This is a genomic window from Pseudomonas sp. FeN3W (assembly GCA_030263805.2).
Taxonomy (GTDB): domain Bacteria; phylum Pseudomonadota; class Gammaproteobacteria; order Pseudomonadales; family Pseudomonadaceae; genus Stutzerimonas; species Stutzerimonas stutzeri_G.
In genome coordinates this window covers 1224324-1281342 of record CP136010.1, presented here as the reverse complement: position 1 = coordinate 1281342, position 57019 = coordinate 1224324, and the positions used below count along the sequence as shown (strand labels likewise).

Genomic DNA, 57019 nt, shown 5'->3' with positions numbered 1-57019 from the left:
CAGATCATCGGCAATATCCAGACTGCCGACTTCATCAACCCGGCCGGTCTTCAGGCGATGGGCAGCAACCTGTTCCTGGAAACCGCCGCCAGTGGTGCGCCGCAGGTGAGTACGCCGGGACTGAATGGGTTGGGCACGGTGCTGCAGAACACCCTGGAAAATTCCAACGTCAGCGTCGTCGAGGAGCTGGTGAACATGATCACCACTCAGCGCGCCTACGAGATGAATTCCAAGGTCATATCCACCGCCGACCAGATGCTGTCGTTCGTTACGCAGCAGCTCTGATCGCGCGTTCGCCGTTGTATACGGGCACGCACGCCTTGTGCTGCTCGCAGTAGTTTCGATGGCCTGTTATGGCTTGAGGTGTTTATGAGCCGTTTGCTGATTGTTGTGTCGATGTCGTCCGCCCTGGCGCTGGCCGGATGTGTTGCCCCTGCGCCGAAACCGAACGACCCGTACTACGCACCGGTGCTGCCACGCACACCGCTGCCAGCGGCGCAGAACAACGGTGCAATCTATCAGGCAGGCTTCGAGACCAATCTCTACGATGATCGCAAGGCCCATCGGGTCGGCGACATCATCACCATCACGCTCAATGAGCGTACGCAGGCCAGCAAGAACGCCTCGTCACAGATTTCGAAGGACAGCAGTGCCAACATCGGGCTTGGCTCGCTGTTCGGCGGAGCCGTGTCGATGGCCAATCCGCTGACCGGCAACTCGATGAGTCTGGGCGCCGAGTACGACGCGTCACGAGATACTTCAGGTTCCGGACAGGCCGGACAGAGCAACAGTCTGTCCGGTTCGATCACCGTGACTGTCTCCGAAGTGCTGCCCAACGGCATCCTCGCCGTGCGCGGCGAGAAGTGGATGACGCTCAACACCGGCGATGAACTGGTGCGCATCGCGGGGCTGGTTCGCGCGGACGATATCTCCACTGACAATACTGTTCCGTCTACCCGTATCGCCGATGCACGCATTACCTATTCGGGCACCGGTGCCTTTGCCGATGCGAGCCAGCCTGGCTGGCTGGACCGATTCTTCATGAGCCCGATGTGGCCCTTCTGACCGGAGCTGATGTCATGTGGAAAAAACTGCTTCTGCTCGCGGGTTTGCTCACGCTCTGCGCGGGCGCGCAGGCTGAGCGCTTGAAGGATGTCGCGACCATCCATGGTGTTCGCAGCAACCAGCTGATCGGCTATGGCCTGGTCGTCGGGTTGAACGGTAGCGGTGACCAGACCACCCAGACGCCGTTCACCGTGCAGACCTTCAACAATATGCTGGCCCAGTTCGGCATCAAGGTGCCGGCCGGTGGCAACATTCAGCTGAAGAACGTCGCGGCGGTGTCGATTCATGCCGAACTGCCGCCGTTCGCCAAGCCGGGACAGACCATCGACATCACCGTCTCGTCGATCGGTAACGCCAAAAGCCTGCGTGGCGGCAGCCTGTTGATGGCGCCGCTGAAGGGTATCGACGGCAACGTCTACGCCATCGCTCAGGGCAACCTGGTGGTAGGGGGCTTTGACGCCGGTGGCGCCGATGGCTCGCGGATCACCGTCAATTCGCCGTCGGCTGGCCGGATTCCGGGTGGCGCAACGGTCGAACGTCCGGTGCCGAGTGGCTTCAATCAGGGCAATACACTGACGCTGAATCTCAATCGTCCGGACTTCACCACGGCCAAGAACATCGTCGACCAGATCAACGATCTGCTCGGCCCGGGTGTAGCGCAGGCGCTGGATGGCGGTTCGATCAGCGTGACCGCGCCGCTGGATCCGAGTCAGCGCGTGGACTACCTGTCGATTCTGGAAAATCTCGACGTAGAGGTTGGCCAGGCCGTGGCCAAGGTCATCATCAACTCGCGTACCGGCACGATCGTGATCGGCCAGAACGTGCGGGTACAGCCTGCAGCTGTTACCCACGGCAGCCTGACCGTCACCATTACCGAAGATCCACAGGTGAGCCAGCCGGAACCCTTCTCGGATGGTCAGACCGTCGTCGTGCCCAACAGCAAGGTGAAAGCCGAGCAGGAAGCCAAGCCGATGTTCAAGTTCGGCCCGGGTACCACGCTGGATGAGATCGTCCGGGCGGTGAATCAGGTGGGCGCTGCGCCCAGCGACCTGATGGCCATTCTCGAAGCACTGAAGCAGGCTGGCGCACTGCAAGCCGACCTGATCGTGATCTAAGGGCAGGGATATGGAAAATCGTCTCGGAAGCGGAGCGCGCGGCCTCGACAGTGGCAGCTACACCGACCTCAATCGCCTCAGCCAGCTCAAGGTTGGCAAGGATCGGGACGGTGAGGAGAACGTGCGCAAGGTTGCGCAGGAGTTCGAGTCGTTGTTTCTCAACGAAATGCTCAAGTCGATGCGTTCGGCAACCGAGGTGCTGGCCAAGGACAATCCGCTGAACAGTCAGGCCAGCAAGCAGTACCAGGATATGTATGACCAGCAGCTGTCTGTCAGCCTTTCGAAGGAGGGCGGTGGCATCGGCCTGGCAGACGTACTGGTGCGCCAGTTGAGCAAGCAGACCGAAACCGCGACACGCAACAATCCCTTTGCCCAGGTTGCGCAGACCGAAGGCGCCGCCTGGCCGAGTAAACCGGCCGCGGCTGTCGAGTCCGCACGAGATGATTCCCGATTGCTCAATCAGCGTCGCCTGGCGTTGCCAGGCCGGGCGATCGAGCGGCAAGTGGCAGATGTATCGGCGACTGCGCAGAAACCTGCCGCAGAAGGCGTCCAGCCTTTGGTCGACCTCGATTGGAAGCCTGCCACGGCGTTCGTTCCCCCCAAGGACAAGCCGTTGGTCGTCAACGGTGTCGAGAAAAGTGCGCCCAACGCGCCGAGCAAGACGCGATTCAATTCGTCCGAGGAGTTCATCGCCACCATGCTGCCCATGGCAGAAAAGGCGGCCGAACGACTGGGTATCGAGCCGCGTTTCCTGGTCGCACAAGCTGCCCTGGAGACCGGCTGGGGTAAATCCATGATCCGTCAAAAGGACGGCAGCAACAGCCACAACCTGTTCGGCATCAAGGCCACCGGCTGGAAAGGGGCGTCGGCCACCGTGATGACCACCGAGTACGTCAACGGTACGGCAACCCGCGAGAGAGCGGGCTTCCGCGCCTACGATTCGTTCGAGCAGAGCTTCGACGATTTCGTCAGCCTGCTGGAAAACAACGACCGTTATCGGACCGCCATTCAGGTGGCGAGCAATACCGGCGATTCGGAGCGCTTCGTCAAGGAGCTGCAGAAGGCCGGCTACGCCACCGACCCGCAGTACGCGCGCAAGATCAGCCAGATCGCCCGCAAGATGCAGACTTATCAGACCGTTGCCGACGCGAATTCGGTGCCCGCCATGCGGACCAGAGGCTAAATCATGGCTGACCTATTGAGCATTGGCCTTTCCGGCCTGGCTGCCAGCAAAACCCAGCTTTCCATCACTGGCCATAACATCACCAACGTCAACACGCCTGGCTACACTCGTCAGGATGCGACCCAGGCGACACGCTCGCCGCAGTTCAGTGGCGCGGGTTACATCGGGTCGGGCACCTCGCTGGTAGACGTACGTCGCTCATACAGCGAATTTCTCACCAGCCAGCTACGCAGCAGCACCTCGCTGAACAGCGATGTCGAGGCTTACAAGAGTCAGATCGATCAGCTCGACTCATTGTTGGCTGGCACCACCACCGGCATCACGCCCTCATTGCAGAAGTTCTTTTCGGCGCTGCAGACGGCGGCCGAAGACCCGGCAAATATTCCGGCGCGCCAGCTGGTACTGGCCGAGGCCGAGGGTTTGGCACGGCGTTTCAACACCGTCTATGACCGTCTCTCCGAGCAGAACAATTTCACCAACAAGCAGATGTCCGCGGTCACCGATCAGGTGAACCGGCTGGCAGGCAGCATCGGTAGCCTCAACGAGGCGATCGCCGTCGCCGCGGCCAACGGCAAACAGCCGAACGATCTGCTCGATGCCCGTGACGAGGCCGTTCGGCAGTTGTCGGGTTACATCGGCGTGACCGTGGTGCCGCAGGACGATAGCAGCTTCAATATCTTTATCGGCAGCGGCCAGCCGTTGGTCGTGGGCAGCGCGGTCGCCAAGCTGGAGGTGGTGCCGGGGCAGGGCGACCCCAACCGCCATGAAGTGCAATTCATCAGCGGTGGTTCGCGGCAGGGCATCACATCGCAGATTACCGGTGGCGAACTCGGCGGGCTGATTCGCTATCGCGAGGAAGTGCTGGATTCGACCATGAATTCGCTGGGGCGCCTTTCGCTGGCGGTCAGTGATCAGGTCAATACTCAGCTGGGACAGGGGCTGGATCTGAAAGGACAGGTCGGTTCGGCACTTTTCGGTAACTACAACGATCCGGCGCTAGCCAAGTTGCGCGTCAATGCGTTTGCCGGGAACAGCAACGCGCAACCAGTGCTGAACATCACCGACACCAGCGTGCTCACCACCAGCGATTACCTGATGGAGTATGACGCGAGCGGACCCAAAGTTCGTCGCCTGAGCGACAACCAGCTGATGACCGTAACGGACACCACGCCGCCGACCGGTGTGCTCACGATCACCGACAAGAACGGAGTCGATCAGGGCTTCCAGGTCGTTCTCGGTAACCCAGCCCCCGCTGTAGGCGACAAATTCAGTCTGCAGCCGACTCGTCGAGGCGCGGCTGATATCAAGGCGACTCTGGATCAGGCCGATCAACTGGCCTTTGCTGCCCCGGTGCGCGCGGAAAGCAATTTGCAGAACGCTGGCACCGGTGCGATTGGCCAGCCCGACATGACTTCCGGGCCTTCGCCGATCAGCATTTCGGCGCTGCAGGGGTTGTTCGGCAGCAATGGAGCGACGCTTACTTTTACCGAGCCGGGCACAGTAACGATTACGGGTGGTACTGCGCAATTTCGGACTGTGGACGACAGTGCTACGCCGCCGACGGTCAGTTACTCGTCGACCGCAACCATCCAGCCAGGGCAAAGCAATTCGCTGGTGGTGGGGGATGCCAATTACCAGTTCGAGTTTTCTCTGAGCGGTACGCCGAAGGATAACGACAGGTTCGCGATGGCGTTCAACCAGAGCGGCGTTTCTGACAACCGCAATGCCTTGAAACTAGTCGACCTGCAAACCAAGCAAACTGTTGGTGTGAGCGCCAATGTCGCCGGTTCTGGCTTCAGCTTCACCGATGGCTACGGCGAACTGGTCGAGCGAGTCGGCACGTTGACGGCACAGGCACGGATGGATAGCGAAGCGACAGGCTCGATTCTCAAACAGGCCACGGACAACCGCGATTCACTCTCGGCTGTGAACCTGGACGAGGAAGCCGCCAACCTGATCAAGTTCGAGCAGTACTACAACGCTTCGGCCCAGATCATTCAAGTTGCCCGCTCCTTGTTCGATACATTGATCAGCTCCTTCAGGTAATAGGTCGCCTTATGCGCATTTCCACCCTGCAAGCATTCAATAACGGCGTTGCCGGACTGCAGCGCAACTACGCCAATGCGACCCGCACCCAGGAGCAGATCAGTACCGGCAATCGCATCCTTACGCCAGCCGACGACCCGGTTGCGTCGGTGCGCCTATTGCAATTGGAGCAGCAGCAAAACGTGCTGAGCCAGTACAACTCCAACCTGACTGCGGCGGACAGCAGCCTGGTCCAGGAAGAGTCGACGCTCAACTCGGTGAACACCGTGCTGCTGCGCGTGCGCGAGTTGGCCTTGCGCGCCGGCAACGGCTCTCTCGACGCGGAAGATCGCAAATCCATCGCTGCCGAACTACGTGAGCGTGAGGATGAATTGCTGTCTCTAATGAATACTCGCAACGCGCGAGGCGAATATCTCTTCTCGGGTTTTCAGGGCAAGACCCAGCCCTTCGTGCGTGCTGCCGATGGCAGCTACAGCTATCAGGGCGACGAAGGGCAACGCAAACTGCAGATCGCCAGTTCGCTGAATATCCCAATCAGTGACAGCGGAAAGTCGATCTTCGAGAACGTTACTAATGCTGGGCGGCTAGCAAGCGCTCTGGACACCTCTGGCATAACGCCTGGCGACGTTTCCACTCTAGCCGTATCTAAGCCGCTGGTTGGTGACGAAGTTGCCTTCTCCGGCTCGCCAGCCTTCCCTACAGAGGGAGTGGAAATCTTATTCGAGGACGATGGGAGTTATTCCATCTATGGCCTGCCACGCGCCGCTGGGGATATTCCTCTTCCCGATGGACAAAACTTCAAGATGGACGACGATGCAGAGCGTAGCGACTCTCTGGTGTTTCGGGGGGTCACTTTGCAGTTCGATGGTACGCCTGTGGGCGGCGAACGAATCGTTGTCATGCCCGGCGCAGGAATCACCATAGATCCGGTGACTGGGGATGCGTCGGCTGAGCCCGTGCAGAACAAACAAGGGATTCTGGATACCATCGCCAACCTGCGCAAGACCCTGGAAGACCCGTCCTCCAGCAACGCCGATATTCGCGACTCGGTGGCGGTGAGCCTGACCAACCTCGACCACGGCATGGTCAGCGTCGATGCCGCCCGGGGCAATATCGGCGCACGGCGGAACGTGATCGAAACCACCCTGACCGACAACGAAGACGTGGCCCTGGTTAACAAATCGGTTCAGGCCGAGTTGCGTGAGCTGGACTACGCAGAGGCGCTGTCCCGGCTGTCATTCCAGACCGTCATCCTCGAGGCTGCGCAGCAGAGCTACGTAAAGATCAGCGGCCTGAATCTGTTCAACGCCATGCGCTGAGCTTGACGAGGTTCGCAAATATGCAACCTCGTTTTTGACATCAGCTGGCAGGCGACTAGATTGGCTGACGCGGAGCAGGAAGTCCCGCGAACGAATACTCTGGTTTTCATAAGGACATGATCATGCGTAAAGCTATTCTTGCCGCTGCGGCGTTCGCCGTACTTTCCGGCTTTTCTTTCGGTGGCTATGCGGCCACTCAGGCACAACCTGCCCCAACAGCTGTGGCTGTCGCCCCGGCCCCAGTGAACCTCAATTCTGCGGATGCTGAGACGCTTACCCGTGAGCTGAGAGGCATTGGTGAAACCAAGGCAAAAGCAATCATCGATTATCGGGAGGAGCATGGTCCGTTCAGCTCGGTAGATGAGCTGCTCGAGGTAAAAGGCATCGGCTCGGCGACCCTCGACAAGATTCGCGGGCAGCTCAGCGTTCAGTAAGTGAAGGGAGGTCGATTGCAATGATCGACCTCTTTTTTCAGCTCTTCATCAACGCCTTCCTCCCTGCCACGACTAGCCCCCTATAGTCCGAACGCCCGGTGTCTTCGTCAGTCAAAGTGCTTGCAAAGGCATTGACATTCACCGGTTATGCACATTCGGAATAGATTGCGGCGTGCTCGTCGAGCATGTTTCAGTACAATTTCAGTGTCACTGTAACCTATTGATTATTAAGGGATAGATCGGCTGGATAAAAAAGCACCGATCTGTTCGGCAGCCCCGTAAACAGGGCTTTAGCGGCAACCATCCATAAACTGTTCACAAGGTTATCCACAGCTTCGGTGGATAACCTTCTCAAGGTCAGGGATGACGCAGGCTGGAGGCAATCTAGATGAAGGCTCCCTGGAATTTCATCCGATATTTTCCGCTCGCTCAGCGTCTGATCAAACGCGGAAAGATCCCTGCGTTGCTCCTTGCTGTTGCTCGCAAGTCCTCATCGAAAAGAGGGTTGCTCAAGGGATTGCGAGAAGACCTGGCGCTTTTACAGGCGCTTTGCGTAGCCTGGTGGCGCGGCGAGTATCGGGCTATCAGCCCTAACGCATTGATAGCCGTAGTGGCAGGCTTGCTCTACTTTCTGTCGCCTATCGACGCCATCCCGGATTGGCTGCCCGGTCTCGGATTCGTTGACGATCTGGCTGTGCTCGGCTGGGTAATGCGCAAGTGGTCTGGTGAGTTGGAGGCGTTCAAGATCTGGAAGCAGGCCCAGACTGCGGATCGGCAGGCATCACTGCAACGCTTGCCTGCGCTGGACGAACCGAAAGCCGGCGGCCAGCCGAGCTGATAGTACAGCGGCACGCGGCGTCGCCGTTTGTCGGTGCCTGATGAGCAATTGCGGTCTCGGTCCCGATTCACTAACGCATGCGGCAGGTTGGTAGCTTCAAGGAACGGCAAGGGCTGTTAAGATCCCGCTTCTGATCGAAGAAGCCTGGGGAAATACGGATGAATGTACAGGTCATCATGCGTGACGGCTCGCCGGAATACGCCGTACTGCCGTGGGACGAGTACCAGGCGCTTCTGAATGCGGTCGGTGTCAAATCGTCCGTTACCATTGACGTCCCATCCAATGGCACTCAATCACCCCCGTCCCTGGTCGAGCTGAGTGCTCTGCGTGAGGCCAAGGGGCTTTCTCAAGAAGCGTTGGCGCGCTCTGTGGGGATCAGTCCCGCCTACCTGGGGCTGATCGAGGCGGGAGAGCGCGAACCCGATGCTGCGATTCGCCGAGCACTGGCGCGTGCGTTGGAAATTGCCGGATGGGAGGGCGACGCTTGACGTCAGTATCCATCAGCCGACAACACTGGCAGGCGCTGCTTGGTGAGCTGGATGCCGCTCGTCGGCAGCGACATCTGGTGACCTACCGTGCGCTGATCGAGCGACTCCAGCTGCCCACACCCGCCATGCAAACCCTTACCGCTGCGCTTGAGCATCTCGCGGCCCTAGATGCGCGCTCGGAGCGCCCGTTGCGCAGCGCACTGGTCATCAGCCAGGGTGCTAGTCGTTTGCCCCGCACCGGTTTTTTCGAGTGCGCTGCGCGGTTGGGACGCTTCTCGGGGCCGGCTGATGGTGCCGTTGCTGCATCCTGGCATGCGGGAGAAGTGGCGCGCGTATTCGAGTTCGATTATTCGGAGGAGGTCTGATGCTGGGCAGGCTGCGTGCGAGGCTTGGCTATTTCACTGCCCGCAAGTTGATGACGTCGCACTACGCGGTTCAGCAGCCGAAGATCTGGCGTTGGATGGAAGGGCAATTCGCGCGGATGGCGGCGTTGGGTGACGTGTCTGCGCAGAGTTTCTACGGTCATATCCTGTATTTCCGCGGGCGCGGCTATGGCGCCAAGCAGGAAGGCGTTCGTCTGCTGAGGCTGGCGGCCAAGGCGGGGGATGTGAAAGCGGCATACCAGATGGGCGTCATAAGCCTCAGCGAAGATGCCTCTCATGGTCCGGATGGCAGTGAGGCGGCTCGCTGGTGGTCCCAGGCGGCCGAGGCAGGGCATCCACTGGCGGCGGTCCGCCTTGAGCAACTGTATCGTGCCGGCGGCCACGGCCTTGCCGCAGACTCCCATCAAGCAGATCGTTACAAGGCGAAGGCGGAGCAACTGGGATTGTAGGCATCCTGCGTTGCCTTCCCGGCGTCGATCAAGTGGAAGCTTGGGCCGTCCACCTGTTTGGCAAAGCGCTTGGCCTCCGAAGCAAGGGCGGCGAGCCTGCCTGCATCCAGGCGGTCGGTATGCTCCGGGTGCACGCTGACCACCCCGATCGAGAGTGATAGCAAGGCATAGCGCTGCTCACGTCCGTCACGGCTGGTGGAAATAAAGCAGCCGGCCGCGAGGTGCTCTGGCTGGTAGAAGGTGCTGCTGCGACGCGCGAAGGCGCTGTGCAGATCGGCGATGCGCTGCTCCCAGTCATGGCCGCTCAGTACCAGCATGAAATCATCCCCGCCAATATGGCCGACGAAATCCATCTGTGGGTCGACCTGGTCGTTCAGACATTGGGCCAGACACAGCAGCACTTCATCGCCTTTGGCGTAGCCATACAGGTCGTTGAAAGGCTTGAAATTGTCGATGTCGACGTAACAGACCAGCGCCCTGCGTCGCTGCAGCAAGAGACGGGTCAGGCATTGCTGGATAGGCACGTTGCCAGGTAGCAATGTCAGTGGGTTGGCGTGGCGTGCTTGCTGAATTTTCAGTTCGGTTATCAACCTCAAAACATCGATGATGCGGCCCAGACCGATGTATTGACCTGCCAGCGTGATGACGAAATCTTCCTCGATTCTTTGGCGGGCCCGGCTGGTGAGCAAGCGGCTGACCTGTTGCAGCGACTGGTCGAGCTCGACGGCGAGGAAATCCGTGCTCATCAGGCGGCTGAGCGGTTTGCGTGCCAGCAGATCGGTGGCGTAGGGCTTGAGCAGCGCGTCGGAAATGAGATTGCGGTGCAGTATGCCGACCGGCCTGGCGCCGGCATCCAAGACTGCGATTGAGTTCAGGGCGGGCTGCAGTCGAAACGCCTCGAGCATTTCAGCGACCGGACGTTCTGCGGACATGGCGGGTTGCTGGATGAGCAGTCCAGACAGGTTGCCGGATTCCTCGCCTAAGACCGCCTGCTGGACCTCTGGCGGTGGCAGGACCTCGTCGATGTCCTGCGCAGGCAACTCCAGTGGACGTCCGAGCAAATAGCCCTGCACCAGATCGATACCCATGCCGGCCAGCACCGCCAGTTCTTCGCGCAGTTCGATACCTTCGGCGATGACCTGAGCACGCGAGGCGCGGGCGATCTTCAGGATGGATTCGACGAACTCGCGCTTCACGGGGTCGAGATGGATGCCGTCGATGAAATAGCGGTCGATCTTCACATAGTCCGGTCGCAGCTCGGACCATAGGCGCAGGCTTGAGTAACCGGCGCCAAGGTCGTCGAGTGCGATGCTGAAACCCATCGAGCGATAGTGATGAAGCGCCTTGTCCAGTAGCTCGAGATCGTCGGCGGGCGCCTGTTCGGTCAGTTCGATGACTACGTTGTCCGCGGAGATGCCATAGGTATGCAGCAACTCGAGCGTGCGTCCAGGTTTGTGGGTTGCGTCAAGCAGCGTTTCCGGTGAGGCGTTGAGAAATAGCTTGCCGCGTAGCGCACCCTGGCTGTAGCGCCGGCACGCCGTCTCGCGGCAGGTCATCTCCAGTTCGTTGAGGCGACCGGCGTGGCGTGCGGTGGCGAGCAGGTTGATCGGGGAGTGCAGCGGGCCGTTGGATGGTCCACGGCTGAGTGCTTCATAGCCGAGAATGCGTCGCTCCGAGAGCGAGACGATGGGTTGGAACAGGGTGGTGATGTCGCCGTGAGCAAGGATGTGTCCCAGCGTGCTCAACTGCTCGGTGACTGTCATGGAGGTCTCTGGGCATGAAAAGAAAAAGGGCCGCAGCGCGGCCCTTTCATTTCACGACGCCATGATGTCAATTTGATGACATCGTCGCGTTCCACTCAGTGCTTGGCCATCGCCGAGCTGAGACCGAGGTAATCCAGCAGAATGCGCCCGCTTTCGGAGAGGTAGGCATCATCCTCCGGCTTTGGCTTGTCCGCTTCCACGTGAGGCGTGTTCTCGTCTTCCTTCTCCAGCTTCGCCAGCGGCTCCTCACCTTTGGCCAAGCGCAGTGCATTCTCCAGAGCCAGCTGGCGCTTTTCGATATCGGCCTGCTGTGCACGGCGCTTTTCTTCGTTGAGGCTGACGGTGGTTTCGTGCATCAGCTCCTGGGCAAGCGCCAGGCGATCGCGGGTAAAGACGAAGTCCGGGTTCTCGCCGGTGCGTGCTTCGTGGCGTGCCTTAAGCTCGGCGAGGAACGGCTTGAACGGGTTCATGTCCGGGTTGATGGCCGCGCGGATGCTGTCCCAGGGCAGCGCTTCCGGCAGCGCACTTTCACCGATTTCCTTGGTGTCGACATCGGCAGGGTAGGTGATGTCGGGAATCACACCCTGATGCTGCGTGCTCTGCCCGGATACGCGGTAGAACTTGGCCAGGGTCAGTTTCAGCTCGCCATGGTTGAGTGGCTGGATGGTCTGCACGGTACCCTTGCCGAAGGTCTGGCCACCGAGAATCAGCGCCCGGTGATAGTCCTGCATCGCGCCGGCGAAAATCTCCGAGGCCGATGCCGAAAGACGGTTGACCAGGACGGCCAACGGCCCCTTGTACAGCGCGCCGGTCTGCTCATCGGCAAGCACGTCTACGCGGCCATCGCTATTACGCACCAACACGGTCGGGCCTTGATCGATGAACAGTCCGGTGAGCTCGGTGGCCTCTTGCAGTGAGCCGCCGCCGTTGTTGCGCAGGTCGATGACCACGCCGTCGACCTTCTCTGCTTCCAGTTCGGAGAGCAGCTTTTTGACGTCACGGGTGGTGCTCTTGTAGTTCTGGTCCCCGGCGCGCAGCGCTTTGAAGTCGAGGTAGAACGCCGGAATTTCGATCACGCCAAGCTTGAAGTTCTGCCCCTGGTGTTCGAGGTTGAGCACCGATTTCTTCGCGGCCTGCTCCTCGAGCTTCACCGCTTCGCGGGTGATGGCGACGATCTTGCTGCTCTGGTCATTCGGCGCGTTGCTCGCCGGGATGACTTCCAGGCGCACGACGGAGCCTTTCGGGCCGCGGATGAGCTTGACCACCTCATCCAGGCGCCAGCCGATGACGTCAACCATCTCATCGTTGGCCTGGCCGACCCCGACGATCTTGTCCGCAGGCGCCAGCTGCTTGCTCTTCTCCGCCGGGCCGGCTGGCACCAGGCGTACGATTTTCACGTGCTCGTTGTCGCTCTGCAGCACCGCGCCGATGCCTTCGAGCGACAGGCTCATGTTGATGTCGAAATTCTCCGCGCTGTCCGGCGACAGGTACTGGGTGTGCGGATCGTAGGTCTGTGCGAAGGCGTTGATGTAGGTCTGGAACACGTCCTCGCCACGGGTCTGGTTGAGGCGCGATAGCTGGTTTTTGTAGCGTTTGGTCAGCAGCTCCTCAATGGCCTTTGGTTCCTTGCCGGCGATTTTCAGGCGCAACACCTCGTCCTTGACCCGCTTGCGCCACAGGTCATCCAGCTCTGCGGTGTCCTTGGCCCACGCGGCCTTCTCGCGGTCGACCAGTAGTTCCTCGTCGACGCTGAAGTCGAAGCTGTCGACGCCCTTGTCGAGCAGGCTCAGGGCGTAGTTCAAGCGGTTCTGCAAGCGCTCGAGATGACGGGTATAGATGATGAAGCCGGGCTCGAGATTGCCGCCCTTGAGAAAGTCGTCGAACTGGTTGCGCCACTTGCCGAACTCTTCGAGGTCGGATGCCAGGAAATAGCTGCGCGAGGGATCGAGCATCTGGATGTAGCTGTCGAAGATCTTCGCCGAGCGCGCATCGTTCAGTGGCGGCTTGTTGTAGTGATGGCGCTTGAGCAGCTCGACGACGTTCAGGCTGGCGATGACCTGGTCACGATCGGGTTGCAGGTAGTCCCAGTTCTCTGGCGCGCTGACGGCTTTGGCCATCGCCAGGGAAGCGTGAAGGCCGAAAAGAACGGCGAGAACGGTGCAGGTCAGCGTACGTTTCATGGCTTGGGGGCGACGTAAGGCTAGGGAATAACGCATATTAGGCCATCTAAAGTAGGCGCCGGTTCGGTTTCCGTCCGGCGGTGGAAAGCACAAGCCCGATGGTTGAGGTGGTCAAAGAAGGCCAGCGAGCGATCAGTTGGGTGGGCATAGATAGGAACCACTATGGAGGCAGCATGAAGGCATTGCAAGGTATCGAGGGGCATCTGGAGTGGGCCGAGCGACCGGCTCCGGCGTGCGGCGATGGTGAAATCCGTATCCGTGTGGCCGCTGCCGGGCTGAACCGTGCGGACCTGCTGCAGCGAGCCGGCCACTATCCGCCGCCGGCAGGTGTCACCGACATCCTGGGGCTGGAGTGCGCAGGGGTTGTCGCCGAGGTCAACGGGCGCAGCCGCTGGAAGGTGGGTGATCGCGTGTGCACGCTGCTGGCTGGCGGCGGCATGGCCGAGGAGGTGGTAGTCGATGCCCGCCACGCGCTGCCGGTTCCCGAGGGTATGTCGCTGCATGAGGCTGCGGTGATCCCGGAGGTATATGCCACGGCCTGGCTCAATCTCTATCGTTTGGGCGCATTGCTGGCCGGCGACAAGGTATTGCTGCACGCCGGCGCCAGCGGTGTCGGCTCGGCGGCGATCCAGCTGTGCAAGGCCTTTGGCAATCCCTGCTGGGTCAGCGTCGGCTCGGCCGAACGGCTGGCCTACTGCGAATCGCTGGGCGCCCAGGGCGGTGTGCTACGAGGTGACTCGCTCGAAGCGCTGCGCGATTTCGGTCCGTTCGACATGATCCTCGACCCGGTCGGTGCCAAGTACGCCGCATTGAACATGCAACTGCTGGCGATGGATGGGCGTTGGGTGATGATCGGCTTGATGGGCGGACGCAAGGCCGAGATGGATCTGGCTGGTTTGCTGGCCAAGCGCATCCAGTTGATCGGCTCGACCCTGCGCAGCCGCGACGCCGATTACAAGGCCGCGCTGCTGGCGGAAATGGAAGAGAAGGTCTGGCCGTTGTTCACCCAGGGCAAGCTTTCGCCGCGTCTGGAGCGGACCTTTGCCATTGGTGATGTGGAGGCTGCATTCGAAACGCTGGCCAGCAATACCGTGTCTGGCAAGGTGGCTCTGGTGATCGATAGCGCGCTTTCCTGAGCCGCAGCATCCTGATGTAGATGAGCTTTGCCTTGATCGACCGGGCAGGTTTGCAGATGTTGCAGACCTGCCCGGTGTGCGGCTCAAGGCAGCTGGCTGCTGGCGTAAAAGGCGGTCAGTACCTTGACCAGGTGAGCCAGGTCCTGACTTCCTGCGAGCTCACGGATCGAGTGCATGGCGAAGGTCGGCAGACCGATGTCGACGGTACGCACACCCAGCTGACTGGCCGTGATCGGGCCGATCGTGGAGCCGCAACCCATGTCGCTGCGGGTGACGAAACTCTGCACCGGCACTTCGTTTTCCAGGCAGAGATGACGGAAGAACCCGGCGGTTTCGCTGCTGGTGGCGTAGCGCTGGTTGTTGTTCACCTTGATTACCGGGCCGGCGTTGAGCTTCGGCCCGTGATTGCCGTCGTGCTTGTCGGCGTAGTTCGGGTGCACCGCGTGGGCATTGTCGGCGGAGATCAGCAGGGAATGGCTGATGGCGCGCTGGAAGTCGTCCTCGTCCGGCAGCACACGGCGCAAGACCTGCTCGAGGAACGGGCCGTCCGCGCCGCATAGCGAGGTGGAGCCGACTTCCTCATGATCGGTGCAGACCAGCACGCAGGTGTGCTCGGGCTCGGCGTTCAGCAAGGCCTGCAAGCCGGCAAAGCACGAAAGCAGATTGTCCAGGCGCGCGCCGGCGATGAAGTCACCATGCAGGCCAATTACGGCGGCGCTCTGGGTGTCGTAAAAGCTCAGTTCGAAGTCCAGCACCACATCGGCGACCAGGCCATGCTCACGGCCGAGCTGATCGGCGAGCAGTGCGCGGAAGTCGGGGCTTTCCTGGCTGGCGATCTGCGCCAGAATCGGCGGTAGCTCGTTCTGCGCGTTGATGGCCCAGCCCTGATTGGCTTCCCGATTGAGGTGAATCGCCAGGTTGGGAATCGTTGCGATCGGCACCTTGAAGTCGATCAGTTGGCTCTCGATGCGACCATCACGGCTGTAGGTGACACGGCCGGCCAGCGACAGATCGCGGTCGAACCAGGGGGCGAGCAGGGCGCCGCCATACACCTCGACACCCAGCTGCCAGAAGCCCTGGCGCTGCAGCTCCGGTTGCGGCTTGACCCGCAGGCACGGACTGTCGGTATGGGCGCCGACCAACCGCAAACCATGCTCGACGAGCGACTTGCTGCCCAGCTGAAAGGCGATGATGGCCGAGTCATTGCGGGTGACGTAATAACGCCCACCAGCCTCGGTATGCCAGACCTCACGCTCGTCCAGCGCACGGTAGCCGGCGGCCTGTAGCGCCTGAGCGAGATTCTGGGTGGCATGGAACGGGGTAGGGGACGCCTGCAGATATTCGATCAGGCCTTGGTTGAGAGCTTTGCGCATTTCGGACTCCGGACTGCAAGCGTCGAAGTCTATCCCATTGCAATGTATGGCAGCAGTCCTTGACGAGGCCGGGGCTTAGTAGCGCCGGGCAATCACCTCGAACAGATGCCAGTGCTTGCTGTGACCTACCGCGGTCTTGCCGTCGAACTCGAACTCGTTGAGCTCCAGCAGCGTCCAGCTTTCGAATTGCCGTAGCAGCTGCTCGCGACTGTGAATGGTGTAGTCCTTCGCTGCCCAGCTGTCGTGTGGGCCGAAGAAGTGGCCGGCGAACAACCCATCCTGGCGTAGGCATTGGGTTATCCGTGCCCATAAATCATTGAATGCCTGTGGCTTGCAGAATGGCAGCGCGAAGCTCGCGTTCACTAGATCAGCGATCTGTAGCGATGTCTCGTCCTCGAATGGCTGACAACGGGTGGTGAGCTTACTGGACAGGCTGGGGCCGACCTGCACACGCAAGACCTCCAGAGCATCCGCGGACTGGTCTATAGCAACCACCTCCCAGCCAGCACGCAGCAGAGCCAGGCTATCGCGTCCGGCGCCGCAGCCCAGGTCCAGAGCCTGGCCAGGTGGGCCGCGCCACAGATCGAGTACCTTTCGAAGGGATGGGTGCTCTGGTGCGCCCTGGGTTGCTTCGAGAAAACGGTCCATCAAAACGGTGCCGGGCACTCGAAGCGCAGGCGCTCGCCGGTTTGCGGGTGGGTCAGTGCGAGCATGCTGGCGTGCAGGCACAGGCGCTCATGGGCTTGCAGGGCCTGCTCGTGGGCATACAGACGATCGCCGAGCAGCGGATGCCCGATCGACAGCATATGCACTCGCAACTGGTGGGAGCGGCCGGTGATGGGGGTCAGCTCGACGCGGCTGTAGTCGCCGCAGCGTTCGAGCACGCGCCAGAAGGTCAGTGCTTGCTTGCCCAGCTCGTGATCGACGACGTGGCGCGGTTTGGTCGGCGGATCGTAGCGCAGCGGCAGGTCGATGCTGCCGCTGTCCTGCTCCGGCTGGCCCCAGCACAGCGCGGTATAGGCCTTCTCCGTTTCACGATCATGGAACTGGCGGGACAATTCGCGGTGCGTATCGGCATCGCGGGCGAGCACGATAAGCCCGGAGGTTTCCCAGTCCAGGCGATGCACGATGCGCGCTTCGGGATAGCCGTTTTCCTGCAGACGGGTCACCAGACAGTCACGGTTGTCTTCGGCGCGGCCCGGTACGGACAGCAGCAGGGTCGGCTTGTTGATGACCAGCAGGGCGGCGTCCTGATGGACGATCTCGATAGCGCTTAGAGGCATTCGCTTTTCCACAAACGAAGACGGCGACCCGCGGGCCGCCGCTTCTGCTGCCGGTGTTCAGAACCGTTTCACGGTCTAGCGAGCTAGAGTCCTGCAAGGCGCAACGACCAACGGGAGTAACAGCCAAAGGCTGGCCCGAAGGGTGAGCGTCAGCGAATCAAACAGGCGAGGAAGCGGAGTTTACTGAAGTAAATGAGCATTCCGAGCCTGTTTTTAACGCAGCAGGGCCGACGCGCAGCAGATCGTGTAAAGGTTCTCAGCGATCCGGCAGGGTGATATTGAGTTCGAGAATCGAGCAGCTGCCCTGATCCTCGAGTGCAACCTGGACCTGATCGCTGTCGATGTTGACGTACTTGCGGATCACCTCGACCAGCTCCTTCTGCAGGGCCGGCAGGTAGTCCGGCTCGGTGCGCTGTCCACGCTCGTGGGCGACGATGATCTGCAGTCGCTCTTTGGCGATCGCGGCTGGGGTTTCCTTCTTCTTGCGTTCACGGAAGAAGTCGAAAAGGTTCATTCGCGGCCTCCGAAAAGTCGTTGCAGGAAGCCTGGCTTCTTGACGTCGAGGAAGCGGTGCGCCACTTCCTTGCCGAGCAGACGGTCCACAGCGTCGCTGTAGGCCTGGCCGGCATCGCTCTGGTCGTCGAGAATCACCGGGATACCCTGGTTGGAAGCCTTGAGTACGGCCTGCGACTCGGGAATCACGCCAAGCAGACGGATGGAGAGGATTTCCTCGACGTCTTCGACGCCGAGCATTTCGCCCTTGGTGACACGCTCGGGGTTGTAGCGGGTCAGCAGCAGATGTTCCCGGATCGGCTCTTCGCCGTTTTCGGCGCGACGCGATTTGCTGGCCAGCAGGCCGAGCATGCGGTCGGAGTCACGAACCGAAGAGACTTCCGGGTTGGTGACGACGATGGCTTCGTCGGCGAAGTACATCGCCAGGTGCGCGCCCTTCTCAATGCCGGCCGGGGAGTCGCAGATGACGTATTCGAAATTCTTGCCCAACTCGTCGATGACCTTGCCAACGCCTTCCTGGGTCAGTGCGTCCTTGTCGCGCGTCTGGCTGGCGGCCAGCACGTAGAGGTTCTCCAGACGCTTGTCCTTGATCAGGGCCTGGGTCAGGGTCGCGTCGCCATTGATGACGTTGACGAAGTCGTAAACCACCCGGCGTTCGCAGCCCATGATCAAGTCGAGGTTCCGCAGACCGACGTCGAAGTCGACGATGACAGTCTTGTGGCCGCGCAGAGCGAGGCCGGTACCGATGGCGGCGCTGGTGGTGGTTTTACCAACGCCACCTTTGCCGGAAGTGACTACGATGATCTTGGCCAAGGTGATTCACCCTAAATATTTAAAAAAATCGGGATCTTGCGCCGTTTTTTCAGCGCCAGGATTGCCCGTTTGGTCCTTGAAAATTCGCGGCAGTATCCGTTAAAGGCGGGTGATGTTCAACACGTCGCCGGAGAGGCTGATCTGTACCGCTTCAGCCCAGAGAGGATCGCGTCGCAGGTCCTCGGCGACCTTGTACTGGCCGGCGATGGAGACCATTTCAGCGGTCAGTTGCTGACAGAATATCCGCGCCGAAGTGTCGCCCTTGATGCCCGCCAAGGCGCGGCCGCGAAGCGGACCGTAGACATGGATGTTGCCATCGGCGAGAAGTTCCGCACCGGGGCTCACGGGAGCGAGAACGATGAGGTCGCCGCCTTGCGCATAGACCTGCTGGCCGCCGCGGATGGGGGTGGTCACGACGCGGGTCGGGCGATACACCGGCTCGGCCGGTTTCGCCGGGGCTTTCGAGTCCAGGTCGACCTGTCGCTCACGAGCACCGGAAGGCGGCAGCACCGGTAGATCGAGCACCGCCGCCGCCTCGAGATGGGACGGTTCGCTGGCGCGCAGGGCCAGGGTCCGCAGGCGATGCTTGCGGCATAGGCTGACCAGCGCAGCGATATCGATCTCGCGAGCCGCTTCCGGCAGCTTGTCCAATGCCAGGACCAGTGGGGTGTTATTGAAGAAGTCCGGCGCCTGCTCGACCTTGGCCGCGAGTTGCTCGTCGAGACGCTCGATATCGTTGCTGGCGAGTTCCAGCACGGTGATGGCGAGCATGCTGCCCTTGAGCTGGAAGGCTGGGGACTGATCGTTGAGGTCGGCTTGGCTCATGGTCTGTCTGCTACGGTAAATGGCGAGGACTTATAGCGGGGTGCGTCGTTGCCTGCAACCCGCGAGCGGCCTGTGAAGCGATCGCCGGTGCGCTTGGGCTCGGTCAACGCAGGCGTTTGCCGCTAGAATGCGTCGCTTCATCGGTTGTCGAGCTATTCATGGATCGTCCTCAGTTTCGTGCGTACTTCCTGCACCCGCGCTTCTGGCCGCTGTGGCTGGGCCTGGGCATGCTGTGGCTGCTGGTCCAGTTGCCATATTCGGTTCTGTTGAAACTGGGGCGCGGGCTCGGTGCACTGATGTTTCGCTTCGCCGGTTCGCGTCGCTACATCGCCCGGCGCAATCTGGAGCTGTGTTTTCCAGAACTCAGCCAAGAGCAACGCGAACGTCTGCTGCGGGAGAATTTCGCCTCCAACGGCATTGCCTTCTTCGAAATGGCCATGAGCTGGTGGTGGCCGCAGGCTCGCCTGCAGCGCCTGGCCAGGATAGAGGGCCTCGAGCATCTGCAGCAGGCCCAGGCTGCAGGTCAGGGCGTGATCCTGATGGCGTTGCACTTCACCACGCTGGAGATCGGCGCCGCGCTGCTCGGCCAGCGCCACACCATCGATGGCATGTATCGCGAGCACAAGAATCCGCTTTTCGACTTCGTCCAGCGTCGCGGGCGCGAACGGCACAACCGTGATGCGAGTGCCATCGAGCGCGAGGATGTGCGGGCGATGCTCAAGGTGCTGCGCGCCGGGCGCGCCATCTGGTACGCACCGGACCAGGACTATGGGCGCAAACAGAGCCTGTTCGTGCCGCTGTTCGGCATCCAGGCGGCGACCGTCACCGCCACGACCAAGTTCGCCCGGCTGGGCAGGGCGCGGGTCGTACCGTTCACCCAGGAGCGCCTGGCGGACGGTTCGGGGTATCGACTGGTGATCCATCCGCCGCTTCAGGACTTCCCGGGTGAAAGTGAAGAGGCGGACTGTCTGCGGATCAATCAGTGGGTGGAAGAAGCCGTCAGTGCGTTGCCCGAGCAGTACCTCTGGGCTCATCGCCGTTTCAAGACCCGCCCGGCAGGCGAACCCGGTCTGTATAGAAAGAGGAAGACGCGTTCGGTCGTCTAGTGGACGGCAGCTGGGACCTGGCGTCATCCCGGCAAAACGTTGTGGACCTCAGGCGAACGTCCCGTCCCTGAGGTCTCGCAGCGCCTGCTCGATCTCCTCGCGGCTGTTCATCACGAACGGCCCGTACTGCACGATGGGTTCTCCGAGTGGCCGGCCCGCCAGCAGCATCAGCCGGGCGCCACGTTCGCTGGACAGATTGAGTTCGCCCTCCTGGGACATCTGAACCAGCTGGCCCTTGCTCACCGCCTGCTCACCCACACGCAGAGTCCCTTCATAGACGTAGAGCAGCAGCCGGTGGCCATCCGGCACTTGCGGCGAGACGGTACTGCCGGCTGAAAGCTGCAGGTCGAACAGCAGAGGCTCGGTATCGGGTCGCTGCACGATGCCCTGCTGCTCGATATCACCGGCCTTGAACACGCCGGCGATGACCTTGGCCTGCACGCCGCCCGGCAGGGCGAGTTGCTGTATTTCGGCCGGGGCGAAATCGCGATAGTCCGGATCGCCGAGCTTGGCGTGGGAGGGCAGGTTCAACCACAACTGGAAGCCGCGCATGGTGCCTTCCTGCTGCTGCGGCATCTCGCTGTGGATGACGCCGCGCGCTGCGGTCATCCACTGCACGCCACCGCTTTCCAGCAACCCCACGTTGCCCAAGTGGTCTTCGTGGCGCATGCGTCCTTCGAGAGCACCGGGGCAATGATACAATGGCTATCTTAGTTAGCTCGGAATCAGCATCCCATGCCCACTGCATTCTCATACGTCCGTTTTTCTTCAGCCAAGCAAGCGCGGGGGTCGAGCCTTGAACGCCAACAAACAATGGTGGCTCAGTGGCTGGCATCCCATCCTGATTACACTCTCAGCCTCACGAGCTTTGAAGACCTGGGGCGCAGTGGTTGGAAGGGCGAACACCTTGAGAATGGATTCGGCAAACTCTTGGCCGCTGTTGAGGCAGGAGTGATCCAGCCGGGGGACTGCATTCTTGTCGAGGCTATCGACCGCACCGGGCGACTTGAACCATTAGAGATGCTTCCTCTATTAGGAAGGATCGTTCAGGCAGGGGTGATGATCGTCACGCTCGACGATGGGCTGACATACGATCAGAAGTCAGCGAACAGCAATCACTTGTTCCTACTCGTGGCGAAGGTGCAGCAGGCATATAACTATAGTGAGGCGCTGTCCCGTCGAATCAATGCCGCGTATGACCGTAGGAGGCGAGCAGCTAAGGAAGGTAAGGCTGTAAAGCGTCACACGCCGATGTGGATCGACAAGGAAGGAAAGCTAATCGAATCCGTTGCACCGCTTGTAAGGCAGGCATTCGAGGACTATGCGGCAGGGTTGGGCGAGCGGCGTATCTGTCGCCGGTTGCGTGAGTCAGGACACGAGCTGCTGCAAACCATCAATGGCACCACTGTTAAAAGGTGGCTGACGAACACCACGGCGATTGGCAATTGGGGCGAGATTCCAAACGTCTATGAACCAGTTGTACCGAAGGAGCTGTTCTACCGTGTGCAGGAGCAGCTAAGCCGCAACAAGGATCAGAAGCGTAGCGCACCAACAGCGTACCTCCTGACTGGCCTAGTCAAATGTGGACATTGCGGGCGTAACTTCAACGTCAAGAAGCACCCCAATACCGGAGCCACAATGCAATGCACAAGCCGGGCGCGTCTGACGCTGGACGGGTGCAGCAATTCTAAATCCATCCCTAAGCAGCTTCTCGAACACATCCGTGTGAAAACTTCTCTACCGTATGTGGAACGTGCGTTGGCAGGCCAGTTGCTCACTGAACACCAGAAACGAAAGATCGAGATAGAAGGCGAGCTTGAAGACCTGTCCAAGAGGATCGGAAACCTTGCTAACACCATCGCAGCAATCGGGCTGGTGCCAGAGATACAAGAACAGCTCGAACAGCTACAGGCGCAGAGAAAGCAGCTACAAGACGAACGCCTGATCCTTGATCGCTCTACTGATGAAGCCGTGTCCACCAATACGATCATCAACGTGGAGCGTGACTATCTGGCAAACGATCCAATCAAGCTCAACGCATTGCTTCAGCAGGCGGAATATTCCATCACCTGCTTTTCTAATGGGGAAATTTGGGTGAGTGGGGATGAGCACCTGAATCGCCCCTGGTTTCGTAGACACCTCCAAGCCTCATAATGAGGCCCATCAGGAGGTGCCATGAGCAACCAGCGTTACCCCGAAGAATTCAAGATCGAAGCGGTCAAGCAAGTCACCGAGCGCGGTTTGCGCGTTGCCGATGTGGCGGAGCGTCTAGGCGTGTCCGCGCACAGCCTGTACGCCTGGGTAAAGCGCTACAGCAAGCCCCAAGCACAGCGGCAGCAGGTAGATGATCAACAGGCCGAGCTGCGTCGCTTGCGCGCGGAACTCAAGCGGGTGACCGAAGAGCGAGACATCCTAAAAAAGGCCGCCGCGTACTTTGCCAAGGAGTCCGGCTGAAGTACGCCGTCATCAGCAAGCTGTCGGTGGAGTACCCGGTACGGCGTCTCTGCCAGACCCTCCAGGTACATCCCAGCGGTTACTACGCCTGGCTGGCCGAGCCGAAATCCGCACGCGAGAAGGAAGATCAGCGCCTGCTCGGATTGATCAAGCATGCCTGGCTGGAAAGCGGCGGGGTCTACGGCTACCGCAAGATCCACGACGACCTGCGTGAGCTGGGCGAGTCCTGTGGCCGGCACCGCGTGGCTCGCCTGATGCGGGTGGAGGGGCTGCGTTCGCAGACCGGTTATCGTCGGCGCCCCGGCTATTACGGCGGTAAGCCGACGGTGGCTTCGCCCAACCGCCTGGAGCGGCAGTTCAAGGTCAGCGAGCCGAACAAGGTCTGGGTCACCGACATCACCTACATCCGCACCTATGAGGGCTGGTTGTACTTGGCGGTGGTGCTGGATCTGTTTTCGCGCCAGGTGATCGGCTGGTCGATGAAACCACGGATGTGCAGCGACCTGGCCATCGATGCGTTGTTGATGGCGGTCTGGCGGCGCAAGCCCAGGCAGGAGGTGATGATCCACTCCGACCAGGGCAGCCAGTTCAGCAGCTCGGACTGGCAGAGCTTCCTAAAGGCCAACAACCTAATCAGCAGCATGAGTCGACGCGGTAACTGTCACGACAACGCGGTCGCGGAAAGCTTTTTCCAGTTGCTGAAGCGGGAGCGCATCCGACGGAAAACCTACGGCACTCGCGAAGAAGCCCGCAGTGATGTGTTCGATTACATCGAGATGTTCTATAACCCCAAGCGCCGGCACAGCAGCGCTATGCAGCTGTCGCCAGTGGAGTTTGAAAAGCGTTATTTCCAGAGCTTGGAGAGTGTCTAGGAAAGCCGGGGCGATTCACTGAGCTTGATACAACTGTTCAGCAAGGATGGATTCTTGTTCAGCGTTGAATGCCTCAATCTCGGATTTTAAGGCTTCTTCAATCTCGGATTTTAAGGCTTCAATATCGGCTTCCTGCATAGCTGCTGGCTTGCTGAAATAGGCCGCATAGGTATTGGGACCGGAGCGACAGGGGAGCTTTTCATTTAGGCTGTATCCGTCTGCAAGAAGCTCGATCACCTTCTTTGTATAAAGAAGAAGGATCGGCTCATCTACTGCTTGGCAAGATGCGTGAGAACCCTTATACCGTTCGATTGCCTTTTCAATTCGAGCATCAAGCTCGCCCTTATCAAGTTGGCGGGGCTGCTGGACGTGAAGCTTGGTGTTTTGCTTGGTAGTCATATTGTGTTTCCTCTTTTATGGTTTATATAAATTGCAGGCAATAACTACCTGCGGCTTTAACTCTTGCGAGTTAAATTCGTTGATGTTTAGTTTTTTGGGGGGAGACGCTTTGAAAGGCGGGAGAAGCAATCTTAGACTTCGCTATCGCTACGTCTACGTCAATATTCGCTCAATGCTTTCGCTCTTATTGACTTACCTTAATCTAATTAGAAAAAGGTGATGCAAAGGTGTCACCCTGTCACCCTGTCTCTGTAACCCGCATATACTGGGCTTCTCAGAGGTGACAGGTGTAGCCGTAAGGTGTCACCCAAGCTGTCACCCTGTCACCGTAAGGTGTCACCTTTTTAAAAACTCCTGCTCGGCATTGCGTCTTCCAGCTCCTTAGATGTTGAGTTAAGTGACAGGTTGGACTCAAAACCGAACGGGGTGATGTAGTAACGCTGTGCCTTTGTTCGGCGCTGCTTGCAACCCATCTCAAGCAATGCATTGACAATCGCTGTGTCTGACAAGCCGTGTTCAAATTCATCTGCATATTGCTGTTTCACCCATTTAACCGTTAGAACAGCATTAGCCTCTACAATGTCCGATAGCACTTCTTCAAGCCTGTCCGTAGTGGAGAAGCCCATTAGCTCCTGTTTACTCACTGTCATCGGCGGGGCGTCTGTCGGGCGATGCTTCGAGAGGTCGATCTGTTCCAGATAATCACGCACCAACTGAAAACCACCATTGAGCAGCCAAGGCTTGAATGTCTCATTAAGAAAAGCTGCCGTTTCTTGCACTGATTCTTTATGACGGCGGTTGCAGGAGCTGAGTGCAACACGGTTATTGAATTGAAACCGGAGCATCATGCCGCATTGCCATGGCATTTTGCATGACCTCTCCCATCACCTCGATGGGGCATTTGAAGTCGAAGCGCTTGCGCGGTCGCATGTTCAGTTGCAGCGCAATGGCGTCCAGCTCCTCCTGGCTATGTACCGACAGGTCTGTGCCCTTGGGCAAGTACTGGCGAATCAGGCCGTTGATGTTTTCGTTGCTGCCGCGCTGCCAGGGGCTGTGCGGGTCGCAGAAGTAGATCGCCACGCCGGTTCTTTGGGTGATCTCGGCGTGTCGCGCCATCTCCCGGCCCTGGTCGTAAGTCATGCTCTTGCGCATCTCCAGCGGCATGCTATTGAGCGCGGCGCTGAAGCCTTCCAGCGCCGAAGTCGCCGTCGCGTCGTTCATCTTCACCAACATCAGGTAGCCACTGGTGCGTTCCACCAGCGTACCGACGGACGAGGCGTTGGCCTTACCCTTGATGAGGTCGCCTTCCCAATGCCCCGGCATCAGCCTGTCTTCAATCTCCGGCGGGCGCACATGAATACTGACCATCTCGGGGATCTGGCCGCGCCGATCCACGCCACCAGAGCGCGGCCGGCGCGTCGTCTTGCCTTGGCGCAGACAGATGATCAGCTCCTTACGCAGCTCACCCACTGGCAGGGCATAGATCGCGTTGTAGATCGTCTCGCGACAGACGTAGGCATCTCGCAGGTTGGGTATGTTCATGCTGCGCAGCTTGCCGGCAATCTGCTCGGGAGACAAACGCTCACGCAGCATATGGGTCACCAGTTCGAAGCGCTCGCTACCCGGCAACAGTTTTCGCATCGGTCGACAAACCTGGCGGCGGGCCTGCATTTGCTGCTGGGCCAGGCGGGCCGAGTAGCCACCGCAAGCACCTCGGTTACGGCGCAGCTCACGGCTGATGGTCGAAGGGGATCGGTTGATCAAGCAGGCAATCCTGCGCAGGCTGAAGCCTTGGGTACGACCGATTTGAATGGTGGCGCGCTCTTCAACGCTGAGTTCGGTATAAGACATAGGGGCAGCACCGTACCGGAAAGGTCAGGTGTTGCACTCAGTTTTTGCCGCCGCCGACGAATAAAGGCAGGAATCCAGAATCGGCGGTCGCCTTTTTCCAGCACCAACGGCAAATGATCGTTACTGGTGATGATGAAGTTCAGATAATTTTCAATTGTGATGGTTGGCTTGTGCTTGCGGTGCAGCGGGATTGTGGCGTTACCCTGGAAGCTCTTTAGCGCGTCGGTTGTTGACTTGCGTGACTTGTATACCTCATCCACCAACAGCAGCGTTTTACCCTCTACAACATCGTTGAAATCCCCCACAACGTCCTTCAGGCCGCATACAGCGACAGATGATCGTCCCAGCAGGCCAGACAGCAGGGTTTCCACTAAGAAGCCTTTACCGACGCCGTGCTCTGATCGCAGAACAGGGGTTCCAATGATTCGCACATCAGGGCGGCGGACAGTGTGGGACAGCCACCAGCCGAAGTAATGTCGCTCCAGTTGATCGGGAAACCAGCGCTCCAGAAACTCAATGAACGGGGCCACTTGTTCCTTCGTGATCTTTACCCCAGATGGTTGCACCTTAGAGGGTTGCCAAAGGTTGATTAAACCACCATCCAGCACAGGACCAGCATTAGGCTTGAATCCTTCGCCATAAGCCCAAGGAAGGCAGGCGAGCAAATACGCTTCTTTTACTTCTGAGTCCCTGCCGCCTGACTTGTGATAGAAATCAACGAGAATCCCGGCGTCCGCCTGATCTGTGTTAGTAATAAGATCGCGGAAGCGTGGGTAAGTGTTGTTACTTGGCACACGAACGAATCGGGACTTTACTGCTTCAATTGCGTTGCTGTTGTTATTGGTGATCGGTGCTGCTGTGGTCATTGGTGTTTACCTCGCGTTGAGAGTTTAGGACGATTTGTTTGTAAGCTTGGGTGATGATGACGTTTAGTGTGTGGTTGGTGCTGGTGAATCCGAGAGCTTGCATAACTGCAATCAGCTCATCTTTACTGCGGTCGTTCAGATGTGTGCGCATAACTACTGCTCCTTATTCAGTCGTGCAAATTCAGCTTTTAGCTGAAGGTCGAGTAAGTGGCTTTTCAGCAACCTTACACAAATGCAGGGGATGCTTTTACCAACATTCAGTTCTTGAAATTCTGCAAACATCTCGTTTGAGATGAACAGGTTCAGTCGCTTGTAATCTTGTTCATTGAATCGTGGCATTGTCCAAACCTCGCTCTAATACATTGTTGATAATCTCGCTAACGCTCTTGTCCGTATCTCGTGCCATCTTCTGTAGAAGGCAAAGCAATGATGTGTCCAAAAGCAACGTTTCTTTTGTGTAGCTCTTCGAGCCAATGAATATTTCATTCCTCAATTTGTTGATCCTCTTTTTGTAGTTGTGCTACAGCTTCAATGTATTCAAGCTGTTCGTAGCTCAGTTGGCGTAGCAGCTTCTTGATTCGCTCTCGTCTAATATATGTACGAGCCACGCAAGTGTTAGAGCAATGGCGGTGTTTCCGATTTGTTGGGGCAAAGGGTTCCCCACATACGCAACATGGTTGCATGTTATGTACCTCATAAAATTGTCTAGGATAAGGCGTTTTCGGCTGTTTTGAGTCAGCAAATACGCGGGGTGTAGAGCACTGAATGTTGCAAGTAGCACAGCGGGGTGGATTGCAACATTTAGTGCTCTACAGGCCAGTTAATACGTTATTGGCTGTACTTGGCCAAATAGGCTTTTGCAGCTACAGTTCCCATACCGAAAGCTTCACTCAAACCATGTTCATCAGCTTCGGGATGTTCGGCAATCCAATTGCATACTGCTGTCAGCCGATCTACATGCTTTTCTATCTGTTCGTCTCGATAGTAGATGCGCTGGGGTGTTGCTTTCGGAGTTTGCGACTTATCGTTACGAGTACGGACAACGTAGTCTTCTAAATATTTGCTGCGACTCATTAAATCGCCGACATCTATGAGCATTCCGGGGTTAGCCTTTAACCACTTATCAAGGGCTGCGATAGCTCGGTCGGAAGCAGGGATAAACTTTTCGACCTTCGTTTCGGCGGGAGTGTACTTGAGCGATACTACGGTCAGAACTAAGTTTGATGGCTTGTTGATTACAAAATAGTTGGGCATTGTGGGCCTCCTTATAGGGAGACTCTTTATTCTCGTTCACAGCATCTGACGTTTCGTGATGTCCTTTTGGCTTGTGGTATGAGTGTTGAGAGTCAGGGGTTTTTAGTTTTCTTGATTTTCTTGAGCTTCTAGAAGCTCGTCTTTCAGTAGTGCAATCATCTCTCGTGTACTAAGACCGAGCTTTGCACGCCTCTTATGCATTTTGGAATGACATAGATTGGAACAACAATATTTATTGGCTCGTGCACACGCCATCAATTGATGGCAAACGATGCAAGGCCGGTATGTTACTGCCATAAGGCAACCTCCTGTGATTAAGGTGGAATAAGAATGTACGGACAAAAAAGAAACGGTGATCCCGAAGAAATTAGAATCACCGTCTATAAAAATGACGTTAGGGAGGAAAGTAAGCTCCTTAAACTGTTCGGCAAAACAAAAGGAGCAACCTACGTCATTGAACAACTACCAAGCTCCCTCAAACCAGAAAGCTAAAGTAGAGAAGCCGGGAAGCTTCTTTTGAACACCTCACCAGACCATATGTCAGAACCCAGTGAGGAGAGGAACACAAACTGTAAAACGCAGAAACCCACAAGAGTGGGGTATGTTTTCCGGGATATAAAATTAGATGCTTTTAAAAGCAGAGGAAGTCACAAAAGAGAGGAATAAATTTAATTTTATTCCTTCTGTGCTTGCAATATATTATACACTCAAAGTCCGATTTTGGATATAGCTCTAAAGTGTGATTCAGCAACTTTGGCATAAATAACACATAAATTTGCTGGTATGTCTTATTGCGAGCTAAGTGTAAAAAACAATTCTTTAGCTGATGGGATTAGTATATCATGTTTTTCTAAAATTACAATACTATATGGGGTATAAAAGCAACTATTTTGGCAATTATTTCATATTCGGTAGTGTGGAAGGCACAGAACATCACGGCTACAGCCTAAATGTCGTTATTCATTACCAAATGCTTGTTCAGCAATGACCACCTTCTAACCTGATGCTTGTTAAAGAAGCGTTCGAGGTTATGTGGTTTCTGAGCTTTGATAACAGATGCCATCCGCTCTAATCGCTGTTCTGTGCAGACACGTCCCAGCACCACCACATCAGCAGAGAATGTTTTGTCTGCAATGTCCTGAATGTCTTCAATGCGTGCAGGAGCCAAGATCGACAGGAAGGCTTGTGGCTTCTTCTCCCGGTTCAGGAGCTGGATGCGTATCAGGAATGGGTGTTCGGGATGGCGACGGCGTAGGAGCTGCTTAAACGCGATCATGTCATCGAGCAGGGCAATGGAATCTGGTTCATCTGTATAGAAGACAGAATGCTGATGGAGCCAAGGGTGGGCACGGAGCATCGAGAGATATTTTCTTTTGGTCTTGTCCTTTGAAGCTTCAGTCACTAGTACATCCTCCTGTGAATCAAAGTCTTTTCCTATACCTACCCTCGATCTGTGATGGTGGGGGCTGGGTGCCATCTAGCTACACAGCAGGCGCAGCAAGGGGCGACACGGAATAAGAGTGTACTCCGATTTTCAGAAAGTGTGCATTAGTAGTGCGGTGGATTTACGTTGTGTATCTGCACCTATGTTCGAGCATGTAGGTGATGGTTTCGAAGCCGCGATGTGGATGGGGCGGGAAGCCGGCGATGTACTCGTCGGGATCGTGGGAGCCGAACTCGTCGAGCATCAGAAACGGATCGAAGCGCTCCGGGGCTGCGCCGCCGAAGACGCGGGTCAGGCTGACCCCGGCGCCATCGGACGTAGCGCGGCCGCTGCTGATGGAAAGGATTTCACGCTGGGACATGATCGAATGCCTCTCTCGGATTTGATTCGCCAAGAATAGGTGCGCAGCTTCGATCAATGGGTGCGTAATGTCGCTATGAACAATCGATAGGGTGGATTATTCCTTCACCAACAGATCACGCGCCCGGCTGTAGACGTAACGTACCTTCTCGTACTCGAACGGCGAATTGAGCTGGCCGTAGCGGAAGCTGGTGACATGCCGCGCATTGACGGCCCGCAGCGCCGTCAGGCTTAGCTCGCCGCCGGTGGTTTCGGAATACTGCAGAAACTCCACTTGCCGCTCGACGGCGAAGTCGGCCACGCGGCCCGTGGTGTCGCGCAGGTTGGACGGGCCCAGCGCCGGAAGAATCAGGTACGGCCCTTGGGGAACACCCCAGTAGCCGAGGGTCTGGCCGAAATCTTCGCTCTGACGCGGCAGCCCCATGCGTGTTGCCGGGTCCCAGAGGCCGCCCACACCCAGGATGCTGTTGAACAGGAAACGTGCGGTGGCATTCGCCGCGCGCTGGCCCTTGAGCTGAGCCAGGCTGTTGAACAGCGTCGGCACTTCGCCGAGGTTGCTGAAGAAATTACTCACGCCGGTGCGCACCGGTCGCGGTGTGACGTAGCGATAGCCGCGCACCACCGGCAGCATCACCCACTGGTCGAGCCGGTAGTTGAAGTGGTAGATGCGCCGGTTGACCGACTCGAACGGATCGTAGACGTCCAGTGCCTGGAAGGTGGCGCGCTCGAACTCGCGCTGGTCAAGACCGGGATTGAACTCCAGGTTGCGCAGCGGATGGGTGAAACCGTCTTCATCCACCTTCGGGGTGTCGGCGAAGGCCAGACCACTGGCCAGAAGCAGCGGCAGCAGCATTCCTTTAGCCACGGAAGAACTCCAGCATGTGTTGAGTGTTTACGCGGTAGTTGAGGTTGCCGCAGTGGCCGCCTCGCGGATAAAGGGTCAGGCGATCGCCGAAGGTCCGGCGCAGGAAGCCGAGGTCACCCTCGCCGAGGATCAGGTCGTCGGCGTTGTGCATGATGGCGATCTTCGGACTCTGACGCAGGTAATCCTCCAGCGCGTACAGGCTGACCTGCTGGATCAGCTGGGTCAGGCTGCCGCCGTCGTACTGGGCGCGCCACATCGGAATCACCTGCTCGGTGATGTAGCAGTCGAAGCTGCACAGCAGTGCGCGCTTGAAGAACGGCTCCAGACGGGTGCCTTCGTTGATCGGATACTCGGGCGGCGTGATCAGGCCGCGACGGTTGATCAGGTCGGAGGTGAAGGTGATATCCGCGGCAGAGAAGCGGAACACCGAGCCGATGAGCATCGCCATCTGCTCGTCGCTGAGTTTCAGGTTCGATTGCTGAAAGTCGTAGAGCACGGCCTCGTCGAGGTCGATATAGCCCTTCTGACGGTAATAGCGCGTGAGCTTTTCCAGAATCACTTCGTAGAAGGTGGTGTGATCGTCGATGCCTTCGACGCGGGTTTGCACCAGCTTGTCCAAGTTGCTGACCGAAGTGTAGAGGTTGACCGGCGGATTCAGCAGCAGCACGCGCTTGAAGTTGAAGCTGCGGCGGGTTTCGTCCAGCTGGCTGACGAATGCGGCATTCAGGGCGCCGAGGCTGTAGCCGGTGAGGTGATACTCGGTGACGGGCAGCTTGTGCTGCTGCGCGCGCACCGCCTGCATGACCCTGTACAGGTCCTTGGCATCGTCGCTGCTGATGCCGGGCGTGGCGTAGCGCGAGGCGGCGGACATGAAGTCATAGCTGGTCGGCGACGACAGCTGCACCACATGGTAGCCGGCGCCATAGAACAGGCGCTTCAGGGCTTCGGTCTTGCCTGCCGAGTAGCGCGCGCCGGTACCGGAAATGATGAATATCAGCGGTGCGGGGCCGCTTTGCCGGGCGAGCCGATAACGCAGTTGCTTCACCGGCCAGAAGTTGTCCGGCAGGGTGAACTCGCGTTCGGGGCGCAGGCGCAAGGTGTAGTCGCTCTGGTCGATATCGTCATCGGTCGGAACTGCGGCGCGTAGCTCGATGGGCGTACCGGCGATCGTGGCTTCGAAGGGGTTGGACAGCGGGAAACCGTACTCTTCGACCGTCAGGTCGGCGGCGTGGACTGGCGCAACGACCAAGGCGAGCAGGGCGGTCAGGCGCAACAACAGCTGCATGGTGCTTCTCCGTTAACAGGCCCGGTTGGCCTGTGGCAAGGCAGCGGCGGCAACCCGCGCTACCCGTCCCAATAGAACTGCTTCGGCTGCACAACGCAAGCCAACGTCACTATGGCAGCACGCTTGCGGATTCGATCCCTGCGCAGGATGAGAAATGACGATGACCTCAGGCGTGATGGTGCAGCCAGGCGTGCCTGGGGATGGGCATTTTGCGTGCCGGCCTACGTTCGAAGCGCTGCCAGAGTTTCTCATGGAAGTAGAAGCCCACCGAGTTGCAAAGCGGTTCGACGGCGGCGATCAGACCGCCAAGGGCGATGCTGCCGGTCAGTGCGTAGGTCACCGAAAAGGCAATGCAGAAGTGCATCAGGGTGAACGTCACGGTCTTGAGCATGGCCTGTCTCCTTGTGCAGTCGAGAATCGTTCTCGCGTCAGGGGGAGTCTGGTCCACGCCGGGCAATGTCTGAAATCAACGTTTCGTATGTGCGACATAGCGCCACACTATTTGTGTTTGGATTTGTTGCAGTGCCCCATTTTCCGCGGCTGGACGGCTCTAGCACGGGTGTTCTTGTGAACTGCCTTCAGACCAAAGTCGGGTGGTGTTCACCTGACCCAGGCCTAAAGTAGCCGCCCCTGCTCCCACCGGGGGGTAGCGATCGTGGAGACAGATTCCAATGCACAATGAAAATGTTTACCGGCAGATCTATGCCAATCCGCGTTTCCAGGAGCTGGTTGCCAAGCGCGGCCGTTTCGCCTGGCTGCTGTCGGCCGTCATGCTCAGCGCCTACCTGGCGTTCATCCTGCTGATCGCCTTCGAGCCGAAGATCCTCGGCATTCCGCTGTCCGCCAATACCGTGACCACCTGGGGCATCCCGGTTGGCGTCGGGGTGATCTTCATGGCGTTCATCCTGACCGGCGTCTATGTACAGCGTGCCAACGGCGAGTTCGATCGCATCAACCAGGAAATCCTCAACGAGGCACAGAAATAATGATCCTGCGTGTCCTGATGGCTGCCCTGCTGTTGGCAGTCTCGCCTGTGCTGCTCGCCGACGCCATTACCGGCGAGGTCCAGAAGCAGGCCACCAACTACACCGCCATCATCATGTTCGTGGTGTTCATCGTCTTCACCATGGGCATCACCAAGTGGGCGGCCAAGCGCAACACCTCCACGGCTGATTACTACACCGCCGGCGGCAGCATCACCGGCTTCCAGAACGGCCTGGCGATCGCCGGCGACTTCATGTCCGCGGCGTCCTTCCTGGGCATTTCCGCGCTGGTCTATACCAGCGGCTATGACGGCCTGATCTATTCCATCGGCTTCCTGGTCGGCTGGCCGATCATCCTGTTCCTGATGGCCGAACGCCTGCGCAACCTGGGCAAGTTCACCTTCTCCGACGTGGCCTCCTATCGCCTCGGCCAGACGCAGATCCGTCTGCTCTCGGCCTTCGGTTCGCTGATCGTGGTGGCCTTCTACCTGATCGCGCAGATGGTCGGCGCTGGCAAGCTGATCCAGCTGCTGTTCGGCCTCGACTACTACGTCGCCGTGGTGCTGGTCGGCGTGCTGATGGTCATGTACGTGCTGTTCGGCGGCATGCTGGCCACCACTTGGGTGCAGATCATCAAGGCGGTGCTGCTGCTGTCCGGTGCCAGCTTCATGGCCATCATGGTGATGAAGACCGTCGGCTTCGACTTCGGCAGCCTGTTCGCCGAAGCGGTGAGCATCCACGAGAAAGGCGCTCAGATCATGAGCCCCGGCGGTCTGGTTTCCGACCCGATCTCGGCGATCTCGCTGGGCCTGGCGCTGATGTTCGGTACCGCTGGCCTGCCGCACATCCTGATGCGCTTCTTCACCGTTTCCGATGCCAAGGAAGCGCGCAAGAGCGTGTTCTACGCCACCGGCTTCATCGGCTACTTCTACATCCTGACCTTCATCATCGGCTTCGGCGCGATCCTGCTGGTCAGCACCAACCCGGACTTCAAGGACGTGAGCGGCGCCATCGTCGGCGGCACCAACATGGTCGCCATCCACCTGGCCAGCGCGGTGGGCGGCAACCTGTTCCTCGGCTTCATCTCCGCCGTGGCCTTCGCCACCATTCTCGCCGTTGTAGCGGGTTTGACCCTGGCCGGCGCCTCCGCGGTCTCCCATGACCTGTACGCCTGCGTGATCAAGCAGGGCAAGGCGCGGGAAGAGGACGAGATGCGCGTGACCAAGCTGACCACCCTGACTCTGGGTGTGGTGGCGATTCTGCTCGGCATCATCTTCGAGAAGCAGAACATCGCCTTCATGGTCGGCCTGGCATTCTCCATCGCCGCCAGCTGCAACTTCCCGGTGCTGTTCCTTTCCATGTACTGGAAGGGGCTGAGCACCCGCGGCGCACTGTTCGGTGGTGCGCTGGGGCTGTTCACCGCGCTGCTGCTGACCATCATCAGCCCGACCGTATGGGTCGACGTGTTCGGCTACGCCGAGGCGATCTTCCCCTACAAGTATCCGGCGCTGTTCTCGATGGTCGCCGCCTTCGCCGGTATCTGGTTCTTCTCGGTCACCGACAAGTCCAAGCGTGCTGGCGAGGAGCGCGAGCGCTTCTTCGCCCAGTTCGTCCGTTCGCAGACCGGTCTGGGTGCTACCGGCGCCGTCGCGCACTGACGCGAGCGCCGGCAAGAACAAGGGCAGCCCTCGGGCTGCCCTTTTTTATTCCTGCCGCAGGCAATTCGCGAAGCTGCAACAAGCCCATACTGCCGCCATATTGCCTGCCCGGAACCGTGCGGTCAGCCCCATGAGGCGTGGGTTTGCCAAGGGCATTCAGCAGTCTGATGGATGCCGGTCCGTGCCCCGGCATTCGCTAGACTCGCTGCCACTACCCGAACAACAAAAGGCAGCACAACGATGCACAACCGCATGATGATTACCGGTGCCGGCTCCGGGCTCGGTCGCGAGATTGCCCTGCGCTGGGCGCGTGAGGGCTGGCAGCTGGCGCTTTCCGATGTCAACGAAGGCGGCCTGGCGGAAACCCTGAAAATGGTCCGTGAAGCGGGCGGTGACGGCTTCACCATGCGCTGCGACGTGCGTGACTACAGCCAGCTGATCGCCTTCGCCCAGGCCTGTGAGGAGAAGCTCGGCGGCATCGATGTCGTGGTCAACAACGCCGGGGTGGCTTCCGGTGGCTTCTTCGACGAGTTGTCGCTGGAGGACTGGGACTGGCAGATCGCGATCAACCTGATGGGGGTGGTCAAGGGCTGCAAGGCGTTCCTGCCGCTGGTGCAGAAGAGCAAGGGCAAGATCATCAACATCGCCTCGATGGCGGCGCTGATGCAGGCGCCGGGCATGAGCAACTACAACGTGGCCAAGGCCGGTGTAGTGGCGCTGTCGGAAAGCCTGCTGGTCGAGCTGCGGCAGGCCGAGGTCGGCGTGCACGTGGTCTGCCCGTCGTTCTTCCAGACCAACCTGCTGGACTCCTTCCGTGGCCCGACGCCGAACGTGAAAGCGCAGATCGGTAAGTTGCTGGAGTCTTCGCCGATTACTGCGGCGGACATCGCCGACTACATCCACCAGCAGGTCGCCAAGGGTGAGTTCATGATCCTGCCGCACGACGAGGGCCGCATGGCCTGGAAGGTCAAGCAGCAGAACCCGCAGGCGATCTACGATGAGATGGCGCTGCTGGCCGAAAAGAAACGCGCCAAGAGCAAGGCGCTCTGAGATCGCCCGGCCGCTTCGGCGGCCGTTGCGGTTGCCTCGGGGAGGGGCGGGGAGTAGGGTTGCCTGTCCGGCTTTTTCGCCGTAACCCTATGGATCGCTTGTGAATTCTCCCTCCCGCGGGCTGCTGATGCTGGCGCTGGTCCTGGCTGCCATCAACCTGCGCCCAGGTATTACCTCCTTCGCTCCGCTGATCGAGCGCATCGCCGAAGAGCTTTCGCTGTCCCGCGGCCTGATCAGCCTCACCACGGCCTTGCCGGTTCTGCTGATGGGCTTGCTGGCACCCCTGGCGCCGCGGCTGGCCGTGCGTTTCGGGCTGGAGCGCAGCATCGTGCTGTGCCTCGGGCTGATCGGCGTGGCGTTGCTGTTGCGGCTGTTCGGCCACAACGCCGTTCTGCTGATCGGCACGGCCGGGCTGGTTGGCGCCGGAATCGCCGTCGCCGGGCCACTGCTGTCCGGTTTCATCAAGCGCTACTTCCTCGAACGCATGGGCCAGACCGCCGCCTGGTACTCGCTGAGCATGGCGGTCGGTGGCACCCTCGGCGTAGTGGTGACCGCGCCGGCCACCGAGGTGATGGGGCAGGACTGGACGTGGGGCCTGGCGCTCTGGGCACTGCCGGCCCTGGCTGCGCTGCTGATCTGGTCGCGCCTGCCCAACCAGCCGGAAGCCGCCAGCGAGAGTCGTACCGGTTTGCCCTGGAAGGAGCCGCGGGCCTGGTTGCTCAGCGTCTACTTCGCCCTTCAGGCCGGGCTGTTCTATGCGTTGGCCACCTGGCTGGTGGCGCGTTATCACGAGGTTGGCTACAGCCTGCTGCAAAGCAACGCGTTCTTCAGTGGCTTCATGCTCATCGGCCTGCCGAGCGCCTTCGCCATGCCCTGGCTGGCGCAGCGGCTGGGCAACCGGCATCGGATCATGGCTGCGTGTGGCGGGCTGGCGACCCTTTGCCTGGCGGCAATCGCTCTGGCACCGAGCTGGCAGCCTCTGGTGGTCTGCATGCTGCTCGGCGTCGCGCTCAACGGCACCTTCTCCCTGGCGCTGATCTCGCCGATGTACGAAGCCAACACTCCGTTGGCGGTCAGCCGGCTTACCGCGATGATGCTCTGCACCGGCTATTGCCTGGCGTGCCTGACGCCGGTACTGGCCGGGCTCGGGCGTGATCTGGCGGGTGACTATCGCATGCCGTTCCTGGTCCTCACCGGCATGGCGGCATGCATGTCGCTGCTGGCGATGCGCTTGCGGCCACGGCATCAGGATCGCTGAACCGTCCCGAGGCTGTGGCCTGTTTCACCACTTCCCAAGCCGCGGGTGACCGGCCCGTCGGGCTATGTTAGAAAGCTCGCCGTTGTGCCTAATCCCTGCGTTTCCGGAGTTTCGAGTGGAGTCTGAATCCATCGTTTATGGCTGCATCCGTGATTGGCCGTCCGCCGACTCCGAGCAGTGCCGTCAGCGCCGGGCGAACAATCTGGCCGCCGTGCAGGCGCTGCCGCGGGGCGAGGCCTGGCCTTTCATCGGTCGCGAAATGTTTTCCTTCTGCCGTAACGAGGAACTGGGCCTGTACCAGACCCAGGTGATCCACTTCGGCGCCAGCTACCGTGCGGTGGAGTACGAATGGACGCTCTGGGTCCAACGCTTCGAGGAGCTGCTCAAGCAGTTGTACTGGACCAGCGCCGTGGTGCATCTGGAAACCGAACTCAACGGCACTCACACCTTTCGTTGGGAAACCGATACCGGCAGCCACAACCCGCAGCAGAGCGACCTGCGCATGCGCTGTGCCTGGGAGCGCGAGAGCGGTCTGTTTGGCTGAAACGAGCGGGGGCGTTCAGTCCAGCCATTCGCGCGGCACATCGCGCCTGAGGGCCAGCTGGCATTGCTGACTGTCGGCATCGAAGACGATCACCGCTTCACCCTTGTCCAGCGCGCGGCGCACGCGTGTTACCCGGGTCTCGAGCGGGGTTTCGTCACCATTGTCGGTGCCATCGCGGGTGACGAAATCTTCTATGAGGCGGGTCAGGGTGTCCGGTTCGAGCTGGTCGTGCGGTATGAGCATGGGATCTCTTCGGGTGAGGCGGTTTGGCGCTGGGGCGGTGAACGCTAACTCGCGCCGCCCTGCAGGTAGCTGTCCAGGTAAGCATACAGCTGCCGGCTCTCCAGGGGTTTGCCGATGAATTCATCCATGCCCGATTCCAGACCGCGCTGGCGGTGCTCTGCCAGTACGTGGGCGGTCACTGCGATGATCGGTACTGCCTGCAATTCAAGCTCCGCCTCCAGTTTGCGTATCCGCCGGCTGGCTTCGAAGCCGTCGAGCTCCGGCATCTCGCAATCCATCAGGATCAGTTGCACGGCTTCCGGATCGCGGCGGTAGAGGTCCACGGCCTGGCGTCCGTTGTCGGCGAGCTGAACCGCGTAACCGCGCTTTTTCAGCAGGCCCCGTACCACCATCTGATTCACCGGATTGTCTTCGGCGACCAGAATGCAGGGCTCGCGGGGCGGCTGCTCGGCTGGCGTTTCGTCGGTCGTTTCGCTGGCCCGTTGCGGCTCCTGGGCATACAGGGTCTGCAAGGCCTCACGCAGCGGCGTGCTCTGCAGGGGGAGTGCCAGGCTGATCAGGCGTACGCCGGGCGATGGTGGTGGCGGTTCGTGGACCGGCGAGTAGAGCATCAGCACCCGCTGATTCGCCTCCAGATGCGGGCGAAGACGCTCCAGCCACTGTCCCGGACTGCCCGGCCAGGGCGCCAGCAGAACCAGCAGTGGCGAGGCGGTGAAGTCCGACAGGTAGTCCGGCAGGCATTCCGGGGTCTGGCAGCGCTCGGTGCGCATGCCCCAGCGCCGCAGCAAATGGCTCAGTGCCTCGATGCCCTCGGTATCCTGCGAGGCGAGCAGCGCCGGGCGACCGCCGAGCAGCTGGGCCAGGGGGTCTTCCGTGTCGCTGGCGTCTTGCAGCGGGATTTCGAAGCAGAAGCGACTACCGCGGCCCGGTGCGCTCTGCACCTCGATATGGCCATTCATCATTTCCACCAGCTCCTTGCTGATCGCCAGGCCTAGCCCGCTGCCGCCATAACGTCGCGTGGTACTCGAATCACCCTGGGAGAAGGATTCGAACAGTTGCGCCAGCACCTCCGGACGCATGCCGATACCGCTGTCGCTGACGCAGAACACCAGACGCCGGGTGCCTTCCTGGGTCTGACGGCAGGAGACTTCGAGCAGTACATGGCCGTGCTCGGTGAATTTCAGCGCATTGCTCAGCAGGTTCATCAGAATCTGCTTGAGCCGCGTGGGGTCGCCACGAATTCGCCGCGGCACGCCGGGCTCCAGGCCTACGTGCAGGTTCAGCTGTTTCTCCAGTGCCTGCGCGGTGAACAGCCGGATGGTTTCGGAGATCAGGATTTCCAGATCGAAGTCGATGTCCTCCAGGCTGAGCTTGCCGGAGCCGATCCGGGCGTAGTCGAGGATGTCGTTGATCACTGCCATCAGCGAGTTGCCGGAACTGGAGATGGTGTCCAGATAGAACTGCTGGCTGCGGTCCAGCGGCGTTTCGCGCAGCAGTTGCAGCATGCCCAGCACGCCATTGAGCGGTGTGCGGATCTCGTGACTCATCTTGGCCAGGAAGCGGCTCTTGGCTTCGTTCTCGCTGGCGGCCCGCTCGGCGGCCTCGCGCGAGCGGTAGCCCTCTTCCTTGAGCAGGTTGATGCGATCGGCAAGGCCAATGGACAGGGTGATCAGTTCGAAGGCGACGCTGGCCTTGACCACCGCCGCGCCGTACAGGCCGAACAGCTCGAAGCCCAGTGAGCCGGCCGTGACCAGGATGAACGAGGCCAGTAGCACGCCCCAGGCCAGTGTGTAGTACACCCCGTAGCGCACGCCGCGGCGCCAGACGAAGGCGCCGGTGACGAGCAGGCCGACCGAGGCGGCGATCACCGTGATGCTGGCCAGGATGCTCCAGGTCTGCACGTCCAGCAGCAGCCCGGAAATCACGCTGCCAAAGGCGATCAGCAGCGTGCAGCGCAGCACCAGGTCGAGGCGTGGAAAAAGCTCGCGGGTATGCAGGAAGTGGCGGCTGAACTGGATGGCGATCAGGCAGTGGCTGAACATCAGGACGTAGATGCCCATCGCCACCAGCCCGCCGTCGTCGGCCAGCCACTTGACCAGCAGGCCGTCGAAGGAGAGCGCGAACAGCCCGACGTTGAGGGTGTAGACCAGATACCAGAAGTACGCCGGCTCACGCAGCGAAGCGAAGAGGAACAGGTTGTAGCAGAACATCGCGAACAGCACGCCGTAGAAGGCCCCGCTGATACCGCTCAGCTCCTGTTGCTCGGCCGCGCTGGCGTTGTAGCTGCTGAAATACAGTGGCACGTAGAGCGTGCTGGTGGTCTTGATGCGTAACAGCAGCGTGGTTTCGCCCGGGGGCAGATCGACGGGAAACCAGAAGTCGCTGACCTTGACCGGGCGATCCGCGAAGGGGTAGCGGTCCCCGCTCAGTTGCCGGCTGACGCTACCGTCGGGGTATTGCAGGAATACCTCGATGTGGTCGAGCAGCGGGTAGTTGATCTCGATGAAACCGCCGAGCGGTGCGTCCAGATCGTTGACCAGCCTGGTGCGTAGCCACCACGTCGAGCTGTTCTTGCCTTGGTTGACATGCCCGCTCTCGACAGGTCGCAGACGTTCGGCCGGCAACGCCATGACGTCCTCGAAATCCAGGATGCCATCCGGGTCCTCGAGGTAGAGTGTGCCGTTACCGAGTGACTGGCGCGTATCAGGCGAATCGAACACGACGGGCGAGACTGCCCAGGCTTGGAGCGACAGGCAAAACAGCAACAGAGCCAGGCATGAACGCGGCGACATGTTTCGTTCCGGAAGGGGCGCGCCCGAATGGGCGACATATATTTAGTAGAGCGATGTGACGGTACCTCTTCCTTGGGCTCTACATGGCGCCTTCAGAGTGCCGCACGTCCTTGTCCGGTTAACTTTGCCGAGTTACACGCCGAGCGGCAAGCGTCTGCTGTGCGAAGCAGGCGCCTGGTCACGTAAGCCGATGCTCAACTGTCGCGCTCCTGGGGGGGGGGCTGGCGCCCGATGAGTGTGTCGACGGGTGGCACGCGGGTGTCGTTCTCCATCTGCGCATCGTGTTCCAGTTGATGGCTGAAGCGTTCCAGTGAGTCCTTCGAGTGCTGGGAGTCGCTGGCGAAGACCGGCTGGCTGAGCATATAGCCGCAGAGCAGGCGACTCATCGCCGCGAGGCTATCGATATGTGTGCGCTCGTAGCCATGGGTGGCGTCGCAGCCGAAGGCCAGCAGCGCGGTGCGGATGTCGTGTCCCGCCTCCACGGCCGATTGCGCGTCGCTGTGGTAGTAGCGGAACAGGTCGCGGCGCACCGGGATTTCGTTCTCGCTGGCAAGTTTGAGCAGGTGACGCGAGAGGTGGAAGTCGTAGGGACCGCCGGAATCCTGCATCGCCACGGTTACCGCGTGCTCGCTGGAGGCCTGGCCCTTGGCCGCCGGCGCGATGTCGATCCCGACGAACTCGCTGACATCCCAGGGCAGGGCGCCGGCAGCCCCGGAACCGGTTTCTTCGGTGATGGTGAACAGCGGATGCACATCGATGGGTGGTTCGCGACCGCTTTCGACGATGGCCTTCAGTGCCGCCAGCAGCGCGGCGACGCCAGCCTTGTCATCCAGGTGGCGGGCGCTGATGTAGCCGTTCTCGGTGAATTCCGGCATCGGATCGAAGGCGACGAAGTCACCGACGTTGACCCCCAGCGCGCAGGTTTCGTTGCGGCTGTAGGTATAGGCGTCCAGGCGCAGCTCGACGTGGTCCCAGCTCACCGGTGCTTCGTCCACGGCGGTGTTGAAGGCATGTCCCGATGCCAGCAGCGGCAGCACACTGCCGCGGATAACTCCGGTATCGGTGAAGACGCTGACGCGGCTGCCCTCGGCGAAGCGGCTCGACCAGCAGCCCACTGGAGCCAGGCCCAGGCGGCCGGTATCGTGAATCTCGCGGACGATGGCGCCGATGGTGTCCAGGTGCGCCGCGACGGCGCGGTCCGGGCTGTAGCGGCGACCTTTGAGTGTGGCGCGGATGGTGCCGCGACGGGTCAGCTCGTAGGGGATGCCCAGTTCGGCCAGGCGCTCGGCGACGTAGCGCACGATGGTGTCGGTGAAACCGGTGGGGCTGGGGATGGCGAGCATTTCCAGCAACACACGTTGCATGTAATTGAGGTCGGGTTCGGGGAGTTTTACGGTCATGGGAGCTCCTGTTGACGGTGCTGTTTCAGCCACCGGATGGAGTGAATATCGGAGAGTGGAGTCAACCGAAGTGGCGAGCGACCTGCGGCGACCCGGCATGAGGCCGGGTCGCGCCAGGCTCAGCCGGCGGTGCTGAGCGGGAAGAGCAGGTCGATGAAGCGTTCGGCGGTCGGCTGCGGCTGATGATTGGCCAGGCCGACGCGCTCGTTGGCCTCGATGAAGACGTACTCCGGCTGGTCCGGCGCCGGCACCAGCAGGTCCAGGCCCACCACCGGAATATCCAGAGCGCGGGCGGCGCGTACGGCGGCATCGATTAGCTCGGGATGCAGCTGTGCGGTGACGTCTTCCAGCGTGCCGCCGGTATGCAGGTTGGCGGTGCGGCGCACGGCGAGCCGGTGTCCGTCCGGCAATACGCTCTCGAAGTCGAAGCCGGCGTCGCGCAGGCAGCGCTGGGTTTCCTCATCCAGCGGAATCGAACTCTCGCCGCCGGTAGCGGCTTGGCGCCGACGGCTCTGCTTCTCGATCAGCGAGCCGATGCTGGTACGGCCATCACCGATGACTTCCGCCGGGCGGCGTATCGCTGCGGCGACGACTTCGTAACCGATGACGACGATGCGCAGATCCAGTCCGGGATGGAAGCTTTCCAGCAGTACGCGGCTGTCGTACTGCCGGGCGCGTTGGATGGCGTCTTCCATTTCGGTCGCATCGCGCAGATCCACGGCGACGCCCATGCCCTGTTCGCCATCCACCGGCTTGACCACTACGCTGCCGTGCTCGGCGAGGAACGCGGCATTTTCCTTTGGGCCGGCGGCCAGTTGTTGCGCCGGCAGGCAGATGCCTGCATGGGACAGGGTGCGGTGGGTTAGCCGCTTGTCCTGGCAGAGCGTCATGCTGACGGCCGAGGTCAGATCGGACAGCGACTCGCGGCAGCGCACCCGCCGTCCGCCCTGGGTCAGGGTGAACAGGCCGGCTTCGGCATCGTTGATCTCGATCTCGATTCCGCGCCGGCGGGCCTCGTCGACGATGATCTTGGCATAGGGGTTGAGCTTTGCTTCCGGGCCCGGGCCGAGAAACAGCGGTTGGTTGAAGCTGTTCTTGCGCTTGACGGTGAAGGTCTGCAGATCGCGGAAACCCAGCTTGGCGTACAGCGCCTTGGCCTGCTGGTTGTCGTGCAGCACCGACAGATCGAGATAGGCCAGGCCGCGGCCCATGTAATGTTCGATCAGGTGACGCACCAGCGCCTCGCCGACGCCCGGTCGCGGGCAGCTCGGTGAAACCGCCAGGCACCAGAGGCTGGAGCCGTTTTCCGGATCGTTGAAGGCGCGGTGGTGGTCGATGCCCATCACGCTGCCGATGATCTGCCCGGAGGTCTCGTCCTCGGCCAGCCAGTACACCGGGCCGCCCTGTTCCCGCGGTGTGCAGCGCTCCGGGTCGACAGGCTTCATGCCGCGCGCCTGGTAAAGCCCGTTGATGGCTTGCCAGTCGGCTTCGCTTTGGGCACGACGCACGCAGAAGCCGCGGAAACGTTTCTGCGAAGGGCGGTAGTCGGTGAACCAGATGCGCAGGGTATCGGAAGGGTCGAGGAAGAGTTGCTGCGGTGCATAGGACAGCACCTGGTGCGGGGCGGCGACGTACAACGCGATATCGCGCTCGCCGGCCTGTTCGTTGAGCAGTTCGGCAGCGAGTTGGGCGGGGTCGGAGTAGGTGTGGCCGACCAGAATGCGACCCCAGCCGCAATGCAGGATCACCGGGCCGCAGGGCTCCTCCTGACCGTCCTCGGCGAAGCGTGCCTGCAGCCGCTGGTAGGTCGGAGCCTGTCCGCGCAACAGACGCTGGCCGTAGGCTTGGGACTTCTGCATGGTGCGTTCCTTGATGCTAAGTCACGAACCGGCAAGCGGCGGGGCGATGTGCTCGCCCCCGTGGCGCGTGGCAACCGCAGCCGTTCGTGAGCGGGTTATCGGGGCCGTCGTGGCCTGGCGCCTGCATCGGCCACCGTCAAAGGCCTTGTTCGCTCAACCATAGGTTGACCGCCGCCAGCTGCCAGAGTTTTGAACCGCGCAGCGGCGTGAGCTGGTTGTCCGGATCGGCGAGCAACTTCTCCAATGCCTGCGGGTTGTAGAGGCCACGCTCCTGGCTGGGGTCGAGCAGCATCTCGCGAACCCAGTTCAGTGTCGCACCCTGCAAATGCTTGAGGCCCGGCACCGGGAAGTAGCCCTTCGGCCGGTCGATCACCTCGGCAGGAATCACCTGGCGCGCGGCCTCCTTGAGCACGTACTTGCCGCCGTCGGGCAGCTTGAATTTCGCCGGAATCCGTGCCGACAGTTCCGCCACACGATAGTCGAGGAACGGCGTGCGCGCCTCCAGACCCCAGGCCATGGTCATGTTGTCCACGCGTTTGACCGGATCGTCGACCAGCATCACCGTGCTGTCGATGCGCAGCGCCTTGTCCACCGCCGCGTCGGCGCCCGGCTGGGCGAAGTGCTGGCGGACGAAGTCGCCGGAGAAGTCGCCCTGGACCCACTGCTGCTGCACGGTCTCGGCGTACTCTTCGTAGCTGCGGTCGCGGAAGGCGGCGAGGTAGGCGGCCACCGGGTCTTCGGCGCCGTCCACCAGCGGATACCAGTGGTAGCCGGCGAACAGCTCGTCGGCACCCTGGCCGCTCTGCACCACCTTGCAGTGCCTGGCCACTTCCCGCGAGAGCAGGTAGAAGGCGATGCAGTCATGGCTGACCATCGGCTCGCTCATCGCCTGGAAGGCGGCCGGCAGCTGTTCGAGGATTTCCTTTTCCTGGATGCGCAACTGGTGATGGCGGGTGTTGTAGTGCTTGGCGATCAGGTCCGAGTACTTGAACTCGTCGCCGCGCTCGCCACCGGCATCTTCGAAGCCGATGGAGAAGGTCAGCAGGTTGTCCGCCACGCCGGCCTCGCGCAGCAGGCCGACCAGCAGGCTGGAATCGACACCGCCGGAGAGCAGCACGCCGACATCCACCGCCGCGCGCTGACGGATGGCCACCGCCTCGCGCATGGTGTCCAGGGTGCGTTGCTTCCAGTCTTCGAAGCTGTAGTTGCGCTCCTCTTCACGGGCGCCGAATTGCAGTTCCCACCAGCGCTGGGTGGTGGTCGCGCCATTGGCGTCGACGCGCATCCAGCTGGCCGGCGGCAATTTCTCGATACCGGCGATCAGGGTGTCCGGTGCCGGCACCACGGCGTGGAAGCTCATGTAGTGATTCAGCGCCACCGGATTCAATACGCCGGCGATATCGCCGCCCTTGAGCAGTGCCGGCAGCGACGAGGCGAAGCGCAGGCGCTGGTCGGTGCGCGACAGGTACAGTGGCTTGACGCCGAGACGGTCGCGGGCGATGAACAGCTGCTGGCTGTCGCGCTCCCAGATGGCGAAGGCGAACATGCCGTTCAGTCGCGGCAGCAGCGCTTCGCCCCAGGCATGGAAGCCCTTGAGCAGCACTTCGGTATCGCCTTCGGAGAAGAAGCGATAGCCCAGGCCTTCCAGCTCTGCGCGCAATTCGGGGTAGTTGTAGATGGCGCCGTTGAAGACCATCGACAGGCCGAGCGCCGAGTCGATCATCGGCTGGCCGGACGCCTCGCACAGATCCATGATCTTCAGGCGTCGATGCCCCAGGGCAAGCGGGCCCTGGCTGTGGAAACCGCACGCGTCGGGGCCGCGCGCAGTCAGGTGTTGGGTGATGCGTTCAACCGCAGCCAGATCGGCCGGGCGGTTATCGAAGCGAAGTTCTCCAGCTATGCCACACATAAGGTCCTTACCGGTTTTGCCGTTGGGGAGTGTGACTGGCCCGTCACCCGCGAAGTTCAGCCTTTCGGTTCAGCGCAGCGGCGCCGATGCGGCCGGGTCAGTCAGCTTTTTACACCAAAACAAAAAAATGCTTTGATGTCAAAGTTAGTTGTTGTGGAAAAGGCTGGATATGACTGATGAAACAGTTTCAAACAAAAGCAATAGTGCCGGGCTGGAAGCCTTCGAGATGCCGCTGTTCCAGGCCATGCGCCGGCTGCAGCAGGACGCCGAAGTGCATGCCAAGCGGCTGGCGCGCTACGGCGGACTGAGCCCCGTGCAGTTGATGATCCTGCAGGTGCTGGCCAGCGAAGGGCAGTTGACCGCCAGTGACCTGAGCTGGCGCGTCAGCCTTACCGCAGCCACGCTTTCCGGGCAGATCGATCGGTTGGAGGAGCGCGGGCTGTTGCAGCGCCAGCGCGACGACCAGGACCGTCGCCGCCAGTGGCTGCTGCTCAGCGATAGCGGTCGTGCCTTGTTGCAACAGGCGCCGGCGCTGTTGCCACCGGAATTCCGCTCGCGTTTCGCCGCCCTTGCGCAATGGGAGCGCCACGCGCTGACCGCCGCGCTGCTGCGTGCCGCCGAGCTGTGCGGCGATATGGAGTAAGCGCCTAGGTGTCTGTTCCCGTTTCATCGCGAGCCGCGTTGCTGCGAGAAATAGCCCCCGGTTAGGCGCAGGACGCAGGTAATGGTCATTCCCTTGCCAAGTCCTGCAACGACAGTGGGGGCTATTTCCCGCGCAACCCGAAGGGCCGGGCCTGTTTTACCGCGATGCGGCGTTACTCGATGGCTTATTTAGGCGACTAAACTTCGCATCTCGTGCCTTGCCTCGCGGTAAAACGGGCTCCGGCGCGGCCGCGAATGAAACGGGAACAGACCCTAGCGCGAGTTCTTCAGACTTTCCACGGTCAGCTCCAGCGCCTTGCGCATGTCCAGCCGCGCCGAGCGGCCGACGTCGCGATCATCCAGCCGATAGCCGCGCTCGGACGGCAGGATCGGTGCAGTCAGGTCATCCGCCTCGGCCGGTTCGAAATCCGAATCACGGCCGATGGTCATGGCGCTGCGGCGCAGCAGTTCGCGCACCTGATCTGGCTCCAGTGCGGGATTGACCGACAGCATCGCGCCCACCGCACCGGCAACCAGCGGCGTGGCATAGGAGGTGCCGCAATGCACGTCGCCGCGCTGCTCGGGATCGTGCGTGGCGGCGCGGGTGCAGGCCGCGGCGGTGATGTCCACGCGCATGTCGACGTTGGATGACTTGCGCTTGCGCACGTAGTCGGGATGCTCCACCGAGACCTTCTTCCGGTCGTTGCGCTCGTGGGCGCCGACCACCAGCAGCTGCTCGGTGATGAACGAGGAGGGCAGCCGATAGTCGTCACGCCCGGAGTGGGCCGAGCCGTTGCCGGCGGAATTGATCACCAGCACGTCAGGATGCTCGCGGCGCAGCCAGAGGAAGAATTCCTCCAGCAGCTCCTCGTAGCCGCTCATGGCTATCCCTGAACGCAGTAGCGAGTCCACCGGTTCGCCTTCCACATCCACCGTACCGATGCGGTGAATGCCCCAGCTCCAGTTGAGGATGCGCGCGCCGTCCTCGACCAGATTCACCGAGGCCGCGACGTTGGCCGTGATGCCGGCGTCCGAGTTGCGCTCGACGATCACCTCGAAGCCCGGCCCGGTGCCGTCCAGCGCACTGAGAAAGCCCTGGTCGCGGGCATCGCTGGCATGGGCGGCGAGAATGCCGGCGACGCTGCTGCCGTGATTGTCCGGCCGGTCGGCGTCGCGGGCGTAGAGGCAGGTGCGCTGCTGCCGTGGATCGCAGGGTTCGAGGTACTCGGCGAAATGCGCCGCATCGAAATCCACCGCGCGTTCGATGATGCCGATACGCACCGGCTGTTCTTCCCCGGCGCGCTGGCCGGCGGGAATGCGTTCGCGGTAGTAATCCACCGCATCGAGGAAGCGGTTGGCGGCCCACTCGCGGTTCTGCGGGCGCTTCTGATCCCTGGTCTTGCCGGTTTCCTGCTCGTCGTTCTCGGCGGCCGATTCCTCGATCACCACGGCATCCACGCCTTCCTCGTTGCCCAGGCGCAGCACCATGGCGTCGCGTTCGGTCAGGTCTGTCACCGGCAAGCGCAGTTGGTAGGTATTCAGCGGGGCGATGGCCCCGACCACCTCGGCGCCGTACTTCTTGGCAAGCTGGCGGGCCTTTTCCAGCCCCTTGTGGTCCTCCTCGATGATCAGGCTGACCAGGTCGACATAGGTGGTCAGGTCATCCATGTTGCGCGCCACTTCATCGGGCGTGGCGGCGAGCACCTGGCTGCGACCGGCCGAGAGCCAGACCGGATTGCTGCGCTGGCCGTCGCGTTCCAGCCACAGCGGGCCGCTGCGCACCGCATTCGGCGCAAGGCTCAGGCGCAGCTGCTCGCCGTCGCGCTGGAGCTTGTCGGCCGCCACTGGCTCGCCGTTGAGGTACAGCTGCACCTCGCCGCGGGGCAGGCCTTTGGCGCTCAGGCACCAGCCCAGCGAATCCTCGGCGAAGAGGTCGCCGCAGCGCTTGAGCTGGGTGATGCGGATGGGGTCTTCTGCAGCTGCCGGAAAGGCGGCGAGGGCGCTCAATAACCCGAGGCCGAGGGTGAACAGGGTGGAGGCACGTGCTGGCATGTTCAACGTCGCTCGAGGTAGTTGACGCTGAACAGCCCGCGCGGGTCGGTCCACTGGCCACGACAGGCGAAGCCGGCGGCATCGGCCAGGGCGGCGAAGGATTCCAGCGTGTACTTGTAGGAGTTTTCGGTGTGCAGGCTTTCCCCCGCATCGAAATGGAAGCGCCGGCCTTCGATGGTCACGTCCTGGGCATCGGGGCTGATCAGGTGCATCTCGATGCGCGATTCGGCCTCGTTGAAGAAGGCGCGATGGACGAAGCGTGACGGGTCGATGTCGCTGTCCAGCTCGTTGCGGATGCGCTGCAGCAGATTGAGGTTGAAGGCCGCGGTGACATGGGCGCGGTCGTTGTAGGCCGCCTCCAGCACTGCGCGGTCCTTGACCAGATCGACGCCGATCACCAGGCCGCCACCGGCCGGCAGCACATCGTGCAGACGCTGCAGAAAGGCTGCGGCCTCGCCCGGGGTGAAGTTGCCGATGCTCGAACCGGGGAAGAACATCAGCGGGTGCTCGCTGGAAAAATCATCCGGCAGGTTCAGCTCGTTGGAAAAGTCGGTACAGGCGGCATGCACCTCCAGCCACGGGTAGTCCGCCGCCAGGCGCTGGGTGCTGCTGAGCAGGAAGTCCTCGGAAATATCGATGCCCAGGTAGCTGGTCGGGTGCAGCGCCTCCAGCAGCAGGCGTACCTTGCGGCTGGCGCCACTGCCCAGCTCGATCAGGTCGCTGTGAGGGCCGGCGATGTCGAGGATGTCGTTGGCCGCCTCGGCGAGAATCTGCTCCTCGGTGCGGGTGATGTAGTACTCGGGTTGCTGACAGATCTGCTCGAACAGCTCGGAACCGCGGCGATCATAGAAGAACTTCGGCGAGGCCCATTTCGGGCTCGCGGCGAACCCGGAAAGGGTTTCGTCGCGCAGCGAGGAGTCGTGTGGCTGTTGCAGCTGATCGTGAAAGTGAATTGCCAGCGCCATGTTCAGAGCCCTCTGGCCAGGCGCAGCCCGGCGAACTGCCAGCGCATGGCCGGCTGAAAGAAGTTGCGGTAGGTGACCCGCACGTGGGATTCCGGCGTGGCGCAGCAACCGCCACGCAAGACCATCTGGCCGGACATGAATTTGCCGTTGTATTCCCCCAGGCTGCCCTCCAGCGACCGGAAACCCGGGTAGGGCAGGTAGGCGCTGGCGGTCCATTCCCAGGCATCGCCGAACAGCTGTCTCGGGCTGTCGTGACCGGGCGGCGCGGCGACCGGTTGCAGGTAGTCGCTTTCGAGGAAGTTGCCGCGCAGCGGCTGGTCGGCGGCGGCGACTTCCCATTCGGCTTCGCTCGGCAGCCGCGCACCGGCCCAGCGTGCGAAGGCATCGGCCTCGTAATAGCTGATGTGGCAGACCGGCGCTTCCAGGTCCAGCGGCCGCAGGCCGCCGAGGGTCATCTCGTGCCAGCTGGCATCCTCGCGCAACCAGTACAGCGGCGCGTTCCAGCCGGCCTGCTGGATCAAGTCCCAGCCGTCCGACAGCCATAGCTCCGGACGGGCATAACCGCCGTCAGTGATGAACGACAGGTACTCGCGGTTGCTCACCAGCCGTTCGGCAAGCTGGAAATCCTCGACGAACTGGCGATGTCGCGGGGTTTCGCAATCGAAGGCGAAATCGCTGCCGGCATGCCCGATGTGATGTACGCCGCCGGCGTATTCGTGCCAGCGCGGGCGCTCGGGGCTGCTGGGTCTGGCCTGGGCGAGATCGTCGCGATAGACCGGATGCAGCGGGTTCTGCGCGAGGATGTGCTTGATGTCCATCAGCAGCAGTTCCTGGTGTTGCTGCTCGTGCTGCAGACCCAGTCCGACGCGGCGGACGATTTCGGCGGCCTGCTCGCGCGGCGGATTGCTCAGCAGTTCGCCCATCGCCTGGTCGACGTGCCGGCGATAGCGATAGATCTCATCCACGCCGGGGCGGGAGAGGACACCGCGCCGCGCCCGCGGAAAGGGCAGGCCATGGGTCTGATAATAGGAGTTGAACAGGTAGTCGTAGGCCTCGTTCAGCCGCCGGTAGCCGGGTAGATAAGGCAACAGCAGAAAAGTCTCGAAAAACCAGCTGACGTGCGCCAGGTGCCATTTCGGTGGGCTGACTTCCGGCGTGCTCTGGATGACGTAATCCTCGACCTGCAGCGGCGTGCAGATCGCCTCGCTGGTGGCGCGAACCTGCCGGTAACGCTGCAGCAACAGGTCGAGTTCGGCGAGTACCGGATGCGAATGTGGCTGCTCTGCCAGATTTCCCATGGCTGTCCCCCTCGGGTTTGACGACCGAAACGGCCTCCCATAGCGACCCGGCACGGCGGGCAAAAGTTTCTGCCGCTACAGGGCCTGCTGCCGTGACGCCTATGCTGCGAATGCAATCGCGATGGACCCAGGCGATGGCGAAGAAAGTGGCCCTGCGCGTGCTCAGGTTTCTGAGCGCGGCATGATTGAGTGGCTTCTAGCTGTCGATGGGCGGTGCCGGGCGAATGAGGATTTCGTTGACGTCGACGTGGGCCGGCTGCGCCAGGGCATAGACCACTGCGCGGGCAACGTCTTCCGCTTGCAGCGCGTAGGGCGGCGGCTCGTCGAACAGCGGCGTGTCGACCATGCCCGGCTCGATCAGTGTGACCCGCACGCCGCTGCCGCGCAGTTCTTCGCGCACGCTCAGTCCTATCCCGGTCACCGCCCATTTGCTGGCGCTGTACATCGATCCGGGAATGACGAAGCGCCCGGCCGCCGAGCCGGTGAGCAGCAGATGGCCGCGGCTGGCCTTCAGCGCAGCCAGCGTGCAGCGCAGGGTCAGACCGACCCCATAGACGTTGGTCAGCAGCATGGTTTTCCAGACTTCGGGATCGGCACCGCTGAAGCCGCCGTCGCTGCCGGGGATGCCGGCATTGGCGTAGACGGCATCGAGCTGGCCATAGTGATCCAGCACGCGCCGCACCATGGCCTGCTGCTCGGCGTAATCGGTCACGTCGCAGCGAATGGCGAGGGCGCGCTGCGGCCCGATCTCATCGACCAGGTGCTGCAGCTTGTCTTCGGAGCGTGCGGCGAGTGCCAAACGGTAGCCGGCCGCCGCTGCCAAGCGTGCAGTCGCCGCGCCGATACCGGACGAGGCACCGGTGATCAGCAGCACGGGATCGCTCATGGCCCTTCCTCAGTAGTTCGGCGTGGTTTCCGGAATGGCGCTGTCGTCGGTGATAAAGGGCATGTTCCAGGGTTCCAGGGTGCAACCCTTGTCGATCAGCTCCTGGCGGGTCTGCTCGATCACCTGTGCCATGCGCAGCGGATCGGCGTAGTCGCGCACCTGCGCTACCCGCGTGATTTCCTCGCCGTTGCCGTTCATCACGGTGAAACCGAAGCTGTCGTCCTCGGGGTTGGCGCTGGTCACGCAACCGCAGGGCAGGAAGGCTTCCGAAGCCAGTTGCATGGCGTTGTCGAGGCTGAGCGGGGTAGTGGTCATGGTCATCTCCGTTGCGTTGCGGATGTTTCAAGTTGACCGCCATATGCGACGGCCGTTTCCCTACCGCCGACCGGCTGTCGCTTGTGCAAAGGCTTGGGCGCCACCATATTCATCGGCATGACCACGTCATCCGTCGATCCGCTTGGCCGTTTCCACCCCGCCGTGGCGGGCTGGTTTTCCCGCAGCTTTCCCGCACCCACGCCGGCCCAGGCGGCTGCCTGGCCGCTGATCCGTGCGGGACGCTCGACGCTGGTGGCCGCGCCCACTGGCTCGGGCAAGACCCTGACCGCCTTTCTCGCCGCCATCGACGGTCTGGTGCAGCAGGGGCTGGCCGAGGGTGGTCTGGACGACGCGACGCGGGTGCTCTACGTCTCGCCGTTGAAGGCCTTGTCCAACGACATCCATATCAATCTGGAAGAACCGCTCGCCGGGATCACTGTGGAGCTGGCGCGCCTGGGCCTGCCGCCACTGGAAATACGCACCGCGGTGCGTACCGGCGACACGCCGCAGGCCGAGCGCAACGCCATGCGCAAGCGCGTGCCGCACATCCTCGTCACCACGCCGGAATCGCTCTATGTGCTGCTTGGCTCGGCCTCGGGGCGTGAAATGCTCGCCGATGTGCAGAGCGTGATCGTCGACGAGATCCATGCCATCGCCGGCAACAAGCGCGGCAGCCATCTGGCGCTGTCGCTGGAGCGACTGGAAGCGCTCTGCAATCGGCCGCTGGTGCGGGTCGGGCTGTCGGCGACGCAGAAGCCGATCGATGCGGTGGCGCGCTTTCTGGTCGGCGTCGAGCGGCCGTGCGAGATCGTCGACATCGGCCATGGCCGCGCCCGCGACCTGGCGCTGGACGTGCCGCCGGTGCCGCTGGAAGCGGTGATGAGCAACGATGCCTGGTCACTGGTGTATGACCGCCTCGCGGCACTGGCTGGCGAACACCGCACCACGCTGGTGTTCGTCAACACGCGGCGCATGGCCGAGCGCACCACCCGGCATCTGGCCGAGCGGCTGGGCGCAGAGGTGGTCGCCGCGCATCACGGCAGCCTGGCCCGCGAGCAGCGGCTGAGCGCCGAGCAGAAGCTCAAGCGCGGCGAGCTGCGGGTGCTGGTGGCCACTGCCTCGCTGGAGCTGGGCATCGACATCGGTGATGTCGAGCTGGTCTGCCAGTTGGGGTCGCCACGCTCGATTTCGGCGTTTCTGCAGCGGGTCGGGCGGGCCGGGCACCAGGTCGCCGGGGTCTCCAAGGGGCGGCTGTTTCCCAGCTCCCGCGACGACCTGATCGAATGCGCCGCGCTCCTCGACGCGGTGCGCCGCGGTGAACTGGATACGTTGAAGATCCCGGATGCACCGCTGGACGTGCTAGCACAGCAGATCGTCGCGGAGGTGGCCTGTCGTGAGTGGGTCGAGGAGGAGCTGTTGCAGCTGTTTCGCCGCGCGATGCCCTATGCCGCGCTCGACGAAGCGACCTTCCAGGCACTGCTGCGGATGCTCGCCGAGGGCTACACCACCCGCCATGGCACCCGCGGCGCCTACTTGCACCGTGATCTCGCGACGCGCAGCCTGCGTGGCCGACGCGGTGGTCGGCTGACCGCACTGACCTCCGGCGGCACCATCGCCGACAACGCCGACTATGCCGTGCTGCTGGAACCGCAGGGGCTGAACATCGGCACGGTGAATGAGGACTTCGCGGTGGAGAGCCTGGCCGGCGACGTGTTCCAGCTGGGCAACACGTCGTATCGCATCCTCAAGATCGAATCCGGGCGGGTGCGTGTCGAGGACGCCCAGGGCATGCCGCCGAGCATTCCCTTCTGGCTGGGCGAGGCACCGGGGCGCAGCGACGAGCTGTCCTTCGCCGTGGCGCGGCTGCGTGACGAGATCGATCGGCGGTTGGCTGAAGGTGCTCCTCCCCTCTACGCCGGGCGCCCCAACCCTCTCACCGAGGGGGAGAGGGGGCAGGCCGAGGCTGCTGGAACGAATGACGAAGGGCCGGGCACCGGAAGGGTTGCGACTGCTGCTCAAAGCCACGAAGCCCCAAGCGTCGGTGATGAACAAGCGTCCCTGCCTGTCCCAGCCGCGGACCAGGCTCCCTCTCCCCCGCGGGGAGAGGGCTGGGGTGAGGGGGCGGCGGTGGGCAGGGTGGACCTGTCGCCCGCCATCGACTGGCTGACCGGCAGCCTCGGCCTGGCGGAAACCGCCGCCCGGCAGATCGCCGAATACCTGGCGCGTGCCCGCTCCGCACTAGGGGCCTTGCCGACTCAGCAGCGGCTGGTGATGGAGCGTTTCTTCGACGAGTCCGGCGGCACCCAGCTGGTCATTCACTCGCCCTATGGCAGCCGCATCAATCGCGCCTGGGGGCTGGCGCTGCGCAAGCGCTTCTGTCGCACCTTCAACTTCGAACTGCAGGCGGCGGCCACCGAAGACGCCATCATTCTTTCGCTGTCCACCAGTCACAGCTTTGCGCTGGCGGAAGTCTGGCGCTACCTGCATTCGGCCAGCGCCGAGCAGGTGCTGATTCAGGCACTACTGGATGCGCCGCTGTTCGGCGTGCGCTGGCGCTGGATCGCTACCACGGCACTGGCGCTGCCGCGCATGGCTGGTGGGCGCAAGGTCGCGCCGCAACTGCAGCGAATGAAGAGCGAGGATCTATTGGCCACGGTGTTCCCCGACCAGGTCGCCTGCCTGGAAAACATCGTCGGCGAGCGCGAGATTCCCGATCATCCGCTGGTGCGCCAGACCCTCGACGACTGCCTGCACGAGGCCATGGACAGCGAAGGCTGGCTCGCGCTGCTGCGGCGCATGGAAGGCGGCGAGATCGAGCTGCTGGCGTGCGATCTGCCGGCACCGTCGCCGCTGGCCATGGAGATTCTCGGCGCGCGGCCTTATGCCTTTCTCGACGATGCACCGCTGGAAGAGCGGCGCACCCAGGCGGTACTCGCGCGGCGCTGGAGCGATCCGGAGTCGGCTGACGATCTGGGTGCGCTGGACCCGGATGCGATCGCCGCCGTGCGTGAGGAGGCCTGGCCCGAGGCGCGCAATGCCGACGAGGTGCACGAGGCGCTGACGGCGCTCGGTTGCATTGCCGAAGCCGAGACCGTCGCGCAGCCGCAATGGGGCGAATGGCTGGCCGAGCTGGCCCGTGGCGGCCGCGCGACGCGCATGCAGGTGGCGCACGACCGCGCCCTGTGGCTGCCGCTCGAGCGCCTGATGCTGCTGCGCGCGGTCTATCCGCAAGCCCCGTTCGAGCCGCACCTGCAGGCGCCTCTCGGCTACGACCAGCCGATCGAGGAAGATGCCGCACTGGTCGAGTTGATCCGCGCCCGGCTGAGTGGCTTCGGCCCGCTGCCGGTGCCGTTGATCGCGCGGCCGCTGGCATTGCCGGCTTCTGCCGTCGCGGCGGCGCTGATCCGTCTGGAAAGTCAGGGTTACGTGATGCGCGGGCGCTTCAGCGCTGGCGCAGTGGAGGACGAGTGGTGCGAGCGGCATCTGCTGGCGCGTATCCACCGCTACACGGTCAAGCGCCTGCGGCGGGAGATCGAGCCGGTCGAGCGTGTCGATTTCATGCGCTTTCTTGCTGACTGGCAGCATCTGTCCGCGACTACGCGCATGCAGGGGCGCGAGGCGCTGGCCACGGTCGTCGAGCAGCTGGAGGGCTTTCAGGCCGCCGCCGCGGCGTGGGAAGCCGATCTCTTGCCGTCGCGCCTGAAGGACTATGGCGGAACCTGGCTGGACGAGCTGTGCCGCTCCGGTCGCATTGTCTGGACGCGGCTGGCCGGGCGCCTCAAGGCCAGCGGCGGGCCGGTGCGCGGCACACCGATCGTGCTGCTGCCGCGGCGTCAGTTACCGACCTGGTATGCGCTGGCCAGCGACGCGCCGGCGCCGGAACTGTCTTCACGGGCACAGCGGGTGCTCGAATGCCTGCAAGCCGAGGGCGCGCTGTTCTTCGACGAGCTGCAGCACGACGCGCATCTGCTGCGCAGCGAGCTGGAAGATGCCCTTGGCGAGCTGGTGGCGGTGGGTTTGGTGAACGCCGACAGCTTCGCCGGTCTGCGCGCATTGCTGGCGCCGGCGAGCAAGCGCTCGCGCACGGCCCGGCGAAGCCGAGGTGGTGCCTTTATCGGCGGCATGGACGACGCCGGTCGCTGGGCGCTGGTGCGCAAGTCTGGAGCGGGCGACGCGGAGGCAAGAACACGGGCGTTCGATGCCGAGGCGCTGGAACACATCGCCCATGTGCTGCTGCGCCGTTACGGCGTGGTGTGCTGGCGCCTGCTGGCACGCGAAGCGGACTGGCTGCCGCCCTGGCGCGACCTGTTGCGGGTCTACCACCGGCTGGAAGCCCGTGGCGAGATTCGCGGCGGGCGCTTTGTCGCGGCGGTGGCGGGCGAGCAGTTCGCCTTGCCGGAGGCGCTTGGCTTGCTGCGCGAGGTGCGCAAGCGACCGCTGAGCGGCGAGATGTTGGCGGTGTCCGCGGTCGATCCGCTCAATCAGCTCGGCACCCTGTTGCCGGGCGTCAAGGTGCCGGCCTTGGCGGCTAACCGGATTCTGTTTCGCGATGGGCTGCCGGTGGCTGTGCTGGTGGCGGGCAAACCGCAATGGCTGGTCGAACTGGACGAGGATGCCCAGCGCGAAGCACGCCGCCTGCTGACGCCAGCCAGGCGCTGAGCCGTTAGTGGCCTGTTTGGTAAGTTCAGTCGGTCAAGTCGGCGCCCATGGCCCCGATACCGTGCTGCTCCTCACCATAGCCCGACTCGTCGCAGCGCCTTGTCTCGCAGCCATGTTCATCCGAACTGGCCTCGACCCACTCACCGCTCAGGCCGCTAGGGTCTGTTGCCATTTCGCAGCAACGCGGCTCGCGATAAAACGGCAACAGACCCTAGGGATCAGGCTGTCGGTGCCAGGCATTCCAGGTCGCTGAAGTCGGTGCGCAACTGCTCCAGGCGCCCACTGAGGTGTGTCCGCTGCCCGGCATCGGCGAGGGTGTAGAGGTCGGCCACCAGATCCAGCCCTGCCTGCTCGGCACGCCGCAACGCGGCCTGATCGTTCGCACTCAGCAACGCCTCGCGCTCCTGCAGCAGCTGCGCGATGCGATCGTCGAAATCGTCGCGGTGGCGCTGCTCGACCGCGGCCAACAGCAGCTCTTGCCAGCGCTCGCGGTTGCCCAGCCAGCGGCTGTTCTGCTCGTTCAGGGTGTGAGACCAGAGCAGCA

General features: G+C 61.5%; 52 protein-coding genes and 2 pseudogenes (2 of these 54 only partly in view). 23 read left to right on the top strand and 31 right to left on the bottom strand.

The window, feature by feature from the left end; all coding sequences use genetic code 11:
* From flgG to P5704_005800, 11 genes are all read left to right on the top strand, one after another.
* Positions 1-285 carry the 3' end of a flagellar basal-body rod protein FlgG gene (gene flgG, locus P5704_005850; protein WOF80014.1) on the top strand. It extends 501 nt beyond the left edge of the window, so 285 of the gene's 786 nt are visible here — the last part of the coding sequence; its start codon lies beyond the left edge, outside the window; the stop codon is at positions 283-285.
* A gap of 84 nt (positions 286-369) precedes the next feature.
* On the top strand, positions 370-1065 hold the full coding sequence (gene flgH, locus P5704_005845) for a flagellar basal body L-ring protein FlgH (GenBank protein ID WOF80013.1): 696 nt from the start codon (positions 370-372) through the stop codon (positions 1063-1065).
* Between the two features lie 14 nt (positions 1066-1079).
* Positions 1080-2180, top strand: coding sequence for a flagellar basal body P-ring protein FlgI (locus tag P5704_005840; GenBank protein WOF80012.1), 1101 nt, complete (start codon positions 1080-1082; stop codon positions 2178-2180).
* A 10-nt stretch (positions 2181-2190) separates the two neighbouring features.
* The gene (gene flgJ / locus P5704_005835) at positions 2191-3363 is read left to right on the top strand and encodes a flagellar assembly peptidoglycan hydrolase FlgJ (GenBank protein ID WOF80011.1); all 1173 of its coding nucleotides are present in this window, start codon (positions 2191-2193) and stop codon (positions 3361-3363) included.
* A gap of 3 nt (positions 3364-3366) precedes the next feature.
* The gene (gene flgK / locus P5704_005830) at positions 3367-5409 is read left to right on the top strand and encodes a flagellar hook-associated protein FlgK (protein ID WOF80010.1); all 2043 of its coding nucleotides are present in this window, start codon (positions 3367-3369) and stop codon (positions 5407-5409) included.
* Between the two features lie 11 nt (positions 5410-5420).
* Entirely contained in the window at positions 5421-6728 is a 1308-nt protein-coding gene (gene flgL / locus P5704_005825) for a flagellar hook-associated protein FlgL (GenBank protein ID WOF80009.1), read from the top strand.
* A gap of 122 nt (positions 6729-6850) precedes the next feature.
* Positions 6851-7162 (top strand): helix-hairpin-helix domain-containing protein, encoded by a 312-nt coding sequence (locus P5704_005820; GenBank protein ID WOF80008.1) that lies wholly within the window; start codon positions 6851-6853, stop codon positions 7160-7162.
* 388 nt (positions 7163-7550) lie between these two features.
* A complete protein-coding gene (locus P5704_005815) occupies positions 7551-8000 on the top strand; it encodes a DUF1232 domain-containing protein (protein WOF80007.1) in 450 nt (149 codons plus the stop codon).
* Positions 8001-8158: 158 nt separating this feature from the next.
* Complete coding sequence (locus P5704_005810; protein WOF80006.1) at positions 8159-8488, top strand: helix-turn-helix transcriptional regulator; 330 nt, start codon at positions 8159-8161, stop codon at positions 8486-8488.
* Positions 8485-8853 (top strand): hypothetical protein, encoded by a 369-nt coding sequence (locus P5704_005805; GenBank protein ID WOF80005.1) that lies wholly within the window; start codon positions 8485-8487, stop codon positions 8851-8853. Before P5704_005810 ends, P5704_005805 begins: the two co-directional genes overlap by 4 nt.
* Positions 8853-9320 carry a sel1 repeat family protein gene (locus P5704_005800; protein WOF80004.1) on the top strand — a complete coding sequence of 156 codons (468 nt, stop codon included), beginning with the start codon at positions 8853-8855 and terminating at the stop codon, positions 9318-9320. Before P5704_005805 ends, P5704_005800 begins: the two co-directional genes overlap by 1 nt.
* On the opposite strand, the gene P5704_005795 is transcribed toward P5704_005800, so the two are convergent.
* A complete protein-coding gene (locus tag P5704_005795) occupies positions 9287-11083 on the bottom strand; it encodes a bifunctional diguanylate cyclase/phosphodiesterase (GenBank protein ID WOF80003.1) in 1797 nt (598 codons plus the stop codon). The two genes, P5704_005800 and P5704_005795, sit on opposite strands and share 34 nt — an antisense overlap.
* 95 nt (positions 11084-11178) lie before the next feature.
* A complete protein-coding gene (locus tag P5704_005790; GenBank protein ID WOF80002.1) occupies positions 11179-13263 on the bottom strand; it encodes a carboxy terminal-processing peptidase in 2085 nt (694 codons plus the stop codon).
* Positions 13264-13436: 173 nt separating this feature from the next.
* Between P5704_005790 and P5704_005785 the strand changes: the two genes are divergently transcribed.
* Positions 13437-14399: an NAD(P)H-quinone oxidoreductase gene (locus P5704_005785; protein WOF80001.1), complete on the top strand. Its 963-nt coding sequence runs from the start codon at positions 13437-13439 to the stop codon at positions 14397-14399.
* Positions 14400-14482: 83 nt separating this feature from the next.
* Here the strand turns inward: P5704_005785 and P5704_005780 are convergent, their stop codons facing one another.
* From P5704_005780 to minC, 6 genes are all read right to left on the bottom strand, one after another.
* Entirely contained in the window at positions 14483-15772 is a 1290-nt protein-coding gene (locus P5704_005780; GenBank protein ID WOF80000.1) for a M18 family aminopeptidase, read from the bottom strand.
* A 75-nt stretch (positions 15773-15847) separates the two neighbouring features.
* On the bottom strand, positions 15848-16420 hold the full coding sequence (locus tag P5704_005775; protein WOF79999.1) for a class I SAM-dependent methyltransferase: 573 nt from the start codon (positions 16418-16420) through the stop codon (positions 15848-15850).
* Positions 16420-17055 carry an RluA family pseudouridine synthase gene (locus P5704_005770; protein WOF79998.1) on the bottom strand — a complete coding sequence of 212 codons (636 nt, stop codon included), beginning with the start codon at positions 17053-17055 and terminating at the stop codon, positions 16420-16422. The genes P5704_005775 and P5704_005770 overlap by 1 nt, the downstream gene beginning before the upstream one ends.
* Positions 17056-17311: 256 nt before the next feature.
* Positions 17312-17569: a cell division topological specificity factor MinE gene (gene minE / locus P5704_005765; GenBank protein WOF79997.1), complete on the bottom strand. Its 258-nt coding sequence runs from the start codon at positions 17567-17569 to the stop codon at positions 17312-17314.
* Complete coding sequence (gene minD, locus P5704_005760) at positions 17566-18381, bottom strand: septum site-determining protein MinD (protein ID WOF79996.1); 816 nt, start codon at positions 18379-18381, stop codon at positions 17566-17568. The genes minE and minD overlap by 4 nt, the downstream gene beginning before the upstream one ends.
* 99 nt (positions 18382-18480) lie before the next feature.
* Positions 18481-19206, bottom strand: a complete 726-nt coding sequence (gene minC, locus P5704_005755; GenBank protein WOF79995.1) for a septum site-determining protein MinC — start codon at positions 19204-19206, stop codon at positions 18481-18483.
* A gap of 158 nt (positions 19207-19364) precedes the next feature.
* On the opposite strand from minC, the gene P5704_005750 reads away from it, so the two are divergent.
* Positions 19365-20312 carry a lipid A biosynthesis lauroyl acyltransferase gene (locus P5704_005750; GenBank protein WOF79994.1) on the top strand — a complete coding sequence of 316 codons (948 nt, stop codon included), beginning with the start codon at positions 19365-19367 and terminating at the stop codon, positions 20310-20312.
* A gap of 48 nt (positions 20313-20360) precedes the next feature.
* Here P5704_005750 and P5704_005745 read toward each other — a convergent pair.
* A pseudogene (locus tag P5704_005745) lies at positions 20361-20993 on the bottom strand (pirin family protein).
* A 54-nt stretch (positions 20994-21047) separates the two neighbouring features.
* Here P5704_005745 and P5704_005740 point away from each other — a divergent pair.
* Both P5704_005740 and P5704_005735 read left to right on the top strand, forming a co-directional pair.
* The gene (locus P5704_005740; protein ID WOF79993.1) at positions 21048-22466 is read left to right on the top strand and encodes a recombinase family protein; all 1419 of its coding nucleotides are present in this window, start codon (positions 21048-21050) and stop codon (positions 22464-22466) included.
* 21 nt (positions 22467-22487) lie between these two features.
* A protein-coding gene (locus tag P5704_005735) for an IS3 family transposase (GenBank protein WOF79992.1) occupies positions 22488-23638 on the top strand; the annotation gives its coding sequence in 2 pieces (ribosomal slippage) (positions 22488-22725 and positions 22725-23638; 1152 coding nt in all).
* 15 nt (positions 23639-23653) lie between these two features.
* Here P5704_005735 and P5704_005730 read toward each other — a convergent pair.
* The 6 genes from P5704_005730 to P5704_005705 all read right to left on the bottom strand — a co-directional run bounded on the left by P5704_005730 (position 23654) and on the right by P5704_005705 (position 28008).
* Complete coding sequence (locus tag P5704_005730) at positions 23654-24037, bottom strand: hypothetical protein (protein ID WOF79991.1); 384 nt, start codon at positions 24035-24037, stop codon at positions 23654-23656.
* A gap of 344 nt (positions 24038-24381) precedes the next feature.
* Positions 24382-24885 (bottom strand): hypothetical protein, encoded by a 504-nt coding sequence (locus P5704_005725; GenBank protein WOF79990.1) that lies wholly within the window; start codon positions 24883-24885, stop codon positions 24382-24384.
* Complete coding sequence (locus P5704_005720; GenBank protein WOF79989.1) at positions 24860-25888, bottom strand: IS30-like element ISPsp7 family transposase; 1029 nt, start codon at positions 25886-25888, stop codon at positions 24860-24862. The genes P5704_005725 and P5704_005720 overlap by 26 nt, the downstream gene beginning before the upstream one ends.
* Positions 25798-26754 (bottom strand): DUF5906 domain-containing protein, encoded by a 957-nt coding sequence (locus tag P5704_005715; protein WOF79988.1) that lies wholly within the window; start codon positions 26752-26754, stop codon positions 25798-25800. Before P5704_005715 ends, P5704_005720 begins: the two co-directional genes overlap by 91 nt.
* Complete coding sequence (locus P5704_005710) at positions 26726-26905, bottom strand: hypothetical protein (protein WOF79987.1); 180 nt, start codon at positions 26903-26905, stop codon at positions 26726-26728. The genes P5704_005715 and P5704_005710 overlap by 29 nt, the downstream gene beginning before the upstream one ends.
* A 677-nt stretch (positions 26906-27582) precedes the next feature.
* Positions 27583-28008 (bottom strand): hypothetical protein, encoded by a 426-nt coding sequence (locus tag P5704_005705; GenBank protein ID WOF79986.1) that lies wholly within the window; start codon positions 28006-28008, stop codon positions 27583-27585.
* 330 nt (positions 28009-28338) lie between these two features.
* Between P5704_005705 and P5704_005700 the strand changes: the two genes are divergently transcribed.
* A complete protein-coding gene (locus P5704_005700; GenBank protein ID WOF79985.1) occupies positions 28339-28500 on the top strand; it encodes a hypothetical protein in 162 nt (53 codons plus the stop codon).
* Positions 28501-28954: 454 nt separating this feature from the next.
* Here the strand turns inward: P5704_005700 and P5704_005695 are convergent, their stop codons facing one another.
* The 5 genes and pseudogenes from P5704_005695 to P5704_005675 form a co-directional block, all read right to left on the bottom strand.
* Positions 28955-29410: a hypothetical protein gene (locus P5704_005695; GenBank protein WOF79984.1), complete on the bottom strand. Its 456-nt coding sequence runs from the start codon at positions 29408-29410 to the stop codon at positions 28955-28957.
* Between the two features lie 187 nt (positions 29411-29597).
* A pseudogene (locus P5704_005690) lies at positions 29598-29813 on the bottom strand (pirin family protein).
* Positions 29814-29909: 96 nt separating this feature from the next.
* Positions 29910-30665, bottom strand: a complete 756-nt coding sequence (locus P5704_005685; GenBank protein WOF81178.1) for a VacJ family lipoprotein — start codon at positions 30663-30665, stop codon at positions 29910-29912.
* Positions 30666-30669: 4 nt separating this feature from the next.
* Positions 30670-31962 (bottom strand): serine/threonine protein kinase, encoded by a 1293-nt coding sequence (locus tag P5704_005680; GenBank protein WOF79983.1) that lies wholly within the window; start codon positions 31960-31962, stop codon positions 30670-30672.
* Between the two features lie 166 nt (positions 31963-32128).
* Entirely contained in the window at positions 32129-32353 is a 225-nt protein-coding gene (locus P5704_005675; GenBank protein ID WOF79982.1) for a DUF2061 domain-containing protein, read from the bottom strand.
* Between the two features lie 280 nt (positions 32354-32633).
* Here P5704_005675 and P5704_005670 point away from each other — a divergent pair, with 280 nt between their 5' ends.
* The 5 genes from P5704_005670 to P5704_005650 all read left to right on the top strand — a co-directional run bounded on the left by P5704_005670 (position 32634) and on the right by P5704_005650 (position 37455).
* Complete coding sequence (locus P5704_005670; GenBank protein ID WOF79981.1) at positions 32634-32948, top strand: DUF485 domain-containing protein; 315 nt, start codon at positions 32634-32636, stop codon at positions 32946-32948.
* Entirely contained in the window at positions 32948-34603 is a 1656-nt protein-coding gene (locus P5704_005665) for a cation acetate symporter (protein ID WOF79980.1), read from the top strand. Before P5704_005670 ends, P5704_005665 begins: the two co-directional genes overlap by 1 nt.
* Before the next feature lie 240 nt (positions 34604-34843).
* Positions 34844-35653, top strand: coding sequence for an SDR family oxidoreductase (locus P5704_005660; protein ID WOF79979.1), 810 nt, complete (start codon positions 34844-34846; stop codon positions 35651-35653).
* A 127-nt stretch (positions 35654-35780) separates the two neighbouring features.
* Positions 35781-36911, top strand: coding sequence for an MFS transporter (locus P5704_005655; protein WOF81177.1), 1131 nt, complete (start codon positions 35781-35783; stop codon positions 36909-36911).
* Between the two features lie 115 nt (positions 36912-37026).
* Positions 37027-37455, top strand: a complete 429-nt coding sequence (locus P5704_005650; GenBank protein WOF79978.1) for a hypothetical protein — start codon at positions 37027-37029, stop codon at positions 37453-37455.
* Positions 37456-37470: 15 nt separating this feature from the next.
* Here P5704_005650 and P5704_005645 read toward each other — a convergent pair whose 3' ends face one another.
* The 5 genes from P5704_005645 to P5704_005625 form a co-directional block, all read right to left on the bottom strand.
* On the bottom strand, positions 37471-37698 hold the full coding sequence (locus P5704_005645; protein WOF79977.1) for a YheU family protein: 228 nt from the start codon (positions 37696-37698) through the stop codon (positions 37471-37473).
* 44 nt (positions 37699-37742) lie between these two features.
* Positions 37743-40490, bottom strand: a complete 2748-nt coding sequence (locus tag P5704_005640; GenBank protein ID WOF79976.1) for a 7TM-DISM domain-containing protein — start codon at positions 40488-40490, stop codon at positions 37743-37745.
* A 194-nt stretch (positions 40491-40684) separates the two neighbouring features.
* Positions 40685-41890 carry an osmoprotectant NAGGN system M42 family peptidase gene (locus tag P5704_005635; GenBank protein WOF79975.1) on the bottom strand — a complete coding sequence of 402 codons (1206 nt, stop codon included), beginning with the start codon at positions 41888-41890 and terminating at the stop codon, positions 40685-40687.
* A 119-nt stretch (positions 41891-42009) separates the two neighbouring features.
* Positions 42010-43749, bottom strand: coding sequence for an N-acetylglutaminylglutamine synthetase (gene ngg, locus P5704_005630; protein WOF79974.1), 1740 nt, complete (start codon positions 43747-43749; stop codon positions 42010-42012).
* Positions 43750-43885: 136 nt separating this feature from the next.
* Positions 43886-45658, bottom strand: coding sequence for an N-acetylglutaminylglutamine amidotransferase (locus P5704_005625; GenBank protein WOF79973.1), 1773 nt, complete (start codon positions 45656-45658; stop codon positions 43886-43888).
* Between the two features lie 169 nt (positions 45659-45827).
* Between P5704_005625 and P5704_005620 the strand changes: the two genes are divergently transcribed.
* A complete protein-coding gene (locus P5704_005620; protein ID WOF79972.1) occupies positions 45828-46301 on the top strand; it encodes a MarR family transcriptional regulator in 474 nt (157 codons plus the stop codon).
* Positions 46302-46573: 272 nt separating this feature from the next.
* On the opposite strand, the gene P5704_005615 is transcribed toward P5704_005620, so the two are convergent.
* The 5 genes from P5704_005615 to P5704_005595 form a co-directional block, all read right to left on the bottom strand.
* Entirely contained in the window at positions 46574-48352 is a 1779-nt protein-coding gene (locus P5704_005615) for a S8/S53 family peptidase (GenBank protein ID WOF79971.1), read from the bottom strand.
* Between the two features lie 2 nt (positions 48353-48354).
* Entirely contained in the window at positions 48355-49317 is a 963-nt protein-coding gene (egtD, locus tag P5704_005610) for an L-histidine N(alpha)-methyltransferase (protein WOF79970.1), read from the bottom strand.
* A gap of 2 nt (positions 49318-49319) precedes the next feature.
* Entirely contained in the window at positions 49320-50615 is a 1296-nt protein-coding gene (egtB, locus tag P5704_005605; protein ID WOF79969.1) for an ergothioneine biosynthesis protein EgtB, read from the bottom strand.
* A gap of 196 nt (positions 50616-50811) precedes the next feature.
* The gene (locus P5704_005600; protein WOF79968.1) at positions 50812-51501 is read right to left on the bottom strand and encodes an SDR family oxidoreductase; all 690 of its coding nucleotides are present in this window, start codon (positions 51499-51501) and stop codon (positions 50812-50814) included.
* A 9-nt stretch (positions 51502-51510) separates the two neighbouring features.
* The gene (locus tag P5704_005595; protein ID WOF79967.1) at positions 51511-51816 is read right to left on the bottom strand and encodes a hypothetical protein; all 306 of its coding nucleotides are present in this window, start codon (positions 51814-51816) and stop codon (positions 51511-51513) included.
* Positions 51817-51933: 117 nt separating this feature from the next.
* Between P5704_005595 and P5704_005590 the strand changes: the two genes are divergently transcribed.
* The gene (locus P5704_005590) at positions 51934-56475 is read left to right on the top strand and encodes a DEAD/DEAH box helicase (protein WOF79966.1); all 4542 of its coding nucleotides are present in this window, start codon (positions 51934-51936) and stop codon (positions 56473-56475) included.
* A 218-nt stretch (positions 56476-56693) separates the two neighbouring features.
* Here P5704_005590 and P5704_005585 read toward each other — a convergent pair whose 3' ends face one another.
* Positions 56694-57019, bottom strand: the end of a protein-coding gene (locus P5704_005585; protein ID WOF79965.1) for a DUF6279 family lipoprotein. The gene runs 538 nt beyond the window's last position; the window shows 326 of its 864 coding nt (coding positions 539-864); the start codon falls outside the window, past its right edge — the gene reads right to left on this strand; it ends in the stop codon at positions 56694-56696.

Excerpts from the sequence above, each read along its gene's own strand:
- flgH (WOF80013.1), top strand. The coding sequence starts at position 370 with ATGAGCCGTTTGCTGATTGTTGTGTCGATGTCGTCCGCCCTGGCGCTG.
- P5704_005840 (WOF80012.1), top strand. The coding sequence starts at position 1,080 with ATGTGGAAAAAACTGCTTCTGCTCGCGGGTTTGCTCACGCTCTGCGCG.
- flgJ (WOF80011.1), top strand. The coding sequence starts at position 2,191 with ATGGAAAATCGTCTCGGAAGCGGAGCGCGCGGCCTCGACAGTGGCAGC.
- flgK (WOF80010.1), top strand. The coding sequence starts at position 3,367 with ATGGCTGACCTATTGAGCATTGGCCTTTCCGGCCTGGCTGCCAGCAAA.
- flgL (WOF80009.1), top strand. The coding sequence starts at position 5,421 with ATGCGCATTTCCACCCTGCAAGCATTCAATAACGGCGTTGCCGGACTG.
- P5704_005820 (WOF80008.1), top strand. The coding sequence starts at position 6,851 with ATGCGTAAAGCTATTCTTGCCGCTGCGGCGTTCGCCGTACTTTCCGGC.
- P5704_005815 (WOF80007.1), top strand. The coding sequence starts at position 7,551 with ATGAAGGCTCCCTGGAATTTCATCCGATATTTTCCGCTCGCTCAGCGT.
- P5704_005810 (WOF80006.1), top strand. The coding sequence starts at position 8,159 with ATGAATGTACAGGTCATCATGCGTGACGGCTCGCCGGAATACGCCGTA.
- P5704_005800 (WOF80004.1), top strand. The coding sequence starts at position 8,853 with ATGCTGGGCAGGCTGCGTGCGAGGCTTGGCTATTTCACTGCCCGCAAG.
- P5704_005795 (WOF80003.1), bottom strand. The coding sequence starts at position 11,083 with ATGACAGTCACCGAGCAGTTGAGCACGCTGGGACACATCCTTGCTCAC.
- P5704_005790 (WOF80002.1), bottom strand. The coding sequence starts at position 13,263 with ATGAAACGTACGCTGACCTGCACCGTTCTCGCCGTTCTTTTCGGCCTT.
- P5704_005785 (WOF80001.1), top strand. The coding sequence starts at position 13,437 with ATGAAGGCATTGCAAGGTATCGAGGGGCATCTGGAGTGGGCCGAGCGA.
- P5704_005780 (WOF80000.1), bottom strand. The coding sequence starts at position 15,772 with ATGCGCAAAGCTCTCAACCAAGGCCTGATCGAATATCTGCAGGCGTCC.
- P5704_005775 (WOF79999.1), bottom strand. The coding sequence starts at position 16,420 with ATGGACCGTTTTCTCGAAGCAACCCAGGGCGCACCAGAGCACCCATCC.
- P5704_005770 (WOF79998.1), bottom strand. The coding sequence starts at position 17,055 with ATGCCTCTAAGCGCTATCGAGATCGTCCATCAGGACGCCGCCCTGCTG.
- minE (WOF79997.1), bottom strand. The coding sequence starts at position 17,569 with ATGAACCTTTTCGACTTCTTCCGTGAACGCAAGAAGAAGGAAACCCCA.
- minC (WOF79995.1), bottom strand. The coding sequence starts at position 19,206 with ATGAGCCAAGCCGACCTCAACGATCAGTCCCCAGCCTTCCAGCTCAAG.
- P5704_005750 (WOF79994.1), top strand. The coding sequence starts at position 19,365 with ATGGATCGTCCTCAGTTTCGTGCGTACTTCCTGCACCCGCGCTTCTGG.
- P5704_005740 (WOF79993.1), top strand. The coding sequence starts at position 21,048 with ATGCCCACTGCATTCTCATACGTCCGTTTTTCTTCAGCCAAGCAAGCG.
- P5704_005730 (WOF79991.1), bottom strand. The coding sequence starts at position 24,037 with ATGACTACCAAGCAAAACACCAAGCTTCACGTCCAGCAGCCCCGCCAA.
- P5704_005725 (WOF79990.1), bottom strand. The coding sequence starts at position 24,885 with ATGATGCTCCGGTTTCAATTCAATAACCGTGTTGCACTCAGCTCCTGC.
- P5704_005720 (WOF79989.1), bottom strand. The coding sequence starts at position 25,888 with ATGTCTTATACCGAACTCAGCGTTGAAGAGCGCGCCACCATTCAAATC.
- P5704_005715 (WOF79988.1), bottom strand. The coding sequence starts at position 26,754 with ATGACCACAGCAGCACCGATCACCAATAACAACAGCAACGCAATTGAA.
- P5704_005710 (WOF79987.1), bottom strand. The coding sequence starts at position 26,905 with ATGCGCACACATCTGAACGACCGCAGTAAAGATGAGCTGATTGCAGTT.
- P5704_005705 (WOF79986.1), bottom strand. The coding sequence starts at position 28,008 with ATGCCCAACTATTTTGTAATCAACAAGCCATCAAACTTAGTTCTGACC.
- P5704_005700 (WOF79985.1), top strand. The coding sequence starts at position 28,339 with ATGTACGGACAAAAAAGAAACGGTGATCCCGAAGAAATTAGAATCACC.
- P5704_005685 (WOF81178.1), bottom strand. The coding sequence starts at position 30,665 with ATGCTGCTGCCGCTGCTTCTGGCCAGTGGTCTGGCCTTCGCCGACACC.
- P5704_005680 (WOF79983.1), bottom strand. The coding sequence starts at position 31,962 with ATGCAGCTGTTGTTGCGCCTGACCGCCCTGCTCGCCTTGGTCGTTGCG.
- P5704_005675 (WOF79982.1), bottom strand. The coding sequence starts at position 32,353 with ATGCTCAAGACCGTGACGTTCACCCTGATGCACTTCTGCATTGCCTTT.
- P5704_005670 (WOF79981.1), top strand. The coding sequence starts at position 32,634 with ATGCACAATGAAAATGTTTACCGGCAGATCTATGCCAATCCGCGTTTC.
- P5704_005665 (WOF79980.1), top strand. The coding sequence starts at position 32,948 with ATGATCCTGCGTGTCCTGATGGCTGCCCTGCTGTTGGCAGTCTCGCCT.
- P5704_005660 (WOF79979.1), top strand. The coding sequence starts at position 34,844 with ATGCACAACCGCATGATGATTACCGGTGCCGGCTCCGGGCTCGGTCGC.
- P5704_005655 (WOF81177.1), top strand. The coding sequence starts at position 35,781 with ATGCTGGCGCTGGTCCTGGCTGCCATCAACCTGCGCCCAGGTATTACC.
- P5704_005645 (WOF79977.1), bottom strand. The coding sequence starts at position 37,698 with ATGCTCATACCGCACGACCAGCTCGAACCGGACACCCTGACCCGCCTC.
- P5704_005640 (WOF79976.1), bottom strand. The coding sequence starts at position 40,490 with ATGTCGCCGCGTTCATGCCTGGCTCTGTTGCTGTTTTGCCTGTCGCTC.
- P5704_005635 (WOF79975.1), bottom strand. The coding sequence starts at position 41,890 with ATGACCGTAAAACTCCCCGAACCCGACCTCAATTACATGCAACGTGTG.
- ngg (WOF79974.1), bottom strand. The coding sequence starts at position 43,749 with ATGCAGAAGTCCCAAGCCTACGGCCAGCGTCTGTTGCGCGGACAGGCT.
- P5704_005625 (WOF79973.1), bottom strand. The coding sequence starts at position 45,658 with ATGTGTGGCATAGCTGGAGAACTTCGCTTCGATAACCGCCCGGCCGAT.
- P5704_005620 (WOF79972.1), top strand. The coding sequence starts at position 45,828 with ATGACTGATGAAACAGTTTCAAACAAAAGCAATAGTGCCGGGCTGGAA.
- P5704_005615 (WOF79971.1), bottom strand. The coding sequence starts at position 48,352 with ATGCCAGCACGTGCCTCCACCCTGTTCACCCTCGGCCTCGGGTTATTG.
- egtD (WOF79970.1), bottom strand. The coding sequence starts at position 49,317 with ATGGCGCTGGCAATTCACTTTCACGATCAGCTGCAACAGCCACACGAC.
- egtB (WOF79969.1), bottom strand. The coding sequence starts at position 50,615 with ATGGGAAATCTGGCAGAGCAGCCACATTCGCATCCGGTACTCGCCGAA.
- P5704_005600 (WOF79968.1), bottom strand. The coding sequence starts at position 51,501 with ATGAGCGATCCCGTGCTGCTGATCACCGGTGCCTCGTCCGGTATCGGC.
- P5704_005595 (WOF79967.1), bottom strand. The coding sequence starts at position 51,816 with ATGACCACTACCCCGCTCAGCCTCGACAACGCCATGCAACTGGCTTCG.
- P5704_005590 (WOF79966.1), top strand. The coding sequence starts at position 51,934 with ATGACCACGTCATCCGTCGATCCGCTTGGCCGTTTCCACCCCGCCGTG.